This is a genomic window from Patulibacter defluvii (assembly GCF_034096925.1).
Lineage (GTDB): Bacteria > Actinomycetota > Thermoleophilia > Solirubrobacterales > Solirubrobacteraceae > Patulibacter > Patulibacter defluvii.
On record NZ_JAWZSQ010000009.1, the window covers coordinates 55,698 to 112,261 of the forward strand.

The 56,564-nt window shown below is 73.4% G+C and carries 49 protein-coding genes, 1 pseudogene and 2 CRISPR repeat arrays (2 of these 52 cut by a window edge); of the genes and pseudogenes, 36 read left to right on the forward strand and 14 right to left on the reverse strand.

Features of this window, described 5'->3' with window-relative positions:
• Positions 1–1,425, forward strand: partial view of a glycoside hydrolase family 31 protein gene (locus tag SH587_RS11470; protein WP_320670749.1) — the 3' portion only. Its footprint begins 981 nt before the window's first position; the window shows 1,425 of its 2,406 coding nt (coding positions 982–2,406); its start codon lies beyond the left edge, outside the window; it ends in the stop codon at positions 1,423–1,425.
• Here the strand turns inward: SH587_RS11470 and SH587_RS11475 are convergent.
• The gene (locus tag SH587_RS11475) at positions 1,422–2,447 is read right to left on the reverse strand and encodes a calcium-binding protein (RefSeq protein ID WP_320670750.1); all 1,026 of its coding nucleotides are present in this window, start codon (positions 2,445–2,447) and stop codon (positions 1,422–1,424) included. The two genes, SH587_RS11470 and SH587_RS11475, sit on opposite strands and share 4 nt — an antisense overlap.
• Positions 2,448–2,564: 117 nt before the next feature.
• Here SH587_RS11475 and SH587_RS11480 point away from each other — a divergent pair, with 117 nt between their 5' ends.
• Positions 2,565–3,698 (forward strand): glycosyltransferase family 4 protein, encoded by a 1,134-nt coding sequence (locus tag SH587_RS11480; RefSeq protein ID WP_320670751.1) that lies wholly within the window; start codon positions 2,565–2,567, stop codon positions 3,696–3,698.
• A 42-nt stretch (positions 3,699–3,740) separates the two neighbouring features.
• Positions 3,741–4,472, forward strand: a complete 732-nt coding sequence (locus SH587_RS11485; RefSeq protein WP_320670752.1) for a hypothetical protein — start codon at positions 3,741–3,743, stop codon at positions 4,470–4,472.
• 13 nt (positions 4,473–4,485) lie between these two features.
• On the opposite strand, the gene SH587_RS11490 is transcribed toward SH587_RS11485, so the two are convergent.
• Positions 4,486–5,682, reverse strand: a complete 1,197-nt coding sequence (locus tag SH587_RS11490) for a glycosyltransferase family 4 protein (protein ID WP_320670753.1) — start codon at positions 5,680–5,682, stop codon at positions 4,486–4,488.
• Positions 5,683–5,764: 82 nt separating this feature from the next.
• Here SH587_RS11490 and SH587_RS11495 point away from each other — a divergent pair, with 82 nt between their 5' ends.
• Positions 5,765–7,039, forward strand: a complete 1,275-nt coding sequence (locus SH587_RS11495) for a glycosyl hydrolase (RefSeq protein WP_320670754.1) — start codon at positions 5,765–5,767, stop codon at positions 7,037–7,039.
• Between the two features lie 49 nt (positions 7,040–7,088).
• Here the strand turns inward: SH587_RS11495 and SH587_RS11500 are convergent, their stop codons facing one another.
• Positions 7,089–7,841 carry a class I SAM-dependent methyltransferase gene (locus SH587_RS11500; protein WP_320670755.1) on the reverse strand — a complete coding sequence of 251 codons (753 nt, stop codon included), beginning with the start codon at positions 7,839–7,841 and terminating at the stop codon, positions 7,089–7,091.
• A gap of 60 nt (positions 7,842–7,901) precedes the next feature.
• On the opposite strand from SH587_RS11500, the gene SH587_RS11505 reads away from it, so the two are divergent.
• Positions 7,902–9,029: a glycosyltransferase gene (locus SH587_RS11505; RefSeq protein ID WP_320670756.1), complete on the forward strand. Its 1,128-nt coding sequence runs from the start codon at positions 7,902–7,904 to the stop codon at positions 9,027–9,029.
• Positions 9,030–9,049: 20 nt separating this feature from the next.
• On the opposite strand, the gene SH587_RS11510 is transcribed toward SH587_RS11505, so the two are convergent.
• The gene (locus tag SH587_RS11510) at positions 9,050–9,835 is read right to left on the reverse strand and encodes an FkbM family methyltransferase (protein ID WP_320670757.1); all 786 of its coding nucleotides are present in this window, start codon (positions 9,833–9,835) and stop codon (positions 9,050–9,052) included.
• Positions 9,836–9,876: 41 nt separating this feature from the next.
• Between SH587_RS11510 and SH587_RS11515 the strand changes: the two genes are divergently transcribed.
• Positions 9,877–11,052 (forward strand): glycoside hydrolase 5 family protein, encoded by a 1,176-nt coding sequence (locus SH587_RS11515; protein ID WP_320670758.1) that lies wholly within the window; start codon positions 9,877–9,879, stop codon positions 11,050–11,052.
• Here the strand turns inward: SH587_RS11515 and SH587_RS11520 are convergent.
• Entirely contained in the window at positions 11,016–12,086 is a 1,071-nt protein-coding gene (locus tag SH587_RS11520; RefSeq protein ID WP_320670759.1) for a chorismate-binding protein, read from the reverse strand. The genes SH587_RS11515 and SH587_RS11520 overlap by 37 nt on opposite strands.
• A 126-nt stretch (positions 12,087–12,212) precedes the next feature.
• Between SH587_RS11520 and SH587_RS11525 the strand changes: the two genes are divergently transcribed.
• The 3 genes from SH587_RS11525 to SH587_RS11535 are packed head-to-tail and all read left to right on the forward strand — an operon-like array spanning position 12,213 to position 14,211.
• The gene (locus SH587_RS11525; protein WP_320670760.1) at positions 12,213–12,572 is read left to right on the forward strand and encodes a hypothetical protein; all 360 of its coding nucleotides are present in this window, start codon (positions 12,213–12,215) and stop codon (positions 12,570–12,572) included.
• Complete coding sequence (locus SH587_RS11530; RefSeq protein WP_320670761.1) at positions 12,569–13,612, forward strand: FAD:protein FMN transferase; 1,044 nt, start codon at positions 12,569–12,571, stop codon at positions 13,610–13,612. The genes SH587_RS11525 and SH587_RS11530 overlap by 4 nt, the downstream gene beginning before the upstream one ends.
• A complete protein-coding gene (locus tag SH587_RS11535; protein WP_320670762.1) occupies positions 13,609–14,211 on the forward strand; it encodes a ferric reductase-like transmembrane domain-containing protein in 603 nt (200 codons plus the stop codon). Before SH587_RS11530 ends, SH587_RS11535 begins: the two co-directional genes overlap by 4 nt.
• A gap of 67 nt (positions 14,212–14,278) precedes the next feature.
• Here SH587_RS11535 and abc-f read toward each other — a convergent pair whose 3' ends face one another.
• Both abc-f and gdhA read right to left on the reverse strand, forming a co-directional pair.
• Entirely contained in the window at positions 14,279–16,270 is a 1,992-nt protein-coding gene (gene abc-f, locus SH587_RS11540; RefSeq protein WP_320670763.1) for a ribosomal protection-like ABC-F family protein, read from the reverse strand.
• Positions 16,271–16,357: 87 nt separating this feature from the next.
• Entirely contained in the window at positions 16,358–17,686 is a 1,329-nt protein-coding gene (gene gdhA, locus SH587_RS11545; protein ID WP_320670843.1) for an NADP-specific glutamate dehydrogenase, read from the reverse strand.
• Between the two features lie 396 nt (positions 17,687–18,082).
• On the opposite strand from gdhA, the gene SH587_RS11550 reads away from it, so the two are divergent.
• From SH587_RS11550 to cas2, 18 genes are all read left to right on the forward strand, one after another.
• Positions 18,083–19,195, forward strand: coding sequence for a glycosyl hydrolase (locus SH587_RS11550; protein ID WP_320670764.1), 1,113 nt, complete (start codon positions 18,083–18,085; stop codon positions 19,193–19,195).
• A gap of 257 nt (positions 19,196–19,452) precedes the next feature.
• Positions 19,453–20,655: a CRISPR direct-repeat array (repeat unit 36 nt; unit sequence GTCGCACAGGCCGTTTGGCGGCCTCTTCGTAGAAGC).
• Between the two features lie 231 nt (positions 20,656–20,886).
• On the forward strand, positions 20,887–21,378 hold the full coding sequence (locus SH587_RS11555; RefSeq protein ID WP_320670765.1) for a hypothetical protein: 492 nt from the start codon (positions 20,887–20,889) through the stop codon (positions 21,376–21,378).
• A gap of 10 nt (positions 21,379–21,388) precedes the next feature.
• Positions 21,389–22,186 (forward strand): hypothetical protein, encoded by a 798-nt coding sequence (locus SH587_RS11560; RefSeq protein WP_320670766.1) that lies wholly within the window; start codon positions 21,389–21,391, stop codon positions 22,184–22,186.
• 46 nt (positions 22,187–22,232) lie between these two features.
• Positions 22,233–22,808, forward strand: a complete 576-nt coding sequence (locus SH587_RS11565) for a PadR family transcriptional regulator (protein ID WP_320670767.1) — start codon at positions 22,233–22,235, stop codon at positions 22,806–22,808.
• The gene (locus tag SH587_RS11570; protein WP_320670768.1) at positions 22,808–23,539 is read left to right on the forward strand and encodes an ATP-binding cassette domain-containing protein; all 732 of its coding nucleotides are present in this window, start codon (positions 22,808–22,810) and stop codon (positions 23,537–23,539) included. The genes SH587_RS11565 and SH587_RS11570 overlap by 1 nt, the downstream gene beginning before the upstream one ends.
• The gene (locus tag SH587_RS11575; RefSeq protein WP_320670769.1) at positions 23,536–24,273 is read left to right on the forward strand and encodes an ABC transporter ATP-binding protein; all 738 of its coding nucleotides are present in this window, start codon (positions 23,536–23,538) and stop codon (positions 24,271–24,273) included. Before SH587_RS11570 ends, SH587_RS11575 begins: the two co-directional genes overlap by 4 nt.
• 17 nt (positions 24,274–24,290) lie before the next feature.
• Complete coding sequence (locus tag SH587_RS11580; RefSeq protein WP_320670770.1) at positions 24,291–26,828, forward strand: ABC transporter permease; 2,538 nt, start codon at positions 24,291–24,293, stop codon at positions 26,826–26,828.
• Positions 26,791–27,924, forward strand: coding sequence for a DUF2600 family protein (locus tag SH587_RS11585; RefSeq protein ID WP_320670771.1), 1,134 nt, complete (start codon positions 26,791–26,793; stop codon positions 27,922–27,924). Before SH587_RS11580 ends, SH587_RS11585 begins: the two co-directional genes overlap by 38 nt.
• A 132-nt stretch (positions 27,925–28,056) precedes the next feature.
• A complete protein-coding gene (locus SH587_RS11590) occupies positions 28,057–28,671 on the forward strand; it encodes a hypothetical protein (RefSeq protein ID WP_320670772.1) in 615 nt (204 codons plus the stop codon).
• A 522-nt stretch (positions 28,672–29,193) separates the two neighbouring features.
• On the forward strand, positions 29,194–29,514 hold the full coding sequence (locus SH587_RS11595; RefSeq protein ID WP_320670773.1) for a hypothetical protein: 321 nt from the start codon (positions 29,194–29,196) through the stop codon (positions 29,512–29,514).
• 100 nt (positions 29,515–29,614) lie between these two features.
• On the forward strand, positions 29,615–30,931 hold the full coding sequence (locus tag SH587_RS11600; protein ID WP_320670774.1) for a hypothetical protein: 1,317 nt from the start codon (positions 29,615–29,617) through the stop codon (positions 30,929–30,931).
• A 667-nt stretch (positions 30,932–31,598) separates the two neighbouring features.
• Positions 31,599–32,771 (forward strand): type I-G CRISPR-associated RAMP protein Csb1/Cas7g, encoded by a 1,173-nt coding sequence (gene cas7g, locus SH587_RS11605; protein WP_320670775.1) that lies wholly within the window; start codon positions 31,599–31,601, stop codon positions 32,769–32,771.
• Positions 32,772–32,773: 2 nt separating this feature from the next.
• Entirely contained in the window at positions 32,774–34,474 is a 1,701-nt protein-coding gene (gene csb2 / locus SH587_RS11610; RefSeq protein ID WP_320670776.1) for a type I-G CRISPR-associated protein Csb2, read from the forward strand.
• Positions 34,471–37,896 carry a type I-G CRISPR-associated helicase/endonuclease Cas3g gene (gene cas3g, locus SH587_RS11615; RefSeq protein ID WP_320670777.1) on the forward strand — a complete coding sequence of 1,142 codons (3,426 nt, stop codon included), beginning with the start codon at positions 34,471–34,473 and terminating at the stop codon, positions 37,894–37,896. Before csb2 ends, cas3g begins: the two co-directional genes overlap by 4 nt.
• A 1-nt stretch (position 37,897) precedes the next feature.
• Positions 37,898–38,845, forward strand: coding sequence for a hypothetical protein (locus tag SH587_RS11620; RefSeq protein WP_320670778.1), 948 nt, complete (start codon positions 37,898–37,900; stop codon positions 38,843–38,845).
• Positions 38,842–39,276, forward strand: coding sequence for a CRISPR-associated protein Cas4 (locus tag SH587_RS11625; RefSeq protein ID WP_320670779.1), 435 nt, complete (start codon positions 38,842–38,844; stop codon positions 39,274–39,276). Before SH587_RS11620 ends, SH587_RS11625 begins: the two co-directional genes overlap by 4 nt.
• The gene (gene cas1, locus SH587_RS11630; RefSeq protein ID WP_320670844.1) at positions 39,207–40,565 is read left to right on the forward strand and encodes a CRISPR-associated endonuclease Cas1; all 1,359 of its coding nucleotides are present in this window, start codon (positions 39,207–39,209) and stop codon (positions 40,563–40,565) included. The genes SH587_RS11625 and cas1 overlap by 70 nt, the downstream gene beginning before the upstream one ends.
• Positions 40,565–40,864: a CRISPR-associated endonuclease Cas2 gene (gene cas2, locus SH587_RS11635; protein WP_320670780.1), complete on the forward strand. Its 300-nt coding sequence runs from the start codon at positions 40,565–40,567 to the stop codon at positions 40,862–40,864. Before cas1 ends, cas2 begins: the two co-directional genes overlap by 1 nt.
• A gap of 184 nt (positions 40,865–41,048) precedes the next feature.
• Positions 41,049–43,130: direct repeats of the CRISPR family, unit length 36 nt; unit sequence GTCGTACAGGTCGTTCTGCGGCCTCTTCGTAGAAGC.
• A gap of 282 nt (positions 43,131–43,412) precedes the next feature.
• Here cas2 and SH587_RS24650 read toward each other — a convergent pair.
• From SH587_RS24650 to SH587_RS11655, 4 genes and pseudogenes are all read right to left on the reverse strand, one after another.
• Positions 43,413–43,562: pseudogene (locus SH587_RS24650) on the reverse strand (HNH endonuclease); the annotation flags it as partial.
• Between the two features lie 294 nt (positions 43,563–43,856).
• Positions 43,857–44,858 (reverse strand): coiled-coil domain-containing protein, encoded by a 1,002-nt coding sequence (locus SH587_RS11645; protein ID WP_320670782.1) that lies wholly within the window; start codon positions 44,856–44,858, stop codon positions 43,857–43,859.
• Positions 44,859–45,053: 195 nt separating this feature from the next.
• Positions 45,054–45,194, reverse strand: a complete 141-nt coding sequence (locus SH587_RS11650) for a hypothetical protein (protein WP_320670783.1) — start codon at positions 45,192–45,194, stop codon at positions 45,054–45,056.
• Between the two features lie 161 nt (positions 45,195–45,355).
• The gene (locus SH587_RS11655; RefSeq protein WP_320670784.1) at positions 45,356–45,796 is read right to left on the reverse strand and encodes a tautomerase family protein; all 441 of its coding nucleotides are present in this window, start codon (positions 45,794–45,796) and stop codon (positions 45,356–45,358) included.
• 161 nt (positions 45,797–45,957) lie between these two features.
• Here SH587_RS11655 and SH587_RS11660 point away from each other — a divergent pair, with 161 nt between their 5' ends.
• The 7 genes from SH587_RS11660 to SH587_RS11690 all read left to right on the forward strand — a co-directional run bounded on the left by SH587_RS11660 (position 45,958) and on the right by SH587_RS11690 (position 53,488).
• Positions 45,958–47,295, forward strand: a complete 1,338-nt coding sequence (locus SH587_RS11660; protein ID WP_320670785.1) for an RtcB family protein — start codon at positions 45,958–45,960, stop codon at positions 47,293–47,295.
• A 155-nt stretch (positions 47,296–47,450) separates the two neighbouring features.
• Positions 47,451–48,656, forward strand: coding sequence for a transglycosylase SLT domain-containing protein (locus SH587_RS11665; RefSeq protein ID WP_320670786.1), 1,206 nt, complete (start codon positions 47,451–47,453; stop codon positions 48,654–48,656).
• A 56-nt stretch (positions 48,657–48,712) separates the two neighbouring features.
• Complete coding sequence (locus SH587_RS11670; protein ID WP_320670787.1) at positions 48,713–49,720, forward strand: trypsin-like serine protease; 1,008 nt, start codon at positions 48,713–48,715, stop codon at positions 49,718–49,720.
• Positions 49,721–49,768: 48 nt separating this feature from the next.
• Positions 49,769–50,911, forward strand: coding sequence for a C40 family peptidase (locus SH587_RS11675; protein ID WP_320670788.1), 1,143 nt, complete (start codon positions 49,769–49,771; stop codon positions 50,909–50,911).
• A gap of 33 nt (positions 50,912–50,944) precedes the next feature.
• Entirely contained in the window at positions 50,945–51,661 is a 717-nt protein-coding gene (locus tag SH587_RS11680) for a flavodoxin family protein (RefSeq protein ID WP_320670789.1), read from the forward strand.
• Between the two features lie 47 nt (positions 51,662–51,708).
• Positions 51,709–52,824 carry a carboxylate-amine ligase gene (locus SH587_RS11685; RefSeq protein WP_320670790.1) on the forward strand — a complete coding sequence of 372 codons (1,116 nt, stop codon included), beginning with the start codon at positions 51,709–51,711 and terminating at the stop codon, positions 52,822–52,824.
• Positions 52,825–52,873: 49 nt separating this feature from the next.
• Positions 52,874–53,488, forward strand: a complete 615-nt coding sequence (locus tag SH587_RS11690; RefSeq protein ID WP_320670791.1) for a rhomboid family intramembrane serine protease — start codon at positions 52,874–52,876, stop codon at positions 53,486–53,488.
• Here SH587_RS11690 and SH587_RS11695 read toward each other — a convergent pair.
• Positions 53,485–54,153 carry an SDR family oxidoreductase gene (locus tag SH587_RS11695; protein WP_320670792.1) on the reverse strand — a complete coding sequence of 223 codons (669 nt, stop codon included), beginning with the start codon at positions 54,151–54,153 and terminating at the stop codon, positions 53,485–53,487. The genes SH587_RS11690 and SH587_RS11695 overlap by 4 nt on opposite strands.
• 46 nt (positions 54,154–54,199) lie before the next feature.
• Here SH587_RS11695 and SH587_RS11700 point away from each other — a divergent pair, with 46 nt between their 5' ends.
• On the forward strand, positions 54,200–55,006 hold the full coding sequence (locus tag SH587_RS11700; RefSeq protein ID WP_320670793.1) for a GNAT family N-acetyltransferase: 807 nt from the start codon (positions 54,200–54,202) through the stop codon (positions 55,004–55,006).
• Between the two features lie 323 nt (positions 55,007–55,329).
• Here the strand turns inward: SH587_RS11700 and SH587_RS11705 are convergent, their stop codons facing one another.
• Positions 55,330–56,064 carry an enoyl-CoA hydratase/isomerase family protein gene (locus tag SH587_RS11705; protein WP_320670794.1) on the reverse strand — a complete coding sequence of 245 codons (735 nt, stop codon included), beginning with the start codon at positions 56,062–56,064 and terminating at the stop codon, positions 55,330–55,332.
• Between the two features lie 29 nt (positions 56,065–56,093).
• On the opposite strand from SH587_RS11705, the gene SH587_RS11710 reads away from it, so the two are divergent.
• Positions 56,094–56,372, forward strand: coding sequence for a hypothetical protein (locus SH587_RS11710; protein ID WP_320670795.1), 279 nt, complete (start codon positions 56,094–56,096; stop codon positions 56,370–56,372).
• Between the two features lie 75 nt (positions 56,373–56,447).
• On the opposite strand, the gene SH587_RS11715 is transcribed toward SH587_RS11710, so the two are convergent.
• Positions 56,448–56,564, reverse strand: the 3' portion of a protein-coding gene (locus tag SH587_RS11715; RefSeq protein WP_320670796.1) for a protein kinase domain-containing protein. 2,013 nt of this gene lie beyond the right edge of the window; only the last 117 of its 2,130 coding nucleotides appear in the window; its start codon lies off the right edge, out of view — the gene reads right to left on this strand; it ends in the stop codon at positions 56,448–56,450.

The following is a 56,564-nucleotide window of genomic DNA, read 5'->3' on the forward strand; positions in this document are numbered from 1 at the left end:
ACCTGGCGCCCGAACCCCCACCAGTTCCCCGACTTCGCCGGGATGGTCGGGCGGCTGCGCGGCGACGGGGTGCGGACGGTGGTCTGGGTGACGCCGTGGGTCAACGTCGACTCGGCCGGCGGCCAGACCCCGCCCGACCCGGCCTCGATCCGGCTCCACCGACGGCCGGCGGAGACCTACGCCGAGGGCGCCCGGATCGGCGCCTACGTGCGGCCGCCGGCGGGCGACGGGGCGGGCCACGCGCAGGCGATCAAGGCGGCGCTGGAGGGCGACGAGCACGACGACCTCGGCGACCTGGCCGACGGCGACGCGCCCTACCTGGCCCAGTGGTGGATGGGGCGCGGGTCGCCGATCGACTTCACCGGCCCCGGCGAGCGGTGGTGGCGGGCCCAGGCCGAGGCGGTGCTGGGCCTGGGCGTGGCCGGGATCAAGGCCGACGACGGCGAGGGCTACTACCTGCCGGAGGACGTCCGCTTCGCCGACGGCTCGACCGGGGCGGTGCGGGCCTGGCGCTGGGGCGACGACTACCGGCGCTCGATGCGGCGGGCGCTGGAGCGGGTCCATCCCGGCGAGGGCGTGCTCTTCGGCCGCTCCGGCTGGACCGGCCAGCAGGCGACGGGGATGCTGTGGGCGGGCGACCAGGCGTCGGACTTCTGGTCGCTGCGGGTGCTGCTGGCGGCGACCGTCTCGGCCGCCCACTCGGGGATCTCGAACTGGTCGCACGACATCGGCGGCTACCTCGGCGACGCCGGCGTCAAGCGCTGCAGCGCCGAGCTGCTGGTGCGGTGGGCGCAGCTGGGCTGCTTCACCCCGCTGATGCAGGCCCACGCGCGGCTGGAGCAGGAGCCGTGGACCTACGACCACGAGACGCTGGGCCTGTTCCGCGGCTACGCGCTGCTGCACGAGATGCTGGTGCCGTACGTCCGTGCGGCGGCCCGCACCGCCGCCCGCAGCGGCCTGCCGATCATCCGGCCGCTGGCGTGGCTGGACCCGGCCGACGACCGTCTCTGGTCGGTGCCGGACGCGTTCGCCTACGGGCCCTCGCTGGTGGTCGCGCCGGTGGTCGACGAGGGCCTGCGCGAGCGCGCGGTGCCGCTCCCCCGCGGCCGCTGGATCGAGACCTGGTCGGGACGCGAGGTCGAGGGCGGCCGGACGGTCGTCGTCGCCACCCCGCGCGAGCGGACCCCGGTCTGGGTGCGGGCCGGGGCGATCGTCCTCAGCCACCCCGCCGAGCACGTGGCCCGCGGCCTCGGCGACGGCGACGACCGCGAGCGGCCCTACGTGGCGACGTTGTGGGGCGCGCCCGAGGCCGGCCGGGCGCGCGCGGCGCTGCCCGACGGGACGCCGGTGCGGTGGGTCCGCGGCCGCTGGCTGCTGCCCGACGGGTGGGACGTGCGGACGGTCGAGCGGGGTGGGCCGTCCTAGTTCACGCGGGTGACCTGCTCGCAGTCGTCGGCCACGGTGTCGATCGCGTTCGCGCGAACGGTGTCGAAGCCAGGCCCGCAGACGATGTCGTTGGCCGCCACCGGCAGCGTCGAGTGGTAGGACGAGTCGATCACGTCGTCGCCGAGGCCGGCGTCGACCGAGAACGTGCCGTGGGCCTCGATCCGGTCGTTGCCAGGCCCCCCGAGGAGCAGGCCCGATCCGCCGAAGAAGCCGCCCTGCAGCTGGTCGTCGCCCTCGCCACCGTCGGCGACGCCACGGCCGAGCGAGAGGACGTCGTTGCCGCCGCGGCCTTCGATCCGGTCGACCCCGATCGGATCGGCCGCGTACTCCTCGCCGCCGCCGAGCACGTTGGGGCCGTCCGAGCCGATCAGCACGTCGTTCCCCCGCCCGGTCAGCACGTTCTCGACGTCGGGACGGATGTTCGCGTGGCCGTCGGGGCCGTCGTCGGCGATGCCGTCCAGGCTGACCCGGACGTCCTGGTCGCCCGGGAACTGCACGCTGTCGATCCCGGGGCCACCGGAGACGTCGTCAGCCCCGCCGCGCGGGAGGATCGTCTCGGCAGCCGGACCGCCGAGCAGACGGTCGTCGCCGCTGCCGAGGTCGTAACGCGTGACCGCGTCGGCCGCCGCCAGTCCGCGGGCGTCGAGCAGGTCGTTCCCCGCGCCGAGATCCACGACCACGCCGTCGTCCGGTGCCTCGCCGAGGCAGAGCCCGGCGTTCAGCAGCGGAGCGATCAGGCAGCCGAGGTGCGGTCCCTGGCCGAGCTTGCCGGTCAGCGGCGCGCCGGCGTCGACCACGCCGTTCAGCAGCCGGCCGAGCCCGGCCGAGGTGATCGTGATCGCGTTCCGCTCAGCGCCCTGCCCGGTGATCGTCAACTGGCCGTGCGCGGCGCCCGGGCCGTCACCGACCGTGCGCACCTCGGCGGTCGACCCGAAGGCCGCCGTCGGCGACAGCGCCAGCCCGACCAGGACGACGCCCACCCCCCAACCCCTGTGTCCCATCGCGCCAAGATATAGCGGCGGTTCCGTTCCGCCACCGTCGCCGGTACCAACGGCGGACCAGCGGAACGGTGACCGGCGATCGATGACCGCGGGCTCCATCGACTAGCGTGCCGGCCCGTGCGCCGCCTGCTCCTGGTCGCCCCCGACGCCCCGCCCGCCCCGGGCGGGATCGCCCGCTTCCTCGACGGCTGGCTGCGCTGGCTGCCCGACAGCGACTGGTCGGTGCTCTCGTCGACCCCCGGCCCGCCGCAGCACGCCGGCCATCCGGTCCGGCGGCTGCCGCGGGTGCCGCTGCCCGGTCCCGCCGGCGCCGCCGCCGACCGCGCGCTGATCAGCGCCGCCGGCCTGGCCGCAGCCGCCGCCCGGCGGCCGGACGCGGTGGTGATCGGGGTCCAGAGCGCCACGATCCCCGGGCTGCTGGCCCAGCGGCTGCTGGGCGTGCCGGCGGTCTTCCTCGGCTACGGGCGCGAGCTGGGCGCCGACGATCCCTGGACCCGGATCGCCGGCCGGCGGGCGGCGCTGACGGTGACGATCAGCGGCGGCAGCGCCGACGTGCTGCGGGCGGCCGGGGTGCCCGAGCGACGGCTGCTGATCGCGCCGCCGGGGATCGAGCCGCTCGACCGTCCCGCGCCGGCCGCCCCGCCGGACGGGCCGCCGACCGCGATCACCGTCACCCGCCTGGACGCGCCGCACAAGGCGCTCGAGGACGTCGCCGCGGCGGTCCGTCACGCCCGTCGGCGGGTGCCCGACCTGCGCTGGTCGATCGTCGGCAGCGGCGAGCCCTACCCGGCTGCCCGGGCCGCGATCGACGCCGCCGTCGAGGAGGGCTGGGCGACGCTCCACGGACGGGTCGACGACGACGAGCGCGACCGGCTGCTGGAGCAGGCGACGGTCTTCGTCCTCGCCACCAAGCCGCTGGCCGACGGGCGGGTCGGCGAGGGCTTCGGGATTGTCTTCCTGGAGGCGGGCGCCCGCGGCACCCCCTCGGTCGCCCCGGACGCCGACGGGATGCGCGACGCGATCGCCCGCGACCAGGGCGGGCTGCTCGTGGCCCCCGGCGATCCGGCCGCGATGGGCGACGCGATCGCCCGGATCGCGTCCGACCCGGCGCTGCGGTCGCGGCTGTCGACCGGGGCGCGAGCGCACGCCGAGGCCCACGCCTGGCCGACCGTGCTGGCGCCGGTCGCCGCCGCGCTCGACCGGATGATCGCCGGCGACCGGGCGCCGGCGCGAGCAGACATCCCCCGCTGAGTCGCTTGCGCTCCACAAACGTGTCTGCGTAGAGTGCTCGCCATGGGACGGGTGTTCGGGGGGACATCGTCGCGGGTCCGTGCGGGGGCGCTTGCGTCGCTTGCCGTGGCCGCGACCGGCATGCTCGCGGCGGAGCCCGCGAACGCGGCGACGCGTGGCCCAGTCGACCGATTGCTGGGCGCGGTGCTCGCGCCGGTCGGACCGCGCCTGACCGTCGAGACGCTCGACGGTCCGCGACAGGGAGAGCGGCGGACCTGGACGACTGCCTCGTCCGGCGGCCCGGACCTGCGTCCCGGCACCCGTTACCGGATCACGGCAACGGTACCCGGCCAGGCACCGATCGTGCGCGAGACCGCGACGCCGCGGGCGACGACTGCCAGCACAGCCGTGCCCGCGCCGCCGAAGGTCCGGCTGTTGCCGGGCAAGGCCTACCACGACGGCCGCGACCCGGTCCCGCCGCACCAGTACCTGATCCCAACCGCTCTCGACCTCGATCCGCTGTGGGTGGTCTACGAGCAGGCGTTCTGGCTCGTCATCTCCCCCACGAGCATCGGCTCCGGGCTCGTGCCCGAATCGCGCGCCCTCAGCGACGGTCGCTGGACGCCGGCGTCTTGCGGGGACCTCAACGTCTGCTGGTCCCTCCAGCACCCGCGAGGCAACGTGGTCGACGTGATCGAATATCGCCTGCGCGACACGGCCTCCAACACCACCGGACCGTCCAAGTTCGGGGTGCTGGTCTGGCTGCCGCTGCCGTTCACCGCGTTGCTGCCCTGAGCGGACCGTGGGCTCAAGCGGGCGGCGGCCCTGCCGCCCGCGGCGGCTCGCTCGGCGGCATCGGGCCGCCGCTGACCGCCGCGCGGCAGATCGCCGCCACCGCGGCCGCGTAGCGCCCCGGCTCGAACGACGACCGCAGCGCCGTCGCCGCGGCGCCGCCGAGCCGGTCCGCTCGTTCGCGGTCGTCGAGCAGCGCTCCCAGCTCCCGGCCCCACCGCTGCGGCTGGCGGGGCGGGATCAGGAGCCCGTCCTCGCCGTCGCGGATCACCTCCGGCGGCCCGCCGCTGTCGGCCGCGACGACCACGCAGCCGCTCCACATCCCCTCGATCACGGTGCGCCCGAACGGCTCGCTCCACGAGGGCACGAGCAGCACGTCGATCGCCCGCAGCAGCTCCGGCACGTCCTCGCGCTGGCCGAGCAGCCGCACGCGGTCGCCGACCCCCAGCTCTTCCGCCAGCCGCGGCAAGCCGGTGGCGTAGCCGTCGGCGTCGAAGCGGCCCTTGGGGAACATCGCCTCGCCGATCAGGAGCAGCTGCCACGGCCGCGTGGTCGGCATCGCCGCGACCGCCCGGATCGCGTCGTCCTGGGCCTTCTTCGGCGCCAGGTAGGCGATCACCGCGAGCAGCGCGGTCTCGTCGTCGACCCCGAGCCCGGCCCGCACCGCACGCTCGTCGACCGTGGCCGCCTGGGCGAAGCGGGTCCGATCGACCGCGTTGTAGACCACCCGTACCGGAGCCTGGCCGGTCGGCAGCGTCCGCGCCGTCGAGTGGCTGTTGGCGATCACGGCCGCGCAGCGGCGCAGGATCGGCGCGTGCGCCAGCCGTCCGGCCGGACCGGCCGGCAGGTGCTCGCGCGCGTAGCCGACGACCGGGACCGACTGCGGCACGAGCACCGCGGCCAGCGCCGCCCGTGCGGTGTTGCCGACGATCACGTCGATCCGGTCGCGACGGACGATCCGCCGCAGGGCCGCGCCGGCCCGCAGCATCGCGGCGACGCCCCGCGGGGTGTCGATCGGATGCGGACGGAAGCTGACGTCGAAGAGCGGGATCTCGCGGTGGATCGCCCCGACGGCCACGGCCCGCTCGGCGAGCGGGCCGGCCGGTGCCGCCAGCACGACCTCGACGTCGGCCGGCCGGTGCTCGATCGCGGCCAGCAACGACCGCTCGCTCCCGGCGACCACCCCGGTATGGCTGACCCACAACACCCGCATCGGCTACACGTCCCCGTTCGTGACGTGCAGGACGGTGACAGAAAACCAGGCGCGCCGCGGGACCCGTCACTAGCGTTGGGCGATGACATGGGTCAACCGCGCGCGCCGGGTCAGCGCGCTCCTCCTGATCGCCCTCGCCGCGGCTCTCGGCCTGGCCTCGGGCGCCTCCGCTGTCGTCCCCGATCCAGGCGGCGACGCCACCATCGATCAGCCGGTGCCGGTGTCGGGGAAGCTGCTCGGCGTCGCGCTCGGTGCCGATCCCGATCGCACCGGCGGCCAGCTCACCAGCGCGATCGCCGCGATGCAGGCGGCCGGTATCACGCACTACCGCGACAGCATCAGCTGGAACGACTTCCGGGGCTACGTCTCGCCGACCGTTCCGGTCCCGTCGTTCTTCGATCCGGTCACCACTCCGATCGGCACCACCACGGGCGTGCCCGCCGAGCTGATCAGCCTCGACCGCCGCTACACCGCGCTCGTGAGCGCCGGGATCACCCCGGTTTACACCAACACCGGCGCCCCGGTGTGGTCGTCGCGCTACGCCCCGTGCGCGAAGAACGGCACGCTCTGGGCGACGCTGAACTACAGCCTCTGCGCCCAGTGGCTGAGCTACGGCAGCTCCAAGCAGGGCTACCACCCGACCGCGGCCTTCTACCCGCAGTTCCAGCTCTGGGTCAAGGCCGTGGCCCGCCGCTACCCCGCCGCGATCATCGAGGGCTGGAACGAGCCCGACGGCCAGTTCCGCGGCCAGACCACGGCGTGGGGCTGGCAGGGGATCGCCTCGCAGCCCGAGGAGCTGGCCGAGGAGCACTGCCAGCTCTACGCCGCGGTCAAGAGCGTCGACCCGAACCGGATCGTGCTCTCCCCGGCCTTCGGCGACACCGAGGGCACGCCGTGGTACATCCCCGGCTTCACGACCGCGGTCGGCAGCGACCGCACCTGCTGGGACCGCTTCTCGTTGCACGCGTACGTCGGCACGACGATCACCGGCGACGACACGCCGTTGGCACGGCTGTTCCAGATCACCCGCGACGCCCGCAGCGGGATCTCCGACACCACACCGATCTGGGTCACCGAGTTCGGGCTGTCGACCACCGACAAGGCCCACTCGAGCCAGCCGGCGAACAACACCGAGGCCGACCAGAAGGCCGTCGTCCGCGGGCTCTACAACAAGTTCATGGCGATGTCCGACGTCCAGGCCGCGTTCCCGTTCTCGCTCCGCGACAACTGGGACATCGACGCCGGCACGTCGACCTCGCCGAAGTGGGGCTACGGCCTGGCCCGCACCGACTGGACCCCCAAGCTGGCCTTCTGCCACTTCGTGGGCCAGGCGGGCAACACCTACACCGGCTGCTGATCGCCAGCGCCTGACCGGACCCGGGGCGGCACGCGCCGCCCCGGACCGCTCACGGCTTGACCAGCACGCCGACCGCGTCCGAGGGCCCGCGCACGACCAGCGCCGGGTGGACCCCGACCTCGTTGGCGAAGTCGGTGATCGACGGCGTCCAGACGTCGTCGCAGACGAGCAGGCCGCCGGAGGCGATGTGCGGCCAGGCGGCGCGGAACTCCTCGACCTGCGCGCGGTAGGAGTGATCGGCGTCGTGGATCGAGAGCCCGACGGTGCCGGCCTCGGCCAGTGCCTCCGGCAGCAGCCGCCGCGAGGGTCCGAGCCGCAGGTCCCAGCGGTGGCGGACGGCGTCCGGCACCAGCTCGCCGGTGGTGACCTCGGCGTCGCGGATCCCCGGCAGGTCGATGCTGATCAGGCGGCCCGTGCCGACTCGCTCCATCGCCGCCAGCAGCACCGCCGACGTGTAGCCGCGCTGGACGCCGGTCTCGACGACCGTCTCGGGCCGACGCGCCAGCACCGTGGTTCCGACGATCCGCAGCAGCGGGCCGCGCGAGGCGAACGACCCGTCGCCCGCCGCCTGCTCGGGGTGCTCGAGCTGGCCCTCGAGCGCTTCGCGGCCGGCCGCGTCGACGCCCAGCACCTGCTCGATCAGGGTCTCGACCGGCAACGTCAGGTCGGCGAGCGCCTCCAGGTCGAGGGACTTCTCCCCCCGTTCCTTGCGCGTTCGCGCCTGCCGCACCCGCTCGCCGATCCACGTCGGATCGGCGGCGAATCGCCGCGCCACGTCCTTGACCCGTCCCAACCCCGGCATAGGGCCCGCAGTCTACGGGCGCCGGCGACGATCTCCACCTGCGGTCCGTACGATGCGCCCGTGCCCCGGGTCCTGGTCGTCCACGACTTCGCGGAGACCTTCGGCGGAGCCGAACGCGTCACCGCCGAACTGCTGGCCGCGTTCCCCGGGAGCGAGCTGCACGTGATCGCCGGTCGCCAGCAGGTGGCCGAGCAGATCGGCGCCGGCGACCGCTGGCATCCGCTGCTGCCGGCCCGCACCCGGTTGCTGCGCCACTACCGCCTGGGCGCGCCGCTCTACCCCCTGCTCGCGCGCCGCTGGCGACTGCCGGAGGCGGACCTGGTGGTGTCCTCCAGTTACGGCTACGCCCACGGCGCCCAGGCGCCGAACCGCCCGCCCCACCTCTGCTACTGCCACTCGCCGCTGCGCCATGTCTGGAGCGACGCGCACGACTACTCGACCGGGCCGCTGGCCCGACCCGGCGTGCGCCAGGCGTTCGCCGGCTACCAGCGGGCGATCCGGGCGCTCGACCGCCAGGCGGCCGCCGGCGTCGACCGCTTCCTCACCCAGTCCGCCTACACCGGCGACCAGCTGCGCCGCAACTTCGGGATCGAGCCGGCGATCGTCCCGCCGCCGGTCGACGTCGACCGCTTCCGTCCCGCCGACGACGGTGGCCACGACGGGGCCTTCCTCTTCGCCGGGCGGCTGGTCGAGCCGTACAAGCGGCCGGGGATCGTCGTCGAGGCCTTCCGGCGCCTCCCCCACCTGCGGCTGCGGATCGCCGGCGACGGACCGGCCCGGCCGGCGCTCGAGCGGGACGCCCCGCCGAACGTCACCTTCCTCGGCGCGCTGCCCACCGAGGCGGTCGCCGCCGAGATGCGACGGGCCGCCGCCGTGGTCTTCCCGTCGGTCGACGACTACGGGCTGATCCCGGTCGAGGCCGCCGCCTCCGGCCGACCGGTGATCGCGTTCGACGGCGGTGGGGCCCGCCACACGGTCGTCGCGGGCCGCACCGGCGTGTTCTTCGACACGCCCGACGCCGAGGCGCTCGTCGACGCGATCGCCGGCTTCGACCCCGACGCCTGGGATCCGGCCACGATCCGCGCCCACGCCGAGCAGTGGCATCCGCAGGCCTTCCGGCGGGCGATCCGCGGCCACGCCGACGAGCTGCTGCGCGCGAGCGGCCGTCCCGGCCTGCTGCTGGAATGACCGCGCCGGGGCAGCCGCGATCAGCCCGCCGGCCGCTCCAGCACCCAGGTGGTCGGCCCGCCGAGGACGGCGAAGCCGGCTCCGGCCCACGGCTCGAGCCCGGCCAGGTCGGGGTGCGACCACTCGACCTCGACCCGGCCGATCCGCGCGGCGACCGCGGCCGGCACCGCGGCCAGCAGGTCCCGCTCCAGCCCCTCGACGTCCATCTTCAGCACGTCGATCCGGCCCTCGCGCGCCAGCACGTCCTCGAGCAGGGCCGCGATCGCGCGGGTGCGGACGGTGATCCGCTCCGCGGTCTCGACGCCGATCCCCCCGTAGCGGCCGGTCGGCTCGACGCCGAAGCTGACCTCGCCGTCCTCCGCCGCCACCGCGGTCTCGTGGATCGTCACCCGGTCGCCGAACGGAGCCAGGTTGCGGCGCAGGAGCGCCAGATTCTCGGGCACCGGCTCGAAGGCGTGGACCCGCACGTCCGGGTGGCGGGTGAGCGCGAAGACCGAGAAGACCCCGATGTTGGCGCCGATGTCGACCACGACGCGGTCGGTCGTCGCCACCGGATAGACGTCCTCGGCCAGGATCTCGGCGATCGTCGCGTAGTCGTGGACGTGCCGCAGCGCCACCGGTACGCGACCCGTCGGGGTCCGCAGCTGGACCTCGGCCGGCATCGCTCCCCGCCGCAGCAGGTAGCCGCGCAGGACCTGCGGGACCGGACCGGCCACCCGCGGCAGCCGCCGGATCGCCCGCCACCGGCGCGGATCCCGCGCCGCCCTGAGGTACGCCCACCAGGGCCTGCGCCCGAACTCCGCCATGCGCGGCATCGTACTGGCGGCGAGCCGTAGACTCGCGCCGGATGGTCGGGTCCCGTTCGCGCCGCAAGCGCCTCATCGTGATCGGCAGCGGGATCGTCCTGCTCCTGCTGCTGGCGTTCGTCGCTGCCGGCCTGTGGCTGAAGCACCGGGCGCAGGAGGTCCCCGACCACTTCCCCCGGCCGGAGCCCGCGTTCGATGCTCGCCGGGCCCCGTGGCCGCCGAAGTTCGGGGTCAACGCGAACATGGTCGCGGAGGCGCGCGATCCGGCCCTGCTGCGGCGCCAGTTCGACGCGATCGCGGCGGCCGGCCTCGGCTGGGTGCGGATCGGGGCGACGTGGCCCTGGATCCAGCCCCAGGAGGACGGGCCCTACGACTGGTCGCTCCTCGACGAGCCGATCGCGGCGGCCGCCCGGGCCGGCCTCGACGTCGCCCCGGTGATCCAGTTCACGCCCAAGTGGGCCTCGAACCTGCCGGGCTCCGACCGGGCGCTGGCCAAGGACCCCGCCGACAGCGATCGGTTCGTCGTCGCGCTCGTGCGGCGCTACGGCCCCGGCGGCAGCTTCTGGAAGGCCCACCCCGAGCTGCGCGCGCGGCCGGTCCGGGTCTGGGAGCTGTGGAACGAGGAGAACGCCCAGCACTTCTTCGCCGCCATGAGCGGCCGCACGTTCGGGTACCAGGCGGTGCTGATGAGCCGCGCGATCCGGGCCGTCGACCCGCGGGCGCGGCTGGTGCTCGGCGGCCTCGTCGGCACGTTCGAGAGCGCGGGCGACCGGGTCGCGGTCGACCGCTTCCTGCGCGACATGCTCGATGCCCAGCCGTCGCTGACGCGGCTGCTCGACGCGATCGGGCTGCACGTCTACGGGGACGCGGCGAACGTCGGCCGGATCGCCTGCCGCACGCGGGCGCTGCTCGACCAGATCGGCTTCCGCCGCCAGGCGCTGGTCCTGAACGAGTTCGGATCGCTCAGCCAGGGCCCGGGCTCGCTGCCCGAGCGCGAGCGGGGTGCGCTGCTGGCCTCGGTCGTTGCCGGGTTCGCCGACGACCGTGCCTGCGGCGGCGGCGCCGACGTCCGGATGGTCTCGCCCTACACCTGGTGGACGCCCGACGTCGAGTCCGGGAACCTGCGCGAGTTCTGGGGGATCGCCGAGACCGACGGCCGGCTGAAGCCCTCGGGCCGGGCCTACGCCGAGGCGGTCCGCCGCGTCGGCGGTCGCTGAGGCGCAGCGCCCCCGTCCCCCGCCACCGCCAGCAGCCGCGCGGCCTTCAGCTCGGTCTCGCGCCACTCGCCCTCGGGATCGCTGTCCCAGGTGATCCCGCCGCCGGTGCCGAACCGCAGCACTTGCTGCTGGCGCCAGAAGCTGCGGATGCCGACGGCCAGCGAGGCGGTCCGGCGGTCGCCGTCGACCCAGCCGATCGCCCCGCAGTAGGGACCGCGCGGGGTCGGCTCCAGCTCGTCGATCAGCGCCTGTGCGGCGAGCTTCGGCGCGCCGACGATCGAGCCGGCGGGGAAGGTCGCCTCCAGCAGCGCCGGCCAGCCGACCTCCGGCCGCAGCCGTCCCTCGACCGTCGAGACCAGGTGGGCCAGGCCGGGGTGGTGCTCGACGGCGCAGATCGCGGTCGCCCGCACGCTGCCGGGCACGCAGACCCGGCCGAGGTCGTTGCGGACCAGGTCGACGATCATCACGTTCTCGGCCCGGTCCTTGGGCAGGAAGCCGTCGGCGGTCGCGGCCGTGCCCTTGATCGGCCGCGAGACCACCCGCTCGCCGTCGCGGCGCAGGAACAGCTCGGGCGAGGCGCAGGCCACGTCGACCCCCTGCTCGGGCAGGAACACGTGGGCCGCGTGCGGCGCCGGGTGGCCGGCGGTCAGCCGCGCGTGCAGGCCGTGCAGCGTGGTCCCCGCCGCCAGCGGCGCGCGCAGGACCCGGCAGAGGTTGACCTGGTAGACGTCGCCGGCCGCGATCCGCTCGCGGATCTCGGCGACCCGGCCGCGGAACTCGTCCTCCCCCAGGCTCGTCGTCCAGGCCGAGGCCGGCACCGGGGTCCAGGCCGGGTCCTCGTCGCCGGCCGTCCCGGCGGTCTCCAGCGGCTCCCAGCGGGCGAAGCGGGCCGCGGTCAGCCGCCCCTCGTAGTCGAGCACCACCGCCCAGCGGCCGCCCTCGTCGAGTGCCTGCGGGTCGTGGCGAACCTCGACCAGGTCGCGGGCGAGCAGGCCGCCGACGACGGCACGGGGTGGAAGCGGGAACGGCGGCACCGAACCGCCAAGTACACCCGATCGGCGCCCCCGACCGCAGACTCCCAGGGAACTCCCAGCGAACGCTCACCGAGGTCCCGGGCACCGTTCAGGGCCCGTTGACGGGGCGGGAGCAGCATCGTCGGCATGTCCGCGCACCCCGCTCCGCCCCCGCCCCGCCGCGGCCGACGACTCTCGCGCCGGGAGCGACGCCGCCGGATCGCCGCCACCGTCGGGGTCGGCAGCGTCGCCGGCTTCGCCGGGCTGCTCGGCCTGCTCGGCGTCCGCGTCGCCGCCGGGCAGGACCCGGGCCTGGCCCAGGCCGCCCAGGCCGCCGGCACGTCGACCAGCACCACCGCCGCCACCACCGCTCCCGACACGAGCACGGCGACCGGCAGCAGCAGCGACACGGCGACGACCGGCAGCTCGACCAGCAGCGGCACGGCGACCGACAGCGGCTCCGCCGGCCAGCCGGCCGAGACCCCCCTGACCACCCACAGCTCGTGAGCACCGCGACCGCCGGCCTGCGCGTGCGCCTGGCCCCGCCGACCGCGGGCACCCGGCCCGCCGCCAAGGCCCGTCCGGCGACCCGCGTCGACGTGCCGTTCGCAGCCCTCGGCACCCGCTGCCGGGTGGTGATCGAGACCGCGCCCGGCGCCGGCGAGAGCGCGACGGCGGCCCTGGCCCGGGTCCGGCGGCTGCTCGACGAAGCCGACCGCCGGCTCTCGCGCTTCCGATCCGACAGCGACCTGACCCGACTCAACGACGACCCGCGCGAGACGGTCCCCGTCGACCCGCTGCTGCTCGACGCGGTCGCCGCGGCGCTGGGCGCGGCCGAGCGCAGCGACGGCCTGCTCGACCCGACCGTCCTGCCCGCCCTCGTCCGCCACGGCTACGCCCGCAGCCGCCGCGACGCGGTCCCGGTCGGGCTGCTGGCCGCGCTCCGCGACGCGCCCGAGCGGCGCCCGGCGCGCCCCCACCCGGCGGCCCGCTGGCGCGCGATCCGGATCGACCGTCGGGCCGGCACCGTCAGCCGGCCGCCGGGGACGGCGATCGACCTCGGCGCGACCGCGAAGGGCTGGCTGGCCGACCGCTGCGGCGCATTGCTGCACCCGCACGCGCGCTGGGCGGTCGACCTCGGCGGCGACCTGCGGGTGGGAGGCCCGCAGGCCCGCGAGCGGCCCTTCGCGGTCGAGGTCGCCGCCCCGCTGCGCCGCGCGCCGGCCGCCCGCCTGACGCTGCGCGCCGGGGCGGTCGCCACCTCGGGCATCGACCGCCGGCTGTGGCGCGAGCCCGACGGCCGCCCCGCCCACCACCTGATCGATCCGGCCCGCGAGGCCCCGGCCTGGACCGGGCTGCTGACCGTGACCGCGGTCGCGGCGAGCGGCGAGGAGGCCGAGCTGATCGCCGGCAGCACGCTGCTGCGCGGCCCGGCGGCGATCGGCCGGCTGGCGCTCTCCGGCGGCGTCGCGATCGACGAGCACGGCACCGTCCACCGACGAGCGGGCGGCCCGGCCACCCGGCTCCCGTGGCGGTGGTCGGCATGAGCGCCGCGCTCGCCGCCGCCTCGACCGACCCGCTCCAGTACGCCGCCTGGCTGACGGTCCGGGCCTCGGGGATCATCGCCCTGGCCGCGTTGACCCTGACCGTCTGGCTCGGCCTGGCCAGCGCCGGCGGACTGCTCCAGCGGCGCCCGCAGCTGCGCGGGACGGTCTCGATCGTCCACGAGATGCTGGCCCTGGCGGCGCTCGGCGCGCTGGCCGTCCACGGCGTGGCGCTGCTCTTCGACGGCTGGCTGAAGCCGTCGGTGCTGCAGCTGCTGGTGCCGTTCGCGATGCCCCACGCCCCGCTCTGGACCGGGCTCGGCCAGCTGGCCGGCTATGCGGTGCTGCTGCTCGGCCCCAGCTTCTACCTGCGCAAGCGGATCGGGCCGAAGCGCTGGCGCAGCCTCCACCGGTTCACGGTCGTCGCCTTCCTGATGGCGGTCGGGCACGCGATCGGATCGGGGACCGACAGCGGCAGCGCCTGGCTGCTGCTGCCGCTGCTCGGCGGGACGACGGTGGCGCTGGCGCTGCTGGCGATCCGCAGCGCCCGCGGCGGCGGCGCGGCCCCGACCCGCCGCGGCCGCGCCACCGCGCGGGTGTGACGTTCCGGACGATCAGCGACCGGAACGTCGCAGCCGGGCGCGGGCGCGGCGGGGGCCGGCCCGGGCCTCAGCCGGTCAGCTGCTCGAGCTTCTCGTAGAGCGCGGCGACCTCGGCCTTCGCCTGCTCGTGGCGCTTCGTGTTGCGCTCGGTCGCCTCCGGCGTCGCCCAGGCGTCGGGGCCGGCCAGCTCCTCCTCGAGCGCGGCCAGGGCGCCCTCCGCCTGCTCGATCCGGGCCTCGGCCTTCTCGATCTCGCGGCGCTTGTTCTTCGAGAGCGGCTGGAGGTCGGCGACCGCCGTCGCGGCCGGCTTCGCGGGGGCCTTGGCCGCCGGAGCCGGGGCCGAGGCCGAGGCCGATGCGGCCGCCGGCGGGCCGGCCAGCTTCGCCGCCCGCTCGGCCGCCATCCGTTCCTCGCGGACCTGGACGTACTCCTGCCAGCCGCCGAGGTAGCTGTGCAGCTCGCCGTCCTCGACCGCCACGGTGCGGGTGCCGACGACCTCGAGCAGGGCCCGGTCGTGGCTGATCAGGATCATCGACCCGGGGTAGTCGGAGAGCGCGTCCTCGAGCGCCTCGCGGGACTCGATGTCGAGGTGGTTGGTCGGCTCGTCGAGGATCAGGACGTTGGCGCCGGACGCCACCAGCACCGCCAGCCCGAGCCGCTTGTGCTCGCCGCCCGAGAGCCCGGCGAGGTCCTTCTCGGCGTCCTCGCCGCTGAAGAGGAACTTGCCCAGCAGCGAGCGGGCCTCGTTCGGCTTCAGGCCGGTCGCCTTGATGCAGGCCTCGATCACCGTCCGCGCGCCGGGGAAGTGCAGCTCCTCGCCGTGCTGGCTCAGGTAGCCGACCTGGACGTTGTGGCCGGTCCGGATCCGGCCCTCGGCGAGCGGCCGGCGGCCGGCCAGGGTCTCGATCAGGGTCGTCTTGCCGACGCCGTTGGGGCCGACCAGGCAGACGTGCTCGCCGCGCTCCAGCCACAGCTCGGCGTCGGCCAGCAGGATCCGCGCGTCGGGGTCGCTGCGGGTGGTCGTGGCGCCGGTGTTGGGGTCGCTGGTGATCGTCGGCGGCGGCACCTCGACCCGGCCGTGCTCGAGCTCGAAGATGATCCGGCCGGCGCGCTCGGGCTTCTTGAACTGGAAGCCCATCGTGCGGGTGTCCTTCGGATCGCGCGAGATCCGCTCGATCTTGTTCAGCGCCTTGACCCGCGACTGGGCCTGGCGGGCCTTGGTCGCCTTGGCGCTGAAGCGGCGGACGAAGTCCTCCATCCGCGCGATCTCCGCCTCCTGCTTGGCGATCGCCTTGCCGAGCGCCATCTCGCGCGCGGCCTGCTCCTTGCGCCAGTTGTGCCACGAACCGGCGAAGAAGCGGCCGCGGCCGGCCTCGATCTCCAGCACCGAGGTGCCGACGGCCTCCAGGAACCAGCGGTCGTGGGCGACCAGCACGATCGCCGAGTCGAGCTGGACGAGCGTCTTCTCCAGCCACTCCAGTGACTCCAGGTCGAGGTGGTTGGTCGGCTCGTCGAGCAGCAGCAGGTCGGGCTTGGCGCTCAGCGCGCGGGCCAGCGAGGCGCGAGTCAGCTGGCCGCCGGAGAAGGTCTCCAGCTGGCGATCGAGGTCCTCGTCGGAGAACCCGAGGCCGCGGACGATGTCGGCCGCCTCGTCGCGCCAGCGGTAGCCGCCCTTGGCCTCCAGCTCGGTCTGGGCCTTGGCGTAGGCGTCGAAGACGTCGAGGTCGCCCTCGGCCATCCGCTGCTCGTAGTCGCGCAGCGTGGCCTCCAGCTCGACCAGGTCCTGGCGGCCGCTGACCACGTACTCGCGGAGGGTCATCTCGCGCTCGCGCGGGGGACGCTGGTCGTGGAGGATGACCCGCGCGCCCTTCTCGAAGCTGAGCTCGCCGCCGTCCTTGTTCGCCTGGCCGGCGAGGATCCGCAGCAGGGTCGTCTTGCCGGCGCCGTTGCGCCCGGAGAGCGTCATCCGGTCGCGCCGCTCGAGCTTGAAGGAGAGGCCCTCCCAGAGCGGGTTCCCGTTGATGTCCTTCTGCAGGTCGGAGGCGATGAGCACGGCCATGGGCGACGTTCGATGGTACGGGCCCGCGCGCCGAACCGGCTCGCCCCGGGGCGGGACGCGGCCGGCGCCGCGTCCCGCCCGTTCCGCTCAGACCAGGCCCAGCGCGAGCATCGCGTCGGCGACCCGCACGAAGCCGGCGATGTTGGCCCCGGCCACGTAGTCGCCGGGGCAGCCGTATTCCTCCGCCGTCTCGTAACAGGACGCGTGGATGTCGCGCATGATCTGCACCAGCCGCTCCTCGGTGTGCTCGAACGTCCAGCGATCGCGCGACGCGTTCTGCTGCATCTCGAGCGCGCTGGTGGCGACCCCGCCCGCGTTCGCCGCCTTGCCCGGACCGAAGGCGACGCCGGCCTCCTGGAAGACCCGCACCGCGTCGGGCCGGCAGGGCATGTTCGCGCCCTCGCCGACCGCGACCACGCCGCCGGCCACCAGCCGCCGGGCGTCGTCGCCGTCGAGCTCGTTCTGGGTCGCGCAGGGCAGGGCGACCTGGCACGGGATCGCCCAGATCGAGCCGCCGGCCTCGTAGCGGGCGCGGGCGCCGCGGCGCTCGGGGTAGGCCGCCAGCCGCTCGCGCTCGACCTCCTTCAGCTGCTTGACCAGCTCGAGGTCGATCCCGTCGGGGTCGTGGACCACGCCGCCCGAGTCGGAGCAGGCGATCACGCGGCCGCCGAGGTCGTGGATCTTCTCGATCGCGTAGATCGCCACGTTGCCGGCGCCCGAGACGATCACGTCACGGCCCTCCAGCGAGCTGTCACGGGCCCGCAGCATCTCCTGCACGAAGTAGGCGCAGCCGTAGCCGGTCGCCTCGGTCCGCACGCGAGCGCCGCCCCAGGCCAGGCCCTTGCCGGTCAGGACGCCCGACTCGTAGCGGTTGGTGATCCGCTTGTACTGGCCGAAGAGGTAGCCGATCTCGCGCTGGCCGACGCCGATGTCGCCGGCGGGGACGTCGGTGTACTCGCCGATGTGGCGCTGCAGCTCGGTCATGAACGACTGGCAGAAGCGCATCACCTCGGCGTCGCTGCGGCCTTTCGGCGCGAAGTCGGAACCGCCCTTGCCGCCCCCGATCGGCATCCCGGTCAGGCCGTTCTTGAAGACCTGCTCGAAGCCGAGGAACTTGACGATGCTGGCGTTGACCGAGGGGTCGAACCGCAGCCCGCCCTTGTAGGGCCCGAGCGCGCTGTTGAACTCGACGCGGTAGCCGCGGTCGACGTGGACCTCGCCGCGGTCGTCGGTCCAGGGGACCCGGAAGATGATCTGGCGCTCGGGCTCGCAGATCCGTTCCAGCAGCCGCGCCTCGACGTACTCGGGGCGCCGTTCGACGACCGGGGCGACGGTCTCGAGGACCTCGCGGGCCGCCTGGTGGAACTCGTGCTCACCGGGGTTGCGGCGCAGCAGCGTCTCGTAGACGCTCTCCAGCCGCGGACCGAGCGGACGGCCGGTGGGCCGTGCTTCGGTCTGGTTGCCGGGACCCCCACCCAGCGTGGTCGCGACGGTCACGCGGGGCACCCGCTGAGCGCGAAGACGGTGCCGTTGCGGCGCGGCCGCGGGCCGGTTCGCCGGGTCCTGCTCTGGATGGTTCGCATGGCCGAACGCTAGTGGTCGGACGCCGTCGGCGGTCGGCTCCCTCAGGCGGCGGCGGGGGCCGATGGTCGGGGTCGCCCAGCGATCGAACCCGACGGGTCCCGCTGGTAGCGTCGCGCGCGGCGGCGGGGGCCCATCACCCGTCCGTCCGGGGGAGGTCCGGGTCGACGATCCGTCCGTTCGCCGCGCTGCGCGTGCATGGGCCAACCGTTCCCGCCGACCGAGAGCCCAATGGACCTCATCGCCGCGATCCTGCTCTTCCTGTTGAGCCTCGTCGGGCTGCAGCCCAAGCAGCCGACGCCGCCCCCGCCCCCGCCGGCCCCGCTCGGCTACAACCTCGGCCTCGATCCCTCGCGCGACGGCAGCGGGATCCCGAACGGCGTGACGGCGATCCGGGCGAGCGGCGCGACGCTCTTCCGGGACGGGTTCAGCTGGAGCTGGCTGACCGACAGCACGCCCGAGCAGCCGGTGCCGGCCTCGCTGACGCGACCGCTCACCGAGAGCGGCAACGCCGTCGTCGACGAGCTCGACCGCAAGTACCAGGCCCTGACCGAGGCCGGCATTCAACTGGTGATCGCGCCGGTCTACGCGCCGGCCTGGGCGTCGAGCCGTCCGCAGTGCGGCGACCGCGCCTACGAGACGGCGAACCCGGTGATCTGCAACCGCAAGTACCACCCGACGGCCGAGTTCCTGCCGCAGTACCGCGAGGTGATGGCCGCCCTCGCGCGCCGCTACCCCAAGGCCACGTTCGAGGGCTGGAACGAGCCCGACAACGAGGTCCGCTCGAACGTCGCCAACGCGACCACGCCGGAGAAGCTGGCCGACGAGCAGTGCGCGCTCTACGAGGCGGTCAAGTCGGTCGACGGCGCGCGGACCGTGCTCTCGCCGTCGATGTCGGACTACTACGTGTCCGGCTACATCGGCCGCTACCTGACGGCACTGGCCGGCCGCCGCTGCCACGACGCGTTCTCCACCCACCCGTACACCGGGGCCGGCGCCGCCGCGGTCGACGCCGGGATCGACCTGACCCTCAAGCGCGTCCGCACGGCGCTCCAGGCGCACGGCGACAAGAGCCCGATCTGGGCGACCGAGATCGGCTACTCGACCTCGGACGGCTCCCACGACGACGCCACCCAGACGGTCGACCTGCAACGGGCGATCGACCGCCTCCGCGCCCAGCCGGACGTGCGGGCGATCATCGTCCACGCCCTCCGCGACGAGCCGGCGCCGTGGCTCGTCGAGGGCCGCGAGGCCGGCTTCGGACTGCTGCGGACCGACTGGTCACCGAAGCCCGCCTTCTGCGCGCTGGTCGCGCAGGCCAAGGGCAGCTACCCGGGCTGCTGAACGGCAGCCGCGGCCGCCCCGCTCACGGGTGGTGGGCGGGGCGGCGGGCGGTAGGTTCGCGGCGGTTCGACTTGCGCAAGCGCGAGAGGTCCGGTGGTGCGCCGTTACCCGGGGACCGCTCGCACCACGAACTCCCTGCACAGACGGCGCTTCTCCGGCAGCGGTGGGCTGGCGTGGCCCGAGGCGGCCCGTTCTCGTTCGGACCCCTCGCGTGACCCCGAGAAGCCCCTGCAAATGGCGCGCGTATTCTGGTAGCCGTCGCACAGGCCGTTTGGCGGCCTCTTCGTAGAAGCCCGGTCGCGCCGGCAGCAGCCGCGGCCACACCGCCGCGGTCGCACAGGCCGTTTGGCGGCCTCTTCGTAGAAGCCACTACGAGGGCCGATCGGTTCGCCAGATCGCGACCGTCGCACAGGCCGTTTGGCGGCCTCTTCGTAGAAGCATCTTCTTCGCGGCGATGTACGCCGGCGGGCAGCGGCAGTCGCACAGGCCGTTTGGCGGCCTCTTCGTAGAAGCTGGATCGCCATCTACCGGCCCTCCTCGTCGGTCGCGGCCGTCGCACAGGCCGTTTGGCGGCCTCTTCGTAGAAGCTCGGCGGTGTACAAGATCCGGTCCTTGTCGTACCGGTGTCGCACAGGCCGTTTGGCGGCCTCTTCGTAGAAGCATTGCCAGCCAGGGCTAGATCGGGCCGGTGGGCTGCCGTCGCACAGGCCGTTTGGCGGCCTCTTCGTAGAAGCGAGGGGTGCACGGTCACGGTCGAGTGCCGCGAGGTGCAGTCGCACAGGCCGTTTGACGGCCTCTTCGTAGAAGCATGCTCAGCGGCACCGAGTAGGTGATCGTCCCTCGTCGCACAGGCCGTTTGACGGCCTCTTCGTAGAAGCGTCGAGAACCCGTTGGGCACGACCCCCGCTGCGGATCGTCGCACAGGCCGTTTGACGGCCTCTTCGTAGAAGCTTCGACAGCTCGTTGGGCGTCGGCCAGGAAGCCTGGTGTCGCACAGGCCGTTTGACGGCCTCTTCGTAGAAGCGGTCGAGGAGGTCGAGGAGGGTCGCCAGGGCACAGCCGGCGTCGCACAGGCCGTTTGACGGCCTCTTCGTAGAAGCGCCGGACTGCCGGGCAAGATCTTCGGCGCGCTCAAGGTCGCACAGGCCGTTTGACGGCCTCTTCGTAGAAGCACGGACCCGTACGCGGGCGTCACGCTGAAGGTGCAGTCGCACAGGCCGTTTGACGGCCTCTTCGTAGAAGCAAGTCAGCGATCCCGACCAGCGGGGCGATGTACGCCGGGGTCGCACAGGCCGTTTGACGGCCTCTTCGTAGAAGCACGGAGAAGGCCGTCGCCGCGTCGAAGAAGCTGGCGTCGCACAGGCCGTTTGACAGCCTCTTCGTAGAAGCGACCACGACATGACCGCCGGGCGGCATGCCCGGATGTCGCACAGGCCGTTTGACGGCCTCTTCGTAGAAGCCTGTGGGAGCCCGACGACGGCATCCGCCCGGATCTGGTCGCACAGGCCGTTGACGGCCTCGTCGTAGAAGCCAGGTCCAGAACCGGCTCGCAACCGAGCGCTACTTCCTGTCGCGCAGGCCATTGACGGCCTCCCAACAGAAGCTCGATCAGCGACGCCGCCGGTCCCGGTCAGGCGGACGCGGACCCCGAACCCGCGTCTATGAACATCGATGTCTGGTACCGTCGCGACATGCCCGATCGAGCCGCCGATGGACGGATCTGGCGCGGCGTCGCAGTGACCGTGGCGGCGGTGGCCCTAGGCGCTTCGGGGGCGGGGCCTTCCAATCCTGGTGCGGCGATCGCCGCGACGTCGCCGGTCGCCGCCGGCGGCCGCATGAACGAGTCGATCTCGCTGCGGCTGGTGCGCAAGAGCGGCACGACGTTTCGCCACTCCGGCACCGCACGCGGATCGGTTCCCGGTTCGGCGCGGTCGACACTCAAGCTGACCCGACTGTCGTTGAGCGGGACGGCGACGATTCGCAACCGGCGCGGAACGGTGACGATGCGAATCAGCGGTCGTGCTCGCTCCGGTGGGACGCGTTCCCGGTTCGAGGGGACGGCCCGGATCACGGGCGGAAGCGGCGCCTATCGCCGGGCCCGCGGCTCCGCACGTTTCACGGGCATCGTCGACCGGCGCAACTGGGCAGCATCGATGAACGCCAACGGCACGCTCCACTACTAGAACGCCTGCGTTGCGCTGGCTTCCCCTCGTCGTCGCTGCGGCGATGGCCTCCTCGATGCCGGCGCCCGCATCGGCCGCCGCCGGACCGGAGGCCCAGCTGAAGGCGGGGTGGGGCGGCGGCGCGCGCCTCGGCGGACGAGCCCCAGTGCGGCTGCGCCTGCGGATCGCCCCCGAAGGTCCCCCGGTGACCGACGTGCGGCTCTACTTGCCCGTCGGCCTCGACTTCGCCAGCACGAAACTCGGCACCACGACCTGCCAGGTGCCCGAGCGGGACTTCCGCGAGGTGATGCTGGGCTTGGACAGCGCCGGGTCGCCGTGCCCCCGCAACTCGTTGATGGGGACCGGCGAGGCCGCCGCCCGCTTGATCGTGCCCCCACCCGACGACACCGAGCTCGGAACCGCGCGCCTGCGCCTGTACCTCGGACGCGAGCGCGGCACCCTGCCCGGCATGGTCGTCGCCGTTGATTCGTTGAACCCCGTCGTCGCGACGCTGCGCTACCGCGGCTACCTCTCCGAGGCGCCGTCCCCGTTCGGGCTGCGGGTCCGGGTCCTCGTTCCGCCGATCCCCCGCCCGCCGTTCGGGATCACGGTCGCGTTGCGGAGCCTGGACGTGACGATCGGCGGCCGCGACCTGCTCTACGGCGCGCGCCGCCACGGACGCCGGGTCTACTACCAGCCGGGCGGCGTTCGCGTCCCCGACCGGTGCCGCCGCGGAGGGCTCCCGTTCCGCGTCGACGTGCGGTTTGCGGACGGGTCGTTCCGGCGCGCGGCGACGCGTACGCCGTGTCCGCGGTCCCCGCGCCGCTGATCGATCGCCTATGCTGCGCTCTCCAGTCATCGGCGTGTCTGATCTGATGTCGCTCTCCCTCACCAGTCAGCAAGCAGTGGCCCTCGGGCTCCTGGAACAGGAACCGACGTATGCCTTCGACCTGTTCACCCGCCTGCGGAACCTGTCGATCGACCCCGACAACGTGCGGCAATCGACGGTCTACAACACCATCCGCACGCTGGAGAAGCATGCCCTGATCGTTCCGCAGCCCCGGCCGCGGAGCACCGACGGCGACCGCCGACTCAAGATTCCCTACTCGGTGAGCGACCTGGGCCGCTCCGAGCTCGACCGGTGGATGGCGACGCCGCCGGCCAACTACGAGGATCTTCGGTGGCGGATCCGGCTCTGCCGCCCTGACGGCCTGGTCCAGCTGATCCAGTGGGTCACGCTCGCCGAGCGGGAGCTGCTGGCCCGCAACGGCGAGATTGCGGTAACGCCGATCGGCGGCGCCGCGCCGGCCCGTGACGCCTGGGAGACGCTGTGCGGGATGCTCGTCGACTCCCTGGAACGGACCGAGCTGGCGGCCCGCGCCCGTTGGCTGAACGAGGTGCGGGCGGAGCTGGAAGAGCTGCGTCGGCATCCGGCCCGCGGCCGTCGCTGATGCGCGCCCCGCTGTTGTTGGTGGAGGACGTCTCGTGTGGCTTCTGGCGCGGTGATCGCCGCCACGTGGTCCTCGAGGACCTGGCCATGGATCTCCATGCCGGCGAGTTGGGTGCCGTCTGGGGGCCACGCGGCTCCGGCAAGACGACCCTCCTGCGGATCTGCGCTGGACTGCAGCGCCCCGACGAGGGGCGGGTCCTGGTCGACGGCGAGGATCTCGCAAGCTTCACCGCCGGCCAGTACGCCGCCCGGCTGCGCACAACCATCGCGCTCGCGACGCCGCGCCACGGTCCGGAGAGCCACGGCCTCACCGCCGTGCGGTGGGTCACCCTCGGCCTGCTGGACCACGGTGACCGGCGCGGCAACAAGGCGTTGGCCCGACAGGCGCTCGAGCGGGTCGGCGCCGACGGCATTGCCGACCAGCGCTGGAACTCACTCTCCGACGGGGAACGTGCGCTGGTGTCGATCGCTCGGGCCATCGCGCGCCAGCCGCGGCTGTTGCTCGTCGATGACGCCGTCGTTGGCCTGAGCCTGCTGCAACGCGCGGAAGTGCTGGCGCTGCTGCGCTCGATCGCCGGTGAGATCGGGATGGGCGTGCTCGTCACCGGCGCCGACCCGACCGAAGTCCAAGGCATCCGTCGACTCTGGTCGCTCGGCGGCGGCCGTCTCGTCGGCGCCAGCGAGCGCGATCTCGCTCCCGTCGTACCGCTCCGCGAACGCCGCGCGCGATGACCGCCGAGGCGATCGGGCCCACGGCCGCGCCTGCGGTCCTGCGGCTGCGGGAGATCACCAAGGACTACGTCGCCGGCGGCGAGCGCATCCGCGCCGTCGATCGCGTGACGCTCGACATCAGCGGCGGCGAGGTCGTCGCCCTGTTCGGCCCGTCCGGCTCGGGCAAGTCCACGCTGCTGCAGATCTGTGCCGCCGTGCTGCCGCCGGACTCGGGCAGCGTGATCGTCGGCGAGCGGGACATCACCAAGCTGAGCGAGCGAGACGCCGCCAGCTACCGCATGCACGAGCTGGGCTACGTCCGTCAGCAGATCGACCTCCTCGAAGGCGCCACCGCTGTGGAGAACGCCGCGCTTCGGCTCTACGGTGCTGGTCTCAGCCGCCGCGAAGCCCACCGCAAGGTCCTGCCGCTCCTGGACACCCTTGGCCTCGCGAAGCGGTTCAAGCACCGACCGGACCAGCTCTCGATGGGCGAGCGCCAGCGGGTCATGATCGCCAGGGCCCTCTCCACCGAGCCGCGGGTGCTCCTCGCCGACGAGCCGACCGGGGCACTCGACAGCCAGCGCAAGAGCGAGGTGCTTGCGCTCCTTCGCGACCTGACCCGGGCGCACGACATCGCGACGTTGCTGGTCACCCACGATGCGCATGCCCTGGACTACGCCGACCGTGCGTTCGTCCTCGAAGACGGTGCGCTGCAGGCGCACCCGGACGCGCCGACCCCATCAGGCCCGCGGTGAGTCACGCGGGTGGCCGCGTGCGGCTCAGCAACGTCCTCGGGCTCTACCTCGCCCGGCTGCGCCACCGGTGGCCCCAGGAACTGCTCGCGATCCTCGGCATCGCCGCCGGCATCGCGCTGCTCTACGCCAGCTCGGTCGCGAACACCAGCCTCGCCGGGCCGGTCAAGCAGCTCGCGCGCGGCGTCGCCGGAAACTCCCAGCTCCAGCTGATCGCCCGCAGCCCCGACGGCCTCCCCGTCAGCCTCGCCGCCCCGATCCGCGAGATCCCGGGCGTGCGGACCGCCGCGCCCGTGCTCGAGGCGCCGGCGACCCTCGTCGGCCCCCGCGGCCGGCGGGCGCTGACCTTCTACGCCGGCGATCCCCGGGTCGTCCGGCTGAGAGGCACCCTGCTACGGGGGTTCACCGACGACGAAGCAGCCAGTCAGGACACGATCGCCATCCCCACCCGCGTCGCTCGCTCCGTCGGGTTGCGGTTCGGCGACGACGCGCAACTGCACATCGCCGGCGCCACGCACCCCGTGGCGGTCGCGACCGTGGGGACCGACCAGATCGGGAAGCTGGCCAACAACGCTCTCGGGCTCGCGCCGCTCGCCTACCTCCAACAGCTCGCCCGGATGGACGGCCGCGCGACGCGGATCCTCGTCGAGGCAGAACCTGCCGCCCTCGACGACGTCCGAACGCGCCTCCGGCTCCTCGCCGGCACGACGGCCGATGTTCGTCCGGCCGACTACGACGCGCGGCTCTTCGCCACCGCCGTCGCGCCGACCAGCCAGGCGACGACGATCTCCAGCACCGTCTCCGCCCTGATCGGTTTCCTGTTCGCCATCTGCGCGATGCTCGTCTCGATGGGCGCACGGCGCGCGCTCGCGGTCGATCTGCGCCTGGACGGCTACCGACCGCGACAGGTGCTCGGGATCCTGCTCGTCGACGCGTTCGTGCTGGCTGCCGTGGCGATCGTCGTCGGCTTGGCCGCCGGCGAGGCGATCTCGCGTGGTGGCTACGGCGCCGATGTCGACTTCCTCGCAGGTGCGTTCCCGATCGGGTCGATCCGGGTCGTCACCTGGCCGAGCTTCGCGATCGCGATCGCGGGCGGCCTCGTCGCGGCGATCGGCGGCGTCCTGCTCCCCGTCTGGCGCTTGATCTTCGCCCGCGTCCCTCAGGTCGGTCAGCCGCCAACGACCGAACCCGCCCGGCCCGGCCGCCGCTTCGCCGGCCACCGGTTGACCCTGGCGGGCCTCGCGCTGCTGGCCGTCTCTGTCACGGTCACCGTCCTCGCGCCGGGCGCCGCGGTCCTGGCCCTGGTCGCGCTGGTGGGTGCGCTGGTGCTGCTCGTGCCGGCGGTCCTCTCGGGCGCCGTGTGGTTGTTGGACTGGTGCAGTCGCCACACCCCCCGGCTGATCGCGCCGTTGGAACTCGCGTTGCCGTCGCTGCGTGCTCAGGAATGGGCGAGCCGATCGATCGCCATCACCACGATCGGCGCGGTCGCCGTGTTCGGCGGAGTCGCCCTCCAGGGCGCGCGCAGCAACCTGCAGGCCGGCCTCGAGGAGGTCAGCACCGAAATGCTCGGCATCACGGACCTGTGGGTCGCCCCCGACGGGCCGGGATCGTTGTTCGGCACCGACCCCTTCCGCGACCAGTACCGGCAGCGCATCGCCGCCGTCGAGGGCGTCCGCCACGTTGGCCTCTACCGCGCCGCGCTGCTGGACGTCGACGAGCGCCGCACCCTCGTGCTCGCGCCGCCGCGCACCGCCCCCTACCTGATCCCGCCGGGACAGGTCCGCGACGGCGACCTCGCCGACGCGACCGCTCGCGTCCGCGCAGGAGGCTGGGCCACCCTCTCGGAAGCGCTCGCCGAGCACCTGCACCTCCGCGTCGGCGATCGGTTCGTGCTCCCGACGCCGCGGGCGCGGCCGTTGCGGCTCGCGGCGATCACCACGAACTTCGGCTGGTCGGGCGGGTCGATCGTGCTCAACGCCGACGACGCCGCGGCGCTCTGGAACTCGCCATCGATCGGCGCCTATCTCGTGGAGGTCGAGTCCGGAGCCGACCCGGCGATGGTCCAGGCCCGGCTCGCGCGCACGCTCGGTCCTCGCGCCCCGCTGCGGATCGAGACCCCTGCGGCGCGCCACGAACGGCAGAGCGCGGTTGCCCGCGATGGCCTGGAGCGGCTGCGCCAGATCGCGCTCATGACCCTGATCGCCGCTGTGCTCGCGATGGGTGCGGCGACCGCCGCGCTGCTCTGGCAACGCCGGGCGAGCGTCAGCCGCCAGAAGCTCGACGGCCACCGGACGGGCCGGATGTGGGCGACGCTCGCGATCGAAGCCGCAACGCTCTTCGTCACCGGTGCGTTCGCCGGCGCGATCGCAGGGCTCCTCGGCCAGTTGCTGTTCAGCCGCGCACTCGCATCGATCATGGGCTTCCCAGTCCAGACGCACCTTCGTCCCGGAATCGCGGCGCTCACCTTCGCGCTCGTTACGCTGGTCGCCCTGGCGGTCGTAGCCGTACCGGGATACGTCGTTGCCCGCACCCGCCCTTCGCTCACGATCCGCGACTAGCCCACCGCCCCACCGGGACCCGGTCCCGCTCACTGGGCAGCAGCTGCGCGCGCTCGCCGCCGCCACCGGCCGGCACCTCAGCGGCGGTCTGCAACTCGCTGCGCGCGAGCGTCAACGTTGGCTCCAGCACGCGATCGCGATCCCCGATCCGACGCTGCGCTACGACGCGCTGCGCTCCCTCACCGCCAAGCGCAGCTACGCCGACGGCGCCGCCGCGTTCTGGATCCTCCCGCGGCGCCGCAACCCCAATGTCATCCGGGCCGCCGTCGCGTTTCAGACCGCCGCCAACTACATCGACCTGACCAGCGAGCGCGCCGCACTCCACGGATACGAGATCACCCCGGGACTCACCCGCTCGTTGGTCGACGCCGTCGCGGTCGGCGACCCGCTCGGCGACTACTACCAGACGCATCCGTGGCAGGACGACGGCGGCTACCTCGAGCAGCTGGCGGACGGCTGCCGGCGCAGCTGCGCCGGCCTGCCCGCTCACGCCTTGGCCCAGCCGATCCTGCGCCTGGAAGCACCGCAGCTACGCACCCTGGAGCTGGAGCACGACCCGAACCCTGCCCGCCGAGACGCGCAGCTGGCGCGCTGGGGGCGCGAGCACTACCCCAACACCGACGCCACCTGGACCGAAGCGGCCGCCGGCGCGAGTGCCGGACTCGCGGTTCTCGCGCTGCTCGCCCTCGCCGGCGACCCCGAGACCACCGCGGACGACCTAGCGGCCGCGGCCGGCGCCTACACCTGGGTCAGCCGCCTGTCGGTGGCGCTCGACGGCCTCATCGACCACGACGAGGACGAGCAGAGCGGCGGCTGGAGTTCGATCGCCCACTACGGCGACCCACAGGCCGTCGCCGAGCGCGTCGAGTTCCTGATCGAACGGGCCAACCAAGAGATCGCGACGCTGCGCCGTGCCCCGCAACACCGCGTCCTGGTCGCCGCCACCATCGCGCTCTTCCTCTCCCACGCCGACGCCCGACGCCCGACCGCGGCGGCGGTGATCGAATCGATCACGCCCGCCGCCGGCCAGCTCGGGCGGCTCCTGACCACGTTCCTGCGCACCTGGCGCTGCTGCACCGGCGTCCTCGCCGGCTGAGCCTCACACCAAGAGTTTCCAACAGTAGAACCTTCCAACCCTGGAAGCTTCCAACCGAAGACTAGGCACAGAAACAGAGCCGTCTTAGGTTCATCGGCATCGCAGCAGCCAGCCCCGCTGCGACCGGCCCCGATGCTCCTGCCAGACGACCCCTTCGGCCAGTTCGCCAGCGACGACCTGGTGTCCCTCTGGGACGCCGAGCCAGCAACGGCACAGGCGGTCGCGCCCGCGCCGCCCTTCACCGAGCTGCGCGAGCGATCGATCACCGCCCACGCGGCGGTGCAGTTCGCGCGCCGCGTCCTGCAGGACCCCGACGTCCTGCGCTGGTGGGCGCGCTTCGAGGCGCCCGAGCTGCGAGCCGCGGACGTGCCCCCGCCTCTGCGAGCGCGGCTGGAACGCGTCCGACAGCAAATGCGGTACCTGGCCGGCCTCGGAGAGTTCGGGCTTTCGGCGCCCTCGTGGCTCGATCCTGAGCGGCAGCTTCGCGGCATCGGGTTCCTCGAGGTCGGCGACGACGTCGTGTTCGTCCTCGTGCCCCGTCGCCGCAGGGACTGGGTCGCTCGGTCCGTGATCGTTCACAACGGCCCCGACGACCCACAACTCCTGCGCCGGGTCCGCGAACGCCGTTCGTTGCGCTACCAGGCCCGGGCCGAAGCTCAACACGCACCACGCTACGACCGCCACCGCCGACCCTACCAGCGCCGCCGCGCGTCCACCTCCTCGTTGCTGGCGGAGGATCATGCTTGACCGGCGTCGACCGCGGCCCGCGCGCCGCTGCGCCGGGTCGCCCCACGTCCGCGACGCCCACTCCTCCCGAGCGGCATGGGACGGCGCTGGACGGAACGAGGGCACCAGCGCAGCACCGAGGACAGCGGTCCCCGCAGGCGTGCATGCCAGCCGCACCCCCGCGGTCACGGCAACGGGGACCGCCGTCCCGGCACCGCTCAGCAACGTCCGGTTAGCGGCATCCAGGGTCCCACCGGCGTCGCCGGCGGGACCCCAATCACGGCGGTGACGCGCCGTGGAACGCCGCTGCTCCTACACACCAAACTCGGAGGAACAGCATGGCCCAGTGTACCCGTGCGCCCGATGCCAACCGGTTCAGCACCCCAACCGGTGCGGCGAGCGCAAATCCCCACTCCGCCACGCGGCTACGGGCTCGCGCGAGCGCCCGCCGGTCGAGCAACTAGCTCGTTCGGTTGTGCGTGAAAGCCATTCGGCGATCCCGCGCAGCTCGTACCAACCATCCACCTACAACGAGGAGTTGTAATGGTTCGAAACGGGCGCCTGAAGCGCCACCTCCTGGCCGCGGCGGCCACCGTCACGGCCGCCTTGGGCGTGCTCGGCGGGGCCGCCGCCCCCGCCATGGCTGAGCCCGCCCCCGGCACGGTCTGCTGGGTGAACGGCAGCTACGGCTACGGGATGTACGACGGCACCTACACGTGGCGGAAGAACGCCACCTACGGTGCCGCGTTCGTCTACGACTGGGACTGGGGCTGGCACAACAACGTGCACTACGCGGCGGGTCACCTCGCCGGCGAGAACCCGGATCAGCACTACCTCATGATCCGGAGCACCATCACCTGCTAGGTGGGTGCCGTTCGGAGGGGCCCCGGTTCATCGAGCCGGGGCCCTTTCCGATGGGCATCTATGGATCCATAGATGTTTTCCAATCGATAGGATTCCCGGCGTGGAATCGTCCGACGTCGACCTGGAGCCGCCTCTGAGTTTTCGCCACGGGCACCTCTTCCCGCTGGTTGGATTCGGCGTCGCCGCTCTGCTGAGCGCTGCAGTCTTCGCGTTGCGCTGGCACCAAGACTGGAACGTCTCCGAGGGCACCTACGCCCTGACGGCCCGTGCCCTGCTCGATGGAGGCGACCTCTACGGTCAGCTGGTGGTAGCTCAGCCGCCGCTGGCGTTCGGGATCGGCGCTGGCGTACTGGCGGTGGTCGATTCGCTCGACGCGCTCCGCGCGGCGATGGCGCTGCTGCAGCTCGCCTCCTTGGCGATGTTGGCGACGGTGGCTTGGCGGATCAGCGGTTCCCGCCTGGTGGCGGCCGTGCTCCCCCCGCTCGGGATGCTGCTGCCCTGGTCGGTACATGAACAGGGAATCTTCTCCGTCGAGGCGGTAGCGCTGCCGCTGCTTGCCGCCGCCGCCGTCCTCGGCGCCCGTCGCTCCGGCTCGTTGTGCGCCGGTGCGCTCCTGGCCGCGGCGATCGGCGTGAAGCTGCCGATGGCGCTACCGGCCGTGGTCACGCTCTGGTTCCTGGCCGACCGGAAGCGCGGGCTGTTCGGCTTCGCCGCGAGCGCCGCGGCGATCGCCGGCGGTTCGCTGTCGACCTTCGGCTCCGGCGTCATCGAGCAGGCCGTTCTGGCCCAACTCGAGGTTGGCCGCCACGACCTGCACTACCTCGCCGAACTCGCCGCCCAAGTGCTGTGGAACATGGCCGGACTCGCGCTCGGGCTCCTAGCCGTCGTCGTCGCCTACCGCAACGGATGGCGCCCCCGCGACGACGCTCAATGGCGTGTCGCGGTGGCGATCAGCGTCGGGATGCTCTTGACCGCCGGGTCGCTGCTCAAGACGGGCACCTCCCTGACCGTCCTCGCCCCGATCGAAGCGCTCCTCTTGCCGCTGGCGGTGACCGGCGGTTGGCTCGCGGCACAGCACCCAGGACGCTGGTCGCGCTTGGCGGCTGTCGTCGTGGTCGCATTCTCCGTCGCGCAGTCCGCAGCGCTCCTGGCCAGCCCGCGAACGGGCGGGCACTTGTTCTCCCGGCCCGGCGCCGTTGCCTGGGGGATTGGCCTGACCCGCGCGGAAACCGACGCCCAGGTCGCTGCCGCTCGGAGGTGCCCCGCGACGGTCGCATTCAGCGGCACCACCACCGTCGCGTTCCGTGCGCACCGGCGCATGCCGGGTGGACAGCCAGACGTCTTCCTACCGTCGCACGCCCAACGTCTCAAGGCGACGGCGGACGCCGTCGCCGCCGACGTCCAGCGATGCCCCTAACCCGATGACGGCCCACGGCCGCCTGACGCTGGCGATCCGCCGATGACGACCCCGAGGCTCCACGCGGCCCTCTTCGTGACGCTCGCCGGCGCGGCCGTCTGTCCGTCGGTAACCCGGCTGGCTTACCGAGCCGGTTTCCGTGACGGCTACGCGGCCGGCATCCGAGCCGTGGGACCGCCCCCAGCCGCGGCCTGTCCGCCCGCGTCGGGAGCCGTGCAGTCGCCGACGATCCGCCGAGGTCAGGCTGGTCACCGACGTGTTGACGTCGACCGCCGCTCGCCCTCCTAAGCCGGAGCTGCTGACGCGCGTTGGCGAGCGGTTCGCCCGCGTAGCCGGGCGGCGCCCCCGAGCAACCGCGCGACGACGGAGAGGCCATCAGGCCTGCCCAGATTCCTGCGCGAGCAGTCCCGACCTGCTCGAACCTGCTTCTACCGAGAGGCCACAACAAGGGGCCTGCGAACCATCCCGTGTCGCGCCGCAGCGACAGATTCAGGTTAGTTCAAGTTGGGACTGCAGATCCGATCCTCGCTTCAGGATCCCTAGACATATCTGGGAGACGACTGTATGTTCCTCCGCCAGTCGGACAGCCCATGCCGACTCAGGCGCTCACGGGCGAGCGCGGGCCGTCCACGGCCGAACCCCGACCACGACCTCCACCCGAGCCACCATGACCGACCTCCTCGCCACCCTCCGCGAAGGCCTCGCCTCCGCCCCCACCGCCAACCGCCCTGCCGGCATCGAGATCGAGCAGCGGCTTGCGCCAGCAGGCGGCCTGAACGTCAAACCACCGAGCTACGACGGGGATCTGGAGATCCATCCGCGCAGCATCGACGGCGGGGTCCACCAGGTGATCGAGCTCGACAGCGTCGGCTCGGCCGCCAACCGGATCGAGGAGGCGCTGGCCGAGTTGGACCGCGCCGGCGACTACCCACTGCCGGTTGCGCGGACGACCGTCGACCCCGGGCACGACCTCTCGCCGATCGAGATCACCACCCTCGAGGCGCCCCATCGCGTGTTCGATGCCTGGATCAGGCTGTCGGAGAACGAGGACGGCACGAAGTTCGAGGACACCCAGCAGGGGCACGACCTGACGCTCGCCCACCCGCGCAAGCTCGACGCGTTGCTGGAGACCTCCGCGCACGACCTGCTGCTCGGCGTCTGGGACTCGCACCGCAAGGGCCCGCACGGCCAGATCCGCCTGGCCCGCAGCCTCACGACCAGCCTGATCGGTCTGCTGCCCGACGACGATCGCGACGCGCAGGTCGTAGCCGCCCTCGTCGACAACGCCAAGCAGGGCGAGGGCCAGAAGGCGCTCAACTCCCCCTTCGTCCAGCAGCCGATCGCCGCCCGTCGCGACCCGCTCAACCTCGGCCAGGCCAGCGATCTGCCCAAGGGCGAGCAGAAGCTCTCGGCCCAGGGTCTCAGCTCGATCCCGCCGGTCCGCACGAAGCAGACCGTCTCGATCGCCGAGGCCCGTTACCTCGGCTACCTCTCCTTCCCGGCCCTGCGCCGCCTCGGGTTCGAGCAGTACGACGAGACCGAGGTCCGTGTCCTGCTGGCCCTGCTGGCGCTCTACGGGCTGCTGCTGCGCGACGACCAGGGCTGGGACCTGCGCTCCGGCGCGACCTTCGTCCCCACCACCGCCCTGCAGTTCCGGATCGCCCGCGCCGGCGGCCAGGCCGAGCCGTTCGACCTCGACGTCGTCGAGGCCCGCCGACTGCTCGACGACGCCGTCGCGCGAGTCGGGATCAAGGACCGCAAGATCACGCTCCAGGCCGGCAAGACCCTCGATGGCCTCGTCCAGCGGTCGATCGCCGACGCCAAGAAGAAGGAGCAGTAGCCGTGCTGCGGATCGAGGTCCGCTTCCCGCTCGGCGTCTACCACGCGCTGTCGAACGCGCGCTTCGGCGCGCCGGAGTGGCCGCCGAGCCCGGTACGGCTGATCGGCGCCCTGCTGGCCGCTGCGCACGAGGCGCCCGGGGCCGACACCGACGCCGCTCGTGGACTGCTCGAACGGATCTGCGCAGCGGACCCGCCCGTGATCGTCGCACCCGCGGTGATCGGCCCCGACGAGCCCAGCACCGACGGGAAGACGCTCGGCACCGACATCGTCGTCGCGCTCCGCGGCGCTTCGCGCTGGGCGCCGCGCAACCACAGCGACAGCGAGGTCAAGTCCAGCGGCCTCTCGCCCCGCAACCTCGCGCGCGAACGCACGGAGGTCCACAAGGGCGGGGTCGCGATCGGCGACCGTCCCGTCGAGATCCACTGGCCGGACCTCGACCTGGACGACGACGAGCGCCGGTTGCTCAACGCCCTGCTCGACGAGCTGACGTTCCTCGGGACCTCGCGTTCGCCGGTGATCGCCCGCGCCCTTGGCTCCGAGGCCACGCTCTCCGTCGGCGACCAGTGGAAGCCCAGCGTCGGAAGCGGCCGCGGTGACGCCGAGGTCCGCGTCCCCAACCCGGGCCTGCTCCGCGCCTTCGACCAGCGTCACGAGGCCCGCCGCTCGACGGGGAAGAAGGCGGTCGCCACCGGCGAGCACGTTCCCGGCATCGCGATGGGCAACGTTCTCCCGTACGTGCTCGACTCGCGCCGGCTCGCCGCCGAGGCTGCGGAGCCCCTCGACCCGCGGCAGTGGGGCGAGATGCTCGTGCTGGAGCTCGACCCCGGACCGGAGACAGCCGAGGAGCGACGAGACGAACGCGCCCGTCGCGAGAACGACAAGCCCCCGCGCCACAGCCAGCTGCGCCCGAAGGCCGCCGCGGGGTTCCTGCTTGCCCGCGCCTTCCGCGAGGCCCTGCTCGGGGCCTACACCGCGATCGGCACCGACGGCGAGGCTCCACCGGTCCTGCGGGGGCACGGCGACGAGCCCCACGCCGCGATCGTGCCGCTGCCGTTCGTCGGCACGATCGTCAAGCGCTCGAAGCGCGACGAGGTCGAGCAGCAGCACCGGATCCCCGCCGACGGGATCGTCCGCGGGATCGCGGTCCTGCTCCCCCACGAGGACCGCGTCGCCGACGTCGCCGCGCAGGCCGAACGGGTCAGGCAGGGACTGATGCAGTTCGTCGGCGTCACCGGCCGCCGCTGGATCGACGTACCGAACGCCGGCCGCGTCTTCCTGCGCGCGCCGAACCCGAATCGGCCGCTGCTCCAGACCCTGCGCGACGCGCGCTACCGACGGGCCAGCCGGGTCTGGGAGACCGTCCTGCCCGTCGTCCACGCCCACCGGCGGACGTCGACCGGGCCGCGCGGCCTGCTCCGTCAGATCGCGAAGGACTGCAGCCACGTCGGCCTGCCCGACCCGATCGCCGTCGAGGTGCTGGAGCACGCGCCGCTGGGCGGCGCGCCGGATCGGCTCTGGCCCGACCGGCTGGTGCCGCCGGATTGGCGCGGCCCGCTGGACGGACCCCGCAGCCATCTGCGCATCACCTTCGAGCGACCGGTGATCGGGCCGCTGGTGCTCGGCCGCGCGCGGCACTTCGGGGTCGGGCTGTGCCTGCCGAACGTGCAGCTGGCCGCCGACGTCGAGGAGTCAGCCGCATGATCGACTTCGACACGTTCCTGCGGGAGGTCCGCGGCCACGCGCCGTATCCGTGGCAGCGGAAGCTGGCCGAGCGGCTTGCCCAAGAGGCGCCAAGCGTCGTCGGCGGCCCCGCCCCGCTGACGATCGCGGTGCCCACCGGCAGCGGCAAGACGACGGTCGTCGACGCCCTGGTCTGGGCGCTCGCCGCCCAGGCCGACCGGCCGCCGCGCGAGCGAACGGTCGGAGCGCGGATCGTCTGGGCGATCGACCGCCGGCTGCTGGTCGACGAGGTCCACGACCAGGCCGAGCGGCTGGCCCGGAAGCTGGCCGCCGCCCTCGGCGACCCCGCCGACCCGCTCCACGACGTCGCGGCCCGGCTGGAGCGCCTGAAGGGCACGCCGCCCGCGGGCGGCTGGGCCACGGCCACCGGCGCGGCCGTTGACGAGGCGCCGGACTCGACGGCGCCGGCGGTCGATGATCCGGCGCTGACTCCCGAGCACCAGGCCCTCCGCGGCCAGCCGCTCATCGCCACCCGCTGGCGCGGTGGCGTCGCGATCCCGTCGCTCGGGCAGCACCCGATGCAGGCCGAGGTGATCACCAGCACCGTCGCCCAGATCGGTTCGCGGCTGCTCTTCCGCGGTTACGGCCTCGGTGATCGCTCGCTGCCGCTCGGCGCCGCGCTGGCCGCCTGCGACACCACGATCTGCCTCGACGAAGCCCACCTGTCCGAGCCGTTCGCCGACACTGTCCAGGCGATCCGCAACCGACGCCAGGCGAGCGGCGACACCACCGCCCCATCGCTGCGGCTGATCCGTCTCTCGGCCACCGCCGCCGACGACGACGGCGATCGAATCCAGCTTTCCGAGGACGACCGCGCGGTCCCGGCGCTGGTGACCCGTCTCCAGGCACCAAAGCACGCCGAGCTGGTCGAGGCGGACGGCACCTCCGACGGCGATCAAGTCACCGCCCTCGCGGCAGCGGTCGGCGAGCACCTCGACGGCGGCCGACGGACGGTGGCCTGCGTGGTCAACAGCGTGCGGACCGCGCGTCACGTCTACGACCGGCTCACCAAGGCATACGAGAAGGTCGAACCGGAAGGCCGACCGGAGACCGTGCTCCTGATCGGTCCGCAGCGGCCGGCCGATCGTCGCCACAGCCTGGACCGCCGGATCGATGGCGCCGGCGCGGCCACGACCACGCCACGGGAGGTGCTGCTCGACGGCGCCGTCGCGGCCCGACCGCTGGTCGTCGTCGCCACCCAGACCTTCGAGGTCGGCCTCGACGCCGACGTCGAAGCGCTCGTCACCCAGTCGGCCTCGGCGGTGGCGTTGACCCAGCGGCTCGGTCGCCTGAACCGGACCGGGCGCCTCCGTCCCGAGGCCCACGCCGCAGACGGCACCACGCCAGCGGAGGGCCTCGCGACGATCGTCCGCCACGTCGGCTTCCCGCTCTACGCGGACGACGAGGAGGCCGCCTGGGAGTGGCTGTCGCGGACGCTCCCTCGCACGGCGGCGGATGCCATCGACGTCTCGGTCGCCTCGTTGATCGCGATGCCTCCCCCGCCGGTCGCGAAGCGCGCGCACGCCGCCGAGCTGGGCGACCAGGTGATCGAGTTGCTGACGCAGACCAGCCCGCGACCGCATCGGCGGAGCGACCCAGACGTCGATGCGTTCCTGCGCGGCGCCGAGTCGGAGCCCGACAGCGATGTCAGCGTCTGCTGGCGAGCCGATCTCGCCGAAGACGATCTCACCGCCGGAGCCCACGCCTACCGTGCGTCGCTGCTCCGCCTCGTTCCCCCGCGCCGCGACGAGCAGCTGACCATGAGCATCGCCGCGGTGCGCACGCTGCTGGCCGTCCGTACCGGGCAGGTGCAGGTCCCGAGGAGCCGACAGGAGCAGCTGATCGAGGGTGCGGCCGATGTCGAGGGAAGCGCCCCGCCGGCGGCTCCGCCGCCGAACGACGCCCAGCAGCGTTTCGACGGCATCCCGTTCCTGGTCCGGCGCGACGACGAGCTGCTGCCCGGCCGCTCGGTCGATGACGGCCGGTTCAGCGACGGCCTGGCGATCCGCGACCTGCGCCCTGGCGATCTGCTCGTCCTGCCGACGACGCTCGGCGGGGTCGACGACGCCGGTCTGGCGATCGCGTCGCCGCACGGCACCGACGTCGCCGGAGACGTCAAGCCGCTCGTCCTGCCCGGAGACCCTCCGGCCCGTCCGCATCCGTTGCGTCTCACGGCGGGGGCGCTCGATGCCGCGTACGAGGACGCGATCCCGCTCGCCGGTCCGCGGGCGCAGCGCGTGCGGCGCATCCTGCGGCGGGTCGCGGCCTTCGAACGGCGGCTCGACAACGCGAAGACCGGCGCCGGCCGGCTCGCGGTGTTCCGCGACTTGTTCTCCGAGCTCAGTGACCATCCGGTCCTCGCGGCGACCGACGACACCCGGCTCGCCGGTGGGGTGCCCCTCACCGCCTCGGGCCTCGCCCCGACCGAGGTCGAGCTGCGCCGGATCACCCCGAACCTGCCGCCCGAGCTGACCGACCCCGTCGACGATCCCGCCGGGCTGTTCCTCGGCATGCCGACGGTCCCCGACGACGCGGCCCTGTTTCTCGGCGATGTGGAGGACCGGGACGAAGAGCCCGAGCTCGACGAGTTCGCCGGCGACGCCCTCACCGAAGACGACATCGGATCTCGCGACGGCTCCGCCGACGGCGCGCTGCTGCCCGGCGAGGACCCGCCGATGGCGACCGGCGGCTGGGTGCTGCTGCCGACCGCCACCGCCCACGACCGGGTGCGCCCCTGGGGAGAGGACCCACCGACGCTCGAAGCACACGCGCACGCGGTGGCCGACCGGACGGCGTGGTTCGCCCGGGCCGCCGGGCTCTCCGAGGTCCTCGTCCGGTCGCTGGTGCTGGCCGCACGCGTCCACGACCACGGCAAGGCCGATCCGCGGATGCAGGCGTTCTTCCGCGGTGGCGTCGCGCCCCCGCTGGCGAGCCCGATCGCGAAGAGCGTCTTCGGGACCGACGACCGCCGCGCCGACCGCACCGCCCGGCTGGGATCGGGCTTGCCGTCGGGATGGCGGCACGAACAGGCGTCGACGGCGATCCTCGACGACGCCCTCGCCCACGACCGGATCGGCGGCCTGCTCGACGAGCCGGAACGCGGTATCGACATCGACCTGGTGCGTGGCCTCGTCGACGGCCACCACGGCGCGGCGCACCCGCTGCCCCCCGTCCCCGGTCCCGGCGCGCCCGCCCGCTCGTTCCACGTCGATGCCGCCGGCGTCGCCGGCACCGCCACCGGCTCGGACACCGAGGCCTGGGGCGACGGCGAATCGCTCCGCCGGTTCGAGCGGCTGACGGCCCGCCATGGCCCATGGTCGCTCGCCTACCTGCAATCGCTGCTGGTTCTCGCCGACCGGACCGTTTCGGCGGAGGGGCGCTGAGATGGCCTTCGATCTGCCCTGGATGCGGCCGCAGGCGCCGTACATGCCGATCGCGACCGTCGGGTTGCTGACCGCGATCAGCGACGCCGGCCTCGACGCGCAGGCCCTCTGGCGCCGCGATCTCGGCGGAGAGGTCTTGGAGATCCGCTCCGAGGCCACGGCCGAACGCGCCGCGCAGGCGATCGTCGACGCGCCGTGGCCGCAGCTCGACCGGATCTGGCCAGGCCAGAAGGTCGGGCAGGCGATCAAGCCGATGTTGGCCGCGACGTCCGACCCCGCGCAGACGCTGCGGAATCTGCGGCGCCGGGTGGACGAGCAGGACGCCGCGGCGAAGGCGACCGGCGACCCGCGCCTGATCGGTGAGCAACGGCTGCTGCGCGCGCTCGTCACCGACGCCGTGCTCGACGACGGCGGGGTCCCCAGCCGCAGCCGACTGCTGCGTGGCGTCAAGGCCGACCTGTCGGGGATCGCGGAGAAGCTGCCGCTGAAGGTGCCCGATCTGGCACGGGAGCTGACCGAGGGTCCGGTCTGGCGCAACGGCAAGTCGGGACGCGGGCTCGGCCTGGTGCCCGAGGTCCAGACCTTCGGCGGCACCACCGGCCGCAAGCCCTCCGATGTCGGCAGTCATTCGGTCCTGCTCTACCGCCTGCTGTGGCTGGGGATCCTGGCGCTGCATCCGGTCGGCGTCCGGCGAGGCACGCAGCGGATCGTCGGCGGGCCGTTGTTCACGGACCTGGTCAGCGGTGAGCCGACGCTCTCGTGGCCCACGTGGTCGTTCCCGGTCGGCGCACGCGAACTGGCCCGGCTGCTCGATGTCGCCGCGATCCACGTCGCCTCCCCCGATCCCCGCTGGCTTGCCGCACGTGGCATCACCGGGGTCCATCGCGCGTCGTCGGTCCCGATCAACTCGATGATCGGGGTGTTCCGCTGGGGGGAACGGGTCGCGTGACGCTGGCCGGCGGGCACGAGCCGCCGCCGGACGACGCGCTCGTTCCCGCCCGGATCCTCAACGAGCATGTCTACTGCCCGCGGCTGGCGTGGTTGGAGTGGGAGGCGAAGGCCTTCGTCGACAACCTGGAGACGGTCGAGGGCCGGGACGTGCACCGCCGGGTCGACGAGGAGCGAGGTGGCACGCCTGAGCCACCGTCCGGTGATCCTCCGGAAGGCGACGCTGCCGACGACTCCGAGCACGTCGATGACGCGAACGCCCACCGGCCCCGTTCGGTCACCGCGCTCCCGATCAGCTCGTCCCGCTTGGGCGTGACCGCCAAGCTCGATCGCGTCGACTTCCGCGACGGGCAGGCGATTCGATCGAGACGAAGCGCGGCCGCCCCCGCCGAGGAGGACCTGTCGTCTGGGAGCCCGAGCGCGCCCAGCTGACCGCCCAGGCGCTGCTGCTGCGTGAGCAGGGCCATGTCGTGCCGCACGCGGAGGTCTTCTTCGCCGAGACCCGGTCACGGCACGACGTGCCGATCGCCGACGACGCAGAGGCGTGGATCGCCGGCCTGGTGGCGGAGGTTCGCACCAATGCCGCTCGTACCGGGCCTCCACCGCCGCTCGTCGACAGCCCCAAGTGTCCGCGCTGTTCGCTGGTCGGCGTCTGTCTGCCGGACGAGGTCAACCTGCTGCGTGACCGGACGGCCGAGAAGCCGCGCAGGCTCGTGGCCCGCGACGACCCACGCTCGCCGCTGTACGTGATGACGCCAGGGGCCTTCGTGCGGCAGAAGGGCGGCCGGCTGGAACTCGAGCACCAGGGCGAGAAGGTCGCCAGTCGCCGGCTCCTGGACGTCGCGCACGTGGCGGTCTTCGGCAACGTCACGATCAGCAGCGGAGCCGTCCGCGCCTGCTTGGAGCAGGACACGCCGATCCTGTGGTTCACCTCCGGCGGGTGGCTCAGTGGCTACGCGATCGCCCACGGCGGGTCGTGGGTGGCGCGACGGATGGCGCAGACGATGCTCGCCCTCGACCCTGCCCGCGGCGCGGTCGCCGCCGCGATGATCGCCGGCAAGCTCCGAAACCAGCGCACGCTCCTGCGTCGCCTGGGTGGGGAGACCCAGCGCGACGCGGCGTCGCAGCTGACGGACCTGGCGCGGACCGCCGAGGCCGAGAGCGATCCGGCGTCCTTGCTGGGCCTCGAAGGCACCGGAGCGCGGATCTACTTCGACGGCTTCCCCTCGCTCCTGAAGCGCCACGGCGACGAGTTCCGCTTCGAGGGCCGCAACCGCCGGCCGCCGACCGACCGGGTCAACGCGATGCTCTCGTTCGCGTACGCGCTGCTGGTCCGGGACACGACGGTGGCGTGCCTCGCGGCGGGGCTCGATCCGCAGGTCGGTCTGCTGCACCGGCCACGGCACGGGCGTCCGTCGTTGGCACTCGACCTGGCCGAGGAGTTCCGGCCTCTGGTCGGCGACTCGACAGTCGTGACGGCGATCAACAACGGCGAGCTGCGTCCGCGGGACTTCGTCCAGCGCGGGGGTGCCGTGGCGCTGACCGATGCGGGCCGCAAGCGGGTGATCGCGGCCTACGAGCGGCGCGTCGCGGTGACGCTGGAGCATCCGCTGTACGGCTACCGCGTCAGCTACCGGCGGGCGATGGAGCTGCAGGCACGGCAGCTGGCAGCGGTGATCGACGGCCAGCTCGAGGGCTATCGACCGTTGACGACGCGCTGATGGCCGAGCGGATCCGGTTCCTGGTCACGTACGACATCCGGCACCCGCGACGCCTGAAGCGGGTGCACGACGTCGTCGTCGACCACGGCGAGCGCCTGCAGTACTCGGTCTACGTCTGCGACCTCACCCGCCAGGAGATGGTGGCCCTTCGCGCCGCCTTGCGCAAGGTGATGCACCTGGACGAGGATCATGTGGCGATCTTCGACCTCGGCCCGCCCCAGGGTCGTGCCAGCAGACGGGTCGAGCACCTGGGTCGAGCGCCGAAGATCCCCGACGAGGACGAACCGGCGATCTGGTGACCCTCGTCGCGAGCGGTCAGGTGGTGGCCCGTTTCCCGGTGACCTCTCGCGCGACGATCTCCCTGCAACGAAAGGGTTCTGCGGTTCCGAGACCGGTGCCGATGGTCCGGCATGGGCCGCTCCGCGACCACCTCTCGCGCTCCCCTCCGAAACGCCTGCAAATGGAGGCCGTATTCTGCGAGCCGTCGTACAGGTCGTTCTGCGGCCTCTTCGTAGAAGCTACGAGCAGTACGTTGATTACACGGAAGGGTACTTCGGGGTCGTACAGGTCGTTCTGCGGCCTCTTCGTAGAAGCGACAGCGCCTGGAACTTGCGCTGCGCGTCACGCGACGTCGTACAGGTCGTTCTGCGGCCTCTTCGTAGAAGCTCCCCGCGGCTTGCCACGGTCGATCTCGGCCCGTTCGTCGTACAGGTCGTTCTGCGGCCTCTTCGTAGAAGCCTGCACGAGTTCTGGTGCGCCGCCGACGAGCCGCACCGGTCGTACAGGTCGTTCTGCGGCCTCTTCGTAGAAGCACGCAGGAGCAGCACGAGGCCGGGATCGAGAACCGCCGTCGTACAGGTCGTTCTGCGGCCTCTTCGTAGAAGCGCGAGATGCCGGACAACGTCCGTCGCTGGCGAGCGGGTCGTACAGGTCGTTCTGCGGCCTCTTCGTAGAAGCGACATCGAGCGGGAGATGGCGTCGTGATGACGGTGTCGTACAGGTCGTTCTGCGGCCTCTTCGTAGAAGCATCAACGGACACGGAGGTCTGCCGCGATGGCTGGCATCGTCGTACAGGTCGTTCTGCGGCCTCTTCGTAGAAGCTCGATGATGAGGTAGTCGTCAGCCATGATGTTCCTCGTGTCGTACAGGTCGTTCTGCGGCCTCTTCGTAGAAGCTTCTACGACCCCGACTCGGGCGACGAGATCGCGACCGTGGTCGTACAGGTCGTTCTGCGGCCTCTTCGTAGAAGCCTGAGGCGGTCGGCGTCGTGATCGACACCCTCGAGTCGTACAGGTCGTTCTGCGGCCTCTTCGTAGAAGCTCCAAGACGCTGGCCGACTGCTACGAGACCGGGATCGTCGTCGTACAGGTCGTTCTGCGGCCTCTTCGTAGAAGCCGAGCGCTGCCCGAGCCTCCGGACCACGCGCCGTCGAAGTCGTACAGGTCGTTCTGCGGCCTCTTCGTAGAAGCTCGTGCGACCTGCTGGTGCTGGATGAGGCGATGGAGTCGTACAGGTCGTTCTGCGGCCTCTTCGTAGAAGCACGACCGGCGCGATGGCGTTCTTGGAGCGCCAGCTCCGTCGTACAGGTCGTTCTGCGGCCTCTTCGTAGAAGCTCTCTCGGAGCATCGCCGGAGGCGGGCTGCGCGTCGTCGTACAGGTCGTTCTGCGGCCTCTTCGTAGAAGCTACGCCAAGCCCGAGATCTACGCCGACCGCGAGCTGGGTCGTACAGGTCGTTCTGCGGCCTCTTCGTAGAAGCCGGGAGCAGTACGACGGGTCCGATCAGGACGACCACGTCGTCGTACAGGTCGTTCTGCGGCCTCTTCGTAGAAGCAAGGGCTTGACCAGCTCGTTGCTGCGCGAGATCGACTACGTCGTACAGGTCGTTCTGCGGCCTCTTCGTAGAAGCCGCGGCGAGGTGCGCCAGTATCGCGTCGCCTGGACGGTCGTACAGGTCGTTCTGCGGCCTCTTCGTAGAAGCTCGCAGGAGTCCCGCGGCGCTCGCGCCGACTGGGTGCGGCGTCGTACAGGTCGTTCTGCGGCCTCTTCGTAGAAGCCTGATGCGCGCGACGGATGCCACCGCGGCCTCGGCCACGTCGTACAGGTCGTTCTGCGGCCTCTTCGTAGAAGCACGAAGACCCTGACCTCGGTGTCCGGGTCCAGGCGTGGTCGTACAGGTCGTTCTGCGGCCTCTTCGCAGAAGCGACAGGCCCGCCGGTACCTCGCCCAGGCGATGGACCGCGGTCGTACAGGTCGTTCTGCGGCCTCTTCGTAGAAGCCCCGTCCGCGACCACGGCGCGGTCGGCTGCATGCGGCTGGTCGTACAGGTCGTTCTGCGGCCTCTTCGTAGAAGCAGCCAGAACCCCGAGCGGCTCTCGGCGGCGACGTGGTCGTACAGGTCGTTCTGCGACCTATTCGTAGAAGCAGGACCTCGTCGAGCGACCACTCGACCCAGACCCCGTCGTACAGGTCGTTCTGCGACCGCTTCGTAGAAGCTTCCTGGACCCGCAGGCAGAGGCGATCCAGCGGGCGTCGTACAGGTCGCGTCGCGGCCTCTTCGTAGAAGTGCCCGCGTGGTCATGCCCCGCCCGGCAGAGGCCGGCGGTCGTTCAGGCCTCCGCTCTTCGCACAGGCAGGTCACCGCTCGCCGCACCCAGCGCCACCCGCGCCCCGAGCCGCCCCGACGAACTGCACCGCCCGACAACAACGTCGATGCAGCGACCGAGTCCTGCCCACCCCAGTCACCGAACGCGACCGGGGTGGGAACAGGTCGGGATTTCGCGGCCGCGCGTCCGTCCCCGCCTCCGCCGCCCGCCCGCCCGCCGCGTCAGCAGGAACAGCAGCAGCGGCCGGTCGGCCTTGGCGCCGTTGCAGCGCTGGCAGGCGGCGACGACGTTGATCCAGCCGTGGGCGGAGCCGATCCCGCGGGTCGAGCGCGAGCGCGGCTCGACGTGGTCGATCGTCCGCGCCGTCCCGGTCCGCGCGCCGCAGTAGGCGCAGGGGTCGGCCCGCAGCAGCCGCAGCCAGGCGTCGTAGTGGCGCTCCCCGTCGAGGCGCAGGGGCCGGCCGCTCGGCATTCCGACGCCGAGCGGCGTGCCCGCGTCCTCGCGCAGGAAGCGGTCGAGGGTCGTCATGGTTCCGGGCCTTCCGGTCCGGGTGGTCAGGGCGCCCGCCGCCGGACCGCGGGTCCCCGGGATTCGGGGCCGCAGCCAGGGCGACGGGCCTTCTTCGCGTGACGAGCGCGGCCCGGTCGGTCGGGTCCCGGGGCGGCGCACCGCCCCGGGACCCGGCGCTCAGAGCCGCTCGCGCCAGGTGATCGCCGACTCGGCGACCCGGCGCAGCGCGGTGCGGAGGGCGTGCGGGTTCGCGTTCCGCCGGGCGGTCGTCAGCTCGGCCAGCGCCTCGGCCAGGACGACCGGCCCCGCCGGACCGGTCGTCCGGAGCTGGGACAGCTCGTCCGGCGTCAGCCGCCGCGCCTCGCCGTGGACCGCCGCGACCGTCTCGCGCAGGGCGCGCTCGGCCTCGGTGGCCCGCCGCTCGGCCGCCGCCGCGTCACGGCGGGCGCGCGCGGCCTCGGCCAGCGCGTCCCGGACCGCGACCGCCGCGGCCGCCGACGCCGGGGCCGGACGCTCGCCCGACCCCGCCTGTCGCACGGCACGCGCCGTCCGCGAGGCCCGCTCGGCCTCGGCCCGCGCCGCCCGCAGCAGCTCGTCGAGCGCGGACGTCTCCGCCCGGGCCTCGTCCAGCTGTGCGCGCAGCTCGCGCCGCTCGCCGCGCAGGCTCGTGACGCTCGCCTCGGCCCGCTCGAGCCGGGACGCCAGCCGCTTGGCCGCCGTCCGCGCCTCGGTCGCGTCGGAGCGCGCCGCCTCGGCCTGGCGCGCCGTCCGCCGGACGGCACGCTCGGCCCGCAGGACGTTCGCGTCCTCGGCGATCCGCTCACGGGCGAGACGCGCGCTCGCCTGGCGGCGGGCGGCGTCGCGCTCGTCGGCCAGCGTCCGCGCGCGCTCCTGCGCCCGCGTCAGCCGGTCCTCCAGCGCGCCCGCACGCCGTTCGGCGTCGCGTGCCTCCGCCAGCGCGGCGTCGAGCAGCACCCGGACCTCCGGCGGCATCTGCAGCCGGTCGGCCTGGGCGGGATCGACGTCGCTCCGGCGCCGCGGTCCCGGCTTGGCCGGCTCGAAGCCCGCCGCCCGGATCGCCGCGGCCAGCGAGCCGCCGAACGGCCGCTTCGCGGCGTTCAGCGACGGCCACGCCGACCCGTCGGCCCGACCGTCGCGGTAGCGCTCGACGCGCCACATCTGGCCGGACCACTTCGCGGACGAGGGGTTCCAGTCGGCCGCCCGGGGCGGCTCGTCGTATGTGGCGACCCATTCCTGGATCGCGTTGATGATTGAGTCGCGGGTCCATGCTGCCCGTCGCCGCTCGGCGTGTTGCCGGTCGACTTGGGCCGTGGCCCCCGCGAACGTCGCGGGAGCCATCTGCATGACCTCCCGCTAGCTGCCGGTACGCGTGATCGTGAACCGGTGCTCGCCGTTCGCGCGAGCCTTCATGTCCCGCGGCCGCGCATGCAGCGGCTGCCCAACGCCGGCGAAGGCGTGGGAGGCGCGCACGGGGCTGAGCCAGGTCGAGAACATGGTTCGATCAACCTAGAGGGCGCGACGGCGGATCGCAACCCGGTTTCGGGCAACGGGCCCGAAGGGTTCGAATCCTTTCTCCCCGATGCGACGTTCCGGTCCCTCAGCGACCGGAACGTCACATCCGGGCGGCGCGCCCCAGCCCCCGCCCCGCCCCCGTCCTACGCCACCTTCTCGCGCTCGGCGGCGGCCGCCTCGCGCAGGGCCTGGAAGGCCACGACCTGGCCGCCGGCGCCCCAGCTGCCCTCGGCGATCTCGCGGCAGAGGACCCAGACCCGCAGCGCCTCGGCCTCGGGGATCCCGGCCGCCTCGCGGATCGCGGTCGTCGCCTCGGCCACCAGCTCCTGGCGCCGGCGGTCGGAGAGCGCGCCCTCGGGCGTCGTCACCAGCAGCCGGAAGGTCGGCGCCGCCACCGGTCGACCGGCCGCGATCACGTGCTCGGCCGGCAGCTCGTGGACGTAGAGCCAGGTGACGTTGCGGAAGAACTCGCTGTCGGGCGCCCGCTCGGCCCGCAGCAGGATCGTCGTCAGCTCGTCGGCGAGCCGCGCTCGCGCGTCGTCGTCGAGCGCGCCCTGCGGGTAGGTGAGGTCCATGATCGGCATCGCGATGCTCCTCGGATCGGCGACCGCCCCGATGACGGTCGACGTGGCGCGGACCGTACTATGCAGAGCGTCATAGTACAACCGGCCGGGGCGGGCTCGAACCGCCCCGCCGCTCCCGATCGCCCGTCGCGCCGGCCACCGGCGCCCGCCATGCTCGGCCCATGATCGAGATCCCGATCACCGTCCGTGGCGACGTCGACGAGCGGGCCGTGCGCCAGCTCGAGCGGTGCGCGCAGGCCGGCGACGCGATCGCCGGGGTGCTGTGCGCCGACGGCCACGTCGGCTACTCGCAGCCGATCGGCGGCGCGATCGCCTACCCCGACCACATCTCGCCCTCCGGCGTCGGCTACGACATCGGCTGCGGCAACAAGGCCGTCCGGACCGACGTGCGGACCGACGACCTGCTGCCGATCCTGCCCAAGATCATGGACGAGGTCTTCGCGCGGATCTCCTTCGGGATGGGCCGCAAGAACGACGAGCCGGTCGACCACCCGGTGCTCGACCAGATCGCGCAGGCAGATTTCCGGCCGCAGCGGTCGCTCGTGCAGTCGGCCCGCAACCAGCTCGGCACCGTCGGCGCCGGCAACCACTACGTCGACCTGTTCGCGGGCGACGACGGGTTCGCCTGGGTCGGGGTCCACTTCGGCTCGCGCGGGTTCGGGCACAAGACGGCCTCCGGCTTCCTGTCGATGGCGGCCGGCGGCTCCTTCAAGGACCGCTCGCCGGACGGGGAGATGGACGCGCCGCCGACCCTCTTCGCCGTCGACTCCGAGATCGGCCAGGCCTACATCGCCGCGATGGAGCTGGCCGGTGCCTACGCCTACGCCGGCCGCGACGTCGTCGTCGACAAGGTCCTGGAGATCCTCGGCGCCCGCAGCACCCACGAGGTCCACAACCACCACAACTACGCCTGGCGCGAGCGCCACCACGGCGTCGACGCCTGGGTCGTCCGCAAGGGCTGCACCCCGGCGTTCCCGGGCCAGGAGGGGTTCGTCGGCGCCACGATGGGCGAGCCGTCGGTGATCCTCCGCGGCCGCGAGGGCGCGGCGACCGACCAGCTGCTGGCCTCGACCGTCCACGGGGCGGGACGGGTGATGTCGCGGACCCAGGCCGCCGGCCGGATGGCCAACCGGATGGAGTGCTCGTCGCGGGACTGCCCGTTCTGGGTCTCGATCGGCCAGTTCCGCGACGCGCGCGAGCGGGCCGGGCTGACCCAGAACGACCGCTTCACGCTCTGCCGCGACCACCCGGACGGCCGGATGGTCAAGCGGCGCGGACGGGTGAAGACCGGGGCGATCGACTTCGCCGCGGTCCAGGCCGAGCTGTCGGGTGGCGGGATCGAGCTGCGCGGCGGCGCGGCCGACGAGGCCCCGGCGGCCTACAAGCGACTCGACCACGTGCTGGCCGCCCACGCCGACACGATCGAGGTCCTCCACCGGCTGACGCCGATCGGGGTCGCGATGGCGCCGGCGGACACGGTCGACCCGTTCAAGGACTGAGCCTGGACCGTTCGCGAAATCGAGCACCATCCGGCGGTCCCGCGGGTCTATCGTCGCGGACGGTGGCGAGCGTCCCCTCGCCCCGGCCGACCGGCCCGCCGCCCCGGCGTGGGGCGGCGCGCTCCGGCCTCCCGTCCCCCCACCAGGAGACCCCCATGTCCCACGTTCCCGCCGCCGGCGCCCCGCCGGTCGGTCGCCCGCGGGCGCGCTCGCTCCGGGCCCTGCTCGCGCTGGCGCTCGCCGCGCTCGCGTCGGGCGTCGCCGCCGGCTCGGCGTCGGCCGCCGCCGCGATTCCCTGCTCGCCCTCGGGTGGCAAGTTCAACTGCCAGTTCTACCCCGCCGGCAACGGCATCACCGCCGGCGCGCCGGTCCTCAACCCCGCCGGCGAGCGGATCGGCTACCTCAACGAGGGCACCAACTGGGTGATCTGCCAGCAGGCCGGTCGCTCCGAGCGCTCCGGCGCCTACTACAACAAGTGGTGGGCCTTCACCCAGGCCAACAACCAGAAGTGGGGCTGGGTGAACGCCGTCTGGGCCAAGGGCGGCGACAACGACGGCGTCTTCGGCGGCGTCCCCAACTGCAACGGCTCGAAGGGCAACGCGCCCGGCGGCGGCTCGCCGCCCGGTCCCGGCACCCCGCCCCCGCCGCCGCAGCCGTCGACCTGCGGCAGCGCTCCCGGCGCCGGCGACAGCGTCACCCGCTGGGCCCCGGTCGTCCGCTGCGTGCTCGGGATGCTCGGCCAGCCGCAGTCCGACGCGATGGTGAACAACGTCTTCATCATCATCCGCCACGAGTCCGGCGGGAATCCGAACGCGATCAACAACTGGGACTCCAACGCCCAGAAGGGCCAGCCGTCCCAGGGGCTGATGCAGGTGATCCCGTCGACCTTCCAGTGGCGCCGGTCGACCAACCTGCCGAACGCGATCAAGGACCCGGCGGCGAACATCTTCGCCGGGCTCAACTACGGGATCCGCCGCTACGGCTCGGTGGTGAACATCCCCGGCGTCGCCTCGGTGCTCGCCGGTGGCCGCTACAAGCCCTACGCCGCCGCCCAGCTCAAGGGCGCCGCGACGGCGACCCGCTGCCGGACGACCCGCAGCGGCCGGCTGCGGCTGGCGGTCAACGGGTCGGGCCAGAAGTGCGCCCAGGCCCGCAAGGCCGCCGCCCGGCTCGACCGCCAGGGCGCGATCCGCCAGGCGAAGGCGGCCGCCTCCGACCTGGTCGTGAGGGCCGGCAAGGACAGCTGGCTCTGCACGGTCGACCCGACCCGCCACGGCAAGGCCCTGCGGGCCGTGTCCTGCCAGTCGGGCAAGCGCACCCTCTGGTGGTCGGCCACGAAGGCCAAGGCCCGCCGCCGCTGATTCCCCACCCGCGGTCGCGGTCGGCCCGCGCCGGCCGTGACCGCACCCCCACCACCATGCGCCCCCGCACGCCCCTTCTCGCCGCCGCGACCCTGCTCGCGCTCGTCGGCCCCTCCGCCGCCCACGCGATCGTCGGCGGCGAGGTCGCTCCGCGCGGCTTCGCCCCCGCCACCGCCAAGCTCTCGACCGGCGAGCAGGTCTGCAGCGGCGCGCTGCTGACCCCGCGGCTGATCCTGACCGCCGCCCACTGCTTCGAGGAGGACCAGGCGGAGCCGGCCGAGGTCGCCCGCCGGACCAGCGTCGTGATCGGCAACCCCAACCGCAGCCGCCGCCTCCAGCAGCGGCGCGGGATCGGCGTCCAGTTCGGCCCCGCCGACGCCAACGGGCGGGCCGACGTGGCGATCCTGACCCTCGACCGGACCAGCGCCCAGCCGCTGGCCGCGATCGCCCCCTCCGACCAGATCCCGGCCCTGGTCGCGCCTGGCGCCCGGCTGCTCTTGAGCGGCTTCGGCGCCACCCTCTCGCCGCCGCCCGGTCCCGACGGCAGCGCCCCCGAGCTGCACGCCAGCAAGCTGCTGAAGCGGGCCGCGCTGGCCGGCGCCGGCTGCCCGGCCGACGTCGCGGTCGACGGCCGCCGCTCGGCCTTCCAGAGCTGCGCGGTGCCGTCGCCGATCCCCGGCATCGAGCGGGCCGAGACCGGCAACGCCTGCTCCGGCGACAGCGGCGCCCCGGTCTTCGCCTGGACCCCGTCGCTGGGGCTGCTGACCCAGGTCGCGGTCGTCTCCGGCGGGGTCGGCGCCGACCAGTGCTCGCAGACGAACACCAGCGTCCTGACCCCCCTGACCGGCCCGGTGATCGACTGGGTGCGGGCGGCCCAGAACGCGCCCGAGCCGCCCCAGGGCCGCCCGCCGCGCAGCTGTCCGCAGCGGCGCTCGGCCGCCCGCCGCGCCCGCGCCGCGGTCCGCCGGGCCCGTCACCGCCACGGCCGCGCGGGCCGTCGCGCGCTGCGCCGCGCCGAGGCCCGCCAGCGGGTCGCCGACGCCGCCGTCTACCGCTCCTGCTGACCGTCTTCCCCCGTCCCATCCCCATCCCCCCACCAGGAGGAACCACCGATGCCTGAGATCCAGGCCCGCGGCCCGAACGCCGCGCTCCGTCCGAGCGTGAGGATCGTCCTGCTCGCGCTCGTCCTCGCCGTCGCCACCGCGCTCGCCGTCGTCCCGCGGGCGAGCGCCGCGCCGGCCCAGATCCCCTGCTCCCCGATCGCCGGCGGCAAGTTCAGCTGCCAGTGGTGGGTGGCCGGCAACGGCCAGACCGGCGGATCGCCCGTCCTCAACCCGGCCGGCAGCCGGATCGGCTACCTGCACAAGGGCGCCAACTGGGTGATCTGCCAGCAGCGCGGTCGCCGCGAGAGCTCCGGCCCGTACTGGAACACGTGGTGGGCGTTCACGCTCGCCGACAACAACAAGTGGGGCTGGGTCAACGGCGTCAGCGCCAGCGGCGGCGACAACGACGGCAGCTTCGCCGGCGTGCCCGACTGCAACGGCGCGAAGGGCAGCCCGCCCGGGGCCGGCGGAACCCCGCCGCCGCCTCCCCCGCCTCCGCCGCCGCCGTCGGGCGACGCGCGGACCCAGGCGGCCGAGCGGGCCGTCGCGTGGGCGGAGAGCAAGATCGGCACCCGCCAGTGCGGCGGCGAGCAGCCGGGCTGGAACCGCACCTTCGGCTTCAACTGCTGCGTCGCCTGGTGCGGGATCTTCGCCTACACCGCGCTCAACCAGGGCGGCTTCGCCCTCAACCGGGCCCGGATGGCCTACACGGAGAACATCTACACCGACGCCCTGACCGGGGCCAACGGCCTCTCGGTGATCCCCAAGGACCAGGCCCGCCGCGGCGACATGATCCTCTTCTACTGGGGCGGCAGCGGCCGCCGGGTCCAGCACGTCGGCCTGGTCCGCGGGCGCGGGCCGCAGGGGCAGATCATGACCGTCGAGGGCAACACCGACTCGCCGAGCCACGTCGGTGCCCACACGTTCGCGCTCAACTACCGGCCGATCGTGGCGATCGTGCGGGTCGGCAACGTCCGCGCCGGAGCCGGCGGCCTGCGGCCCTACGCGGCCAAGGACTCGCGGCTGCGGAGGAAGCTCGACCGCAAGTACGGGCTCCGCAAGGGCCAGAAGCCGCGCGACCGCGGCGTCGGCCAGAAGGCGGCCAAGAAGAAGAAGGCCAAGCGCGCGTCGCATCGTGCGCTGACGGTCTGATCCGGCGCGGGCCGGGGAGGGTACGGTCGCGTCATGACCGCCCTCCCCGACCTCTCCGACCTGCGCGCGCTGTTCCTCAACTGCACGCTCAAGCGCTCGCCCGAGCCCTCCCACACCCAGGGCCTGATCGACGCCAGCCGCCGGATCATGGACGCCCACGGGGTGACCACCGAGGTCGTGCGGCTGATCGACCGCGACGTCGCCACCGGCGTCTGGCCCGACATGACCGAGCACGGCTGGGCGACCGACGAGTGGCCGCAGATCTACGCCCAGGTCGAGGCAGCCGACGTGCTGGTGCTGGCCGGGCCGATCTGGCTGGGCGACAACAGCTCGGTGATGAAGCGGGCGATCGAACGGCTCTACTCCTGCTCGCACCTGCTCAACGCCGCAGGGCAGTACGCCACCTACGGCAAGGTCGGCGGCTGCCTGATCACCGGCAACGAGGACGGGATCAAGCACTGCGCGCAGAACGTCCTCTACTCGCTCCAGCACGTCGGCTTCACGATCCCGCCGCAGGCCGACGCCGGCTGGATCGGCCCCGCCGGCCCCGGTCCCAGCTACCTGGATCCGGGCTCGGGCGGGCCGGAGAACGACTTCACGAACCGCAACACCACCTTCATGACCTGGAACCTGCTGCACCTGGCGCGGCTGCTGAAGGACGCCGGCGGGATCCCGGCCCACGGCAACCAGCGGAGCGCCTGGGACGCCGGCGAGCGGTTCGACTGGGAGAACCCGGAGTACCGCCGCTGAGGCCGTCCGTCGCGTCGCCGCCACTGCTCCCTCTAGCCTTCGGCCTCATGGAGCACGCCTTCCGCGCGGCCCCCGGGCGCACGCCCTTCTCGATCGGGATCGAGGAGGAGCTGATGATCGTCGATCCCGAGGGCTACGGCCTGGTCTCCGCCGTCGAATCGCTGCTCGGCGAAGCGCCGGTCGGCGAAGTCAAGCCGGAGCTGATGGAATCGGTGCTGGAGATCGCCACCGACCCGACCCGTAACACCGCGGAGGCCGGCGAGCAGCTGCGGTCGCTGCGGTCGCACGTCGCCGCCCGCGCCGCCGAGAACGGACTGACGATCGGCTCGGCCGGCACCCATCCGTTCGCGCTCTGGGAGGACCAGCGGATCGCCGCCCGCGACCGCTATCGCGACCTCGTCCGCGAGCTGCGCTTCGTCGCCCGCCAGGAGCTGCTGTTCGGGCTCCACGTGCACGTCGGGATCGACGACCCGGACCAGGCGATCCACGTCGCCGACGGGATGCGGGTCCACCTGCCGATCCTGCTGGCGCTGAGCGCGAACTCGCCCTTCTGGCGCGGGGACCGGACCGGGCTGGCGTCGACGCGGACGCCGATCTTCCGCGCCTTCCCGCGGATCGGGGTGCCGATCGCCTACGGCAGCTGGGACCGCTACGAGCGCGAGGTCGAGTTCATGATGCGGTCGGGGGTGATGAGCGACCCGACCTACGTCTGGCACGACGTCCGCCCGCAGCCGAAGTTCGGTACCGTGGAGGTGCGGGTCTGCGACGGTCAGACCCGGGTCGACCACACGCTGGCGCTGGCCGCGCTGATCCAGGCGATGGTCCACGAGCTGGCCGCCCACCACGACGAGGGCACGGCGCTCGGCGACTACCCGTGGCAGGTGCTCGACGAGAACAAGTACCTGGCCGCGATCCACGGTCTGGAGGGCGAGCTGGTCGACCTGCCGTCGAGCGACCGGGTGGCGACCCGCGAGCTGGCGCGGCGGCTGCTCGACCGGCTTCGCGAGCACGCCCAGCAGCTCGGGTCGGAGGACGCGTTCGACTGCGTCGCCGACATCATCGAGCGCGGCACCGGAGCCGACCGCCAGGTGCTGATCTACGACACCAACCGCGACCTGCGCGAGGTGATGGCGGAGATCGTGACCACCACGGTCGGCCGCTGAAGCGGGTGGCGGTTGGCGCCCCGCCGCTCGATGCGCGATCGTTGCGGGCATGAGCAGCGACCTGACGGGCCGGCCCGACGCCAAGGGCACCTCCGCCCGCGACGAGCGGACCACCGGCCTCTACGTCGTCGGGGCGATGGCGGCCCTGATGTGGGTCGTCGAGATCATCGACACGATCGCCGACCACCGGCTGGACGAGTACGGGATCCGGCCGCGGGCGGTCGACGGGCTCGACGGGATCCTCTTCAGCCCCTTCCTCCACGGCAGCTTCGGCCACCTGATCGGCAACACCATCCCGTTCCTGATCCTCGGCGCGGTGATCGCGCTGAGCGGAGCGATGCGGGTGGTGCTGGTGACGGTGATCGTGGGCCTGGTGGCGGGGATCGGGACCTGGCTGACCGCGCCGTCGAACTCGCTGACCGTCGGCGCCAGCGGGGTCGTGCTGGGCTACGCCACCTACCTGCTGGCGCGCGGGATCTTCAGCCGCCGGCTGCTGGAGATCGCCGTCGGCGTGGTCGTGGCGGTGGTCTGGGGCGGCTCGTTCCTGTTCAGCCTGATCCCGCGGCCGGGGGTCTCGTGGCAGGCGCACCTGTTCGGGGCGATCGGCGGCGTCGTGGCCGCCTGGCTGCTGACCCAGCAGCGCGAGCGCAAGCCCGCGGCCTAGTCGTCGCGGGGGTCGGCGGTCAGGGCGGCCTCGAGCGCCTGGTCGATCGGGTCCTCGCCCGCGACCAGCGACAGGATCCGGCCGCCGGTGCGGTGGTCGTGGAGGACGGCGGCCAGGACCGCGGCGACGTCGTCGCGCGAGACGGGGCCGCGGGGCACGCGCCGGGCCAGGCGGACGCGGCCGCTGCCGGGGTCGTCGGTCAGGACGCCGGGGCGGAGCACGGTCCACTGCCGGTCGCTGTCCATGACGGCGCGGTCGGCGGCGGCCTTGGCCCGCAGGTAGACGCTGAAGACGTCGTCGTCCTGGGGCGGGTCCTCGGTCCCCATCGAGCTGACGATCACGTAGCCGGGAACGCGGGCCGAGATCGCCGCCTCGAGCAGCAGCAGCGCGCCGTCGCGGTCCATGGTGGCCTTGCGCTCGGCGCCGCTGCCGGGCCCGGCGCCGGCGGCGAAGACCACGCTGTCGGCGCCCTCGATCGCCAGCGCGACCTCGTGGACGGCGGCGGACTCCAGGTCGCAGAGGGTCGGGTCGGCCCCGTCGGCGCGGACGTCGGCGGCGTGGTCGGGGTTGCGGATCAGCCCGCGGACGCTGTCGCCGCGCGCGACGAGCAGCCGGGTGAGGCGACGGGCGATCTGGCCGTGAGCTCCCGCGATGGCGATGTCCATGGACCGACGCTAGCGGGTGGCGGCGGCGGGCTCTAACGTGCCGGCGATGCGTCCGGGCGGTCAGCGCAGCGACCAGTGGTGGTGCCAGCTGATCGTCGGCCACGGTGCGGGGGCGGTCCGCCAGCGGGCGGCCGCGGCGGAGCGGACGCCGTGGGGCTGGATGCTGACCACCCCGGCGGTTCCCAGGGTGTGGGCGGTCAACCGCGCGCAGGTGGTTCCGCGAGCGGGCGACCTGGCGGCGGACGAGGTGGTGGCGGGGATCGACGCCGCGCACCGGGCGGCGGGGCTGGCCCACCGGGCGGTCGACCTGCGCTCGCTGGCCGACGCCGAGCGGATGCAGGAGGCGCTGGTGGCGGCCGACCTGGTGCCGCTGTCGCTGGAGGTCCTGACCGTCGACCCGGTCGAACTGCGGGAGCGGACGGCCGTGGCGCCGGCGGCCGAGCCCGCGGTGACGGTCGCCGCCGAGCCGGCCGAGGCGGCGATCCCGGTCCGCGCGACGGCGGCCGGCGACGGCGACGAGGAGGAGCGGCGCCAGGTCACGGCCCAGTGGAGCCTGGCCCCCGCCCGCCACGTCACCCACCTGCTGGCCCGCGACGCCGACGGCCAGCCGCTCGGCGGGGTGGTCGTCCACCTGGCCAGCCTCCACGTCGAGGTCGACGACCTGGTGACCGCCGCCGGCCACCGCGGCCGCGGCGTCGGCACCGCCCTGCTCGCCGCGGTCGCCGAGCTGGCCGTGGCCCGCGACGTCGGCCGCGTCGGCCTGCTCGCCGACCCCGCCGATCGCCCGGCGGCCTGGTACCGGCGGCTGGGTTTCCTGCCGGTCGGGCGGACGGTGCAGGCGATTCGGCCGTAGGGATTTGGGTGCGGCGGCCGCCGGATGTGACGTTCCGGTCTGCCGGTGACCGGAACGTGGCATCGGGCCGGGAGGGCCGTGCGCTCCGCCGCCCACCGTCACCTTCCGGACGCCCGCCGACCGAAACGTCACACCGGGCGCGCCGGCCCCGCCCCCTCTCCCCTTACTGCCCCTCCGCGAAGGCGGCGCGGCTCGCCGGCGGCGCTGCCGACGATCCCACCGACCAGCAGCGGTGACCGCGACCGGCCAGCCGCGGCCCTCACCCAGGCAGGTCACCCGCAGGTCGCACCGGCGAGGCAGCACCGGCCCGCCGACCGCCCCCCTCAGTCCCGCAGCGGCGCTCCGCCCTGCGGCAGCCCCTGGCCGTAGCGCTGCCAGTCGAGCAGGGTGACGTTCTCGCGGGCGGTGCGGCCGGCGAGGTCCTCGTCGTCGCGGAACATCCGCTTCAGACGCCGCAGGCCCTCGGCCGGGCGGGTGGCCAGGACGCTCGCCAGCTCGGCCGCCGCGGCCTCGGCGTCGGCCTCGGGCACGACCCGCTCGGCGAGGCCGATCCGGGCCGCCTCCTCGGCGCCGACCACGCGGCCGCTGTAGATCAGCTCCTTGGCCCGGGCCAGGCCGACCAGGGGCACCAGCCGCGCCGGACCGACCGGGACGCCGAGCTTGGCGCCGGCCCAGGCGAGCTTGAGGTTGTCGCCCGCCACGCGCAGGTCACAGGCGGCCACCAGCTCGACCCCCGCCCCGACGACGTTGCCCACGCAGACGGCGATCGTCGGCATCGGCAGGTCGACGACCGCCTGGTACATGCGGGCGAAGCGCTCCATGCGGGCGATCCCGCCCTCGCGGTCCAGCTCCTCGGCCACGTCGGCGCCGGCGCAGAGGGCGCGGGTCGAGGTGGTCGAGAACACCACCACCCGCAGCTCGGGATCGGCGGCCAGCTCGGCCAGCACCGCCAGCAGCTCGTCGAGCGTCGCGGTGTCCATCGCGTTGCGGCGATCGGGGCGGTTCAGCCGCACGACCTCCACCCCGTCGACGTTGCGGGTGCGCTCGAGACCGGTCATCGCCGCTGGGTTCTATACGATTGCCGCCTATGCGCCTGCGCCGCCTGATGCTGCTGCTCGCGACGACCGTCGCGACCCTCTCGGTCACCACCGCCACCGCGTTCGCGGGGATCGACAGCGGTCAAGGGACCATCGGCGAGAACAACGACCTGCAGGTCACGCTCTTCGGCTTCGCCGTGATCATCGGGATCCCGGCCTTCGCGCTGGTCATGACCCTGCTGCAGGGCCGGCTCGACAAGCGCAAGTACGCCAAGCTCGCCGCCGAGAAGGCGCGGGCGGCCACGCGCGACAAGCGTCTCGGCTGGTAGCGGGCGGCGCGGCGCGCCCGTGGACGCGTCGCATCTCGCCACCTGGTTCGCTCCACCCGCAGCCGCAGCCACCCGCTAGGGCTGCTCGATCCGCAGCAGCTCGCGGGCGCTGAGCAGCCAGACCACGTCGCCCTCGGCCACGATCAGGCCCTTCGTCGGACCGCCGACCGGGACCGGCCGGCCGAGCACGCG

What these genes read in the sequence shown, in the direction of transcription:
- SH587_RS11655 (WP_320670784.1), bottom strand. Translation starts at nt 45,796, where the DNA reads ATGCCGATCATGGACCTCACCTACCCGCAGGGCGCGCTCGACGACGAC.
- cas7g (WP_320670775.1), top strand. Translation starts at nt 31,599, where the DNA reads ATGACCGACCTCCTCGCCACCCTCCGCGAAGGCCTCGCCTCCGCCCCC.
- SH587_RS11525 (WP_320670760.1), top strand. Translation starts at nt 12,213, where the DNA reads ATGTCCGCGCACCCCGCTCCGCCCCCGCCCCGCCGCGGCCGACGACTC.
- SH587_RS11695 (WP_320670792.1), bottom strand. Translation starts at nt 54,153, where the DNA reads ATGGACATCGCCATCGCGGGAGCTCACGGCCAGATCGCCCGTCGCCTC.
- SH587_RS11485 (WP_320670752.1), top strand. Translation starts at nt 3,741, where the DNA reads ATGGGACGGGTGTTCGGGGGGACATCGTCGCGGGTCCGTGCGGGGGCG.
- SH587_RS11590 (WP_320670772.1), top strand. Translation starts at nt 28,057, where the DNA reads ATGCTCCTGCCAGACGACCCCTTCGGCCAGTTCGCCAGCGACGACCTG.
- SH587_RS11660 (WP_320670785.1), top strand. Translation starts at nt 45,958, where the DNA reads ATGATCGAGATCCCGATCACCGTCCGTGGCGACGTCGACGAGCGGGCC.
- SH587_RS11490 (WP_320670753.1), bottom strand. Translation starts at nt 5,682, where the DNA reads ATGCGGGTGTTGTGGGTCAGCCATACCGGGGTGGTCGCCGGGAGCGAG.
- SH587_RS11700 (WP_320670793.1), top strand. Translation starts at nt 54,200, where the DNA reads ATGCGTCCGGGCGGTCAGCGCAGCGACCAGTGGTGGTGCCAGCTGATC.
- SH587_RS11500 (WP_320670755.1), bottom strand. Translation starts at nt 7,841, where the DNA reads ATGCCGGGGTTGGGACGGGTCAAGGACGTGGCGCGGCGATTCGCCGCC.
- SH587_RS11595 (WP_320670773.1), top strand. Translation starts at nt 29,194, where the DNA reads ATGGTTCGAAACGGGCGCCTGAAGCGCCACCTCCTGGCCGCGGCGGCC.
- cas2 (WP_320670780.1), top strand. Translation starts at nt 40,565, where the DNA reads ATGGCCGAGCGGATCCGGTTCCTGGTCACGTACGACATCCGGCACCCG.
- SH587_RS11710 (WP_320670795.1), top strand. Translation starts at nt 56,094, where the DNA reads ATGCGCCTGCGCCGCCTGATGCTGCTGCTCGCGACGACCGTCGCGACC.
- SH587_RS11565 (WP_320670767.1), top strand. Translation starts at nt 22,233, where the DNA reads ATGTCGCTCTCCCTCACCAGTCAGCAAGCAGTGGCCCTCGGGCTCCTG.
- SH587_RS11510 (WP_320670757.1), bottom strand. Translation starts at nt 9,835, where the DNA reads ATGGCGGAGTTCGGGCGCAGGCCCTGGTGGGCGTACCTCAGGGCGGCG.
- SH587_RS11555 (WP_320670765.1), top strand. Translation starts at nt 20,887, where the DNA reads ATGCCCGATCGAGCCGCCGATGGACGGATCTGGCGCGGCGTCGCAGTG.
- SH587_RS11685 (WP_320670790.1), top strand. Translation starts at nt 51,709, where the DNA reads ATGGAGCACGCCTTCCGCGCGGCCCCCGGGCGCACGCCCTTCTCGATC.
- SH587_RS11670 (WP_320670787.1), top strand. Translation starts at nt 48,713, where the DNA reads ATGCGCCCCCGCACGCCCCTTCTCGCCGCCGCGACCCTGCTCGCGCTC.
- SH587_RS11550 (WP_320670764.1), top strand. Translation starts at nt 18,083, where the DNA reads ATGGACCTCATCGCCGCGATCCTGCTCTTCCTGTTGAGCCTCGTCGGG.
- SH587_RS11705 (WP_320670794.1), bottom strand. Translation starts at nt 56,064, where the DNA reads ATGACCGGTCTCGAGCGCACCCGCAACGTCGACGGGGTGGAGGTCGTG.
- SH587_RS11575 (WP_320670769.1), top strand. Translation starts at nt 23,536, where the DNA reads ATGACCGCCGAGGCGATCGGGCCCACGGCCGCGCCTGCGGTCCTGCGG.
- cas3g (WP_320670777.1), top strand. Translation starts at nt 34,471, where the DNA reads ATGATCGACTTCGACACGTTCCTGCGGGAGGTCCGCGGCCACGCGCCG.
- SH587_RS11515 (WP_320670758.1), top strand. Translation starts at nt 9,877, where the DNA reads ATGGTCGGGTCCCGTTCGCGCCGCAAGCGCCTCATCGTGATCGGCAGC.
- SH587_RS11620 (WP_320670778.1), top strand. Translation starts at nt 37,898, where the DNA reads ATGGCCTTCGATCTGCCCTGGATGCGGCCGCAGGCGCCGTACATGCCG.
- SH587_RS11665 (WP_320670786.1), top strand. Translation starts at nt 47,451, where the DNA reads ATGTCCCACGTTCCCGCCGCCGGCGCCCCGCCGGTCGGTCGCCCGCGG.
- SH587_RS11680 (WP_320670789.1), top strand. Translation starts at nt 50,945, where the DNA reads ATGACCGCCCTCCCCGACCTCTCCGACCTGCGCGCGCTGTTCCTCAAC.
- SH587_RS11495 (WP_320670754.1), top strand. Translation starts at nt 5,765, where the DNA reads ATGACATGGGTCAACCGCGCGCGCCGGGTCAGCGCGCTCCTCCTGATC.
- SH587_RS11645 (WP_320670782.1), bottom strand. Translation starts at nt 44,858, where the DNA reads ATGTGGCGCGTCGAGCGCTACCGCGACGGTCGGGCCGACGGGTCGGCG.
- SH587_RS11535 (WP_320670762.1), top strand. Translation starts at nt 13,609, where the DNA reads ATGAGCGCCGCGCTCGCCGCCGCCTCGACCGACCCGCTCCAGTACGCC.
- SH587_RS11475 (WP_320670750.1), bottom strand. Translation starts at nt 2,447, where the DNA reads ATGGGACACAGGGGTTGGGGGGTGGGCGTCGTCCTGGTCGGGCTGGCG.
- SH587_RS11690 (WP_320670791.1), top strand. Translation starts at nt 52,874, where the DNA reads ATGAGCAGCGACCTGACGGGCCGGCCCGACGCCAAGGGCACCTCCGCC.
- SH587_RS11675 (WP_320670788.1), top strand. Translation starts at nt 49,769, where the DNA reads ATGCCTGAGATCCAGGCCCGCGGCCCGAACGCCGCGCTCCGTCCGAGC.
- SH587_RS11650 (WP_320670783.1), bottom strand. Translation starts at nt 45,194, where the DNA reads ATGTTCTCGACCTGGCTCAGCCCCGTGCGCGCCTCCCACGCCTTCGCC.
- SH587_RS11570 (WP_320670768.1), top strand. Translation starts at nt 22,808, where the DNA reads ATGCGCGCCCCGCTGTTGTTGGTGGAGGACGTCTCGTGTGGCTTCTGG.
- abc-f (WP_320670763.1), bottom strand. Translation starts at nt 16,270, where the DNA reads ATGGCCGTGCTCATCGCCTCCGACCTGCAGAAGGACATCAACGGGAAC.